59 protein-coding genes (2 of these 59 only partly in view) are annotated in these 55960 nt (G+C 71.5%); 35 read left to right on the top strand and 24 right to left on the bottom strand.

Translation table 11 applies throughout. The features are described from left to right. The 4 genes from O3438_RS14335 to O3438_RS14320 all read right to left on the bottom strand — a co-directional run. On the bottom strand, positions 1-339 hold the 5' portion of the coding sequence (locus tag O3438_RS14335; protein ID WP_269680449.1) for a lytic polysaccharide monooxygenase auxiliary activity family 9 protein. 762 nt of this gene lie to the left of the window's left edge; only the first 339 of its 1101 coding nucleotides appear in the window; its start codon is at positions 337-339; its stop codon lies beyond the left edge, outside the window. A gap of 118 nt (positions 340-457) precedes the next feature. Then, positions 458-937 (bottom strand): GNAT family N-acetyltransferase, encoded by a 480-nt coding sequence (locus O3438_RS14330; RefSeq protein WP_269680448.1) that lies wholly within the window; start codon positions 935-937, stop codon positions 458-460. A gap of 19 nt (positions 938-956) precedes the next feature. Beyond that, entirely contained in the window at positions 957-1898 is a 942-nt protein-coding gene (locus O3438_RS14325) for a DMT family transporter (protein ID WP_269680447.1), read from the bottom strand. Between the two features lie 196 nt (positions 1899-2094). Next, positions 2095-2355, bottom strand: a complete 261-nt coding sequence (locus O3438_RS14320; protein WP_088990838.1) for a Prokaryotic metallothionein — start codon at positions 2353-2355, stop codon at positions 2095-2097. 154 nt (positions 2356-2509) lie between these two features. On the opposite strand from O3438_RS14320, the gene O3438_RS14315 reads away from it, so the two are divergent. The 3 genes from O3438_RS14315 to O3438_RS14305 all read left to right on the top strand — a co-directional run bounded on the left by O3438_RS14315 (position 2510) and on the right by O3438_RS14305 (position 4290). Beyond that, on the top strand, positions 2510-2785 hold the full coding sequence (locus O3438_RS14315) for an isoamylase early set domain-containing protein (protein ID WP_269680446.1): 276 nt from the start codon (positions 2510-2512) through the stop codon (positions 2783-2785). 108 nt (positions 2786-2893) lie between these two features. Continuing rightward, a complete protein-coding gene (locus O3438_RS14310) occupies positions 2894-3634 on the top strand; it encodes a lytic polysaccharide monooxygenase (protein WP_269680445.1) in 741 nt (246 codons plus the stop codon). Positions 3635-3696: 62 nt separating this feature from the next. Next, positions 3697-4290: a DUF305 domain-containing protein gene (locus O3438_RS14305; protein ID WP_269680444.1), complete on the top strand. Its 594-nt coding sequence runs from the start codon at positions 3697-3699 to the stop codon at positions 4288-4290. 34 nt (positions 4291-4324) lie between these two features. On the opposite strand, the gene msrB is transcribed toward O3438_RS14305, so the two are convergent. After that, positions 4325-4729, bottom strand: coding sequence for a peptide-methionine (R)-S-oxide reductase MsrB (gene msrB, locus O3438_RS14300; protein ID WP_145784865.1), 405 nt, complete (start codon positions 4727-4729; stop codon positions 4325-4327). Between the two features lie 47 nt (positions 4730-4776). On the opposite strand from msrB, the gene ligD reads away from it, so the two are divergent. Further along, on the top strand, positions 4777-5808 hold the full coding sequence (gene ligD, locus O3438_RS14295; protein ID WP_269680443.1) for a non-homologous end-joining DNA ligase: 1032 nt from the start codon (positions 4777-4779) through the stop codon (positions 5806-5808). A 117-nt stretch (positions 5809-5925) separates the two neighbouring features. Here ligD and O3438_RS14290 read toward each other — a convergent pair whose 3' ends face one another. After that, positions 5926-6222 carry a hypothetical protein gene (locus O3438_RS14290; RefSeq protein WP_269680442.1) on the bottom strand — a complete coding sequence of 99 codons (297 nt, stop codon included), beginning with the start codon at positions 6220-6222 and terminating at the stop codon, positions 5926-5928. Positions 6223-6310: 88 nt separating this feature from the next. Between O3438_RS14290 and O3438_RS14285 the strand changes: the two genes are divergently transcribed. The 4 genes from O3438_RS14285 to O3438_RS14270 all read left to right on the top strand — a co-directional run bounded on the left by O3438_RS14285 (position 6311) and on the right by O3438_RS14270 (position 9716). Further along, complete coding sequence (locus O3438_RS14285) at positions 6311-6499, top strand: hypothetical protein (RefSeq protein ID WP_269680441.1); 189 nt, start codon at positions 6311-6313, stop codon at positions 6497-6499. Between the two features lie 286 nt (positions 6500-6785). Beyond that, positions 6786-8036, top strand: coding sequence for an HNH endonuclease signature motif containing protein (locus O3438_RS14280; protein ID WP_269680440.1), 1251 nt, complete (start codon positions 6786-6788; stop codon positions 8034-8036). Positions 8037-8043: 7 nt separating this feature from the next. Continuing rightward, complete coding sequence (locus O3438_RS14275) at positions 8044-8280, top strand: hypothetical protein (protein WP_269680439.1); 237 nt, start codon at positions 8044-8046, stop codon at positions 8278-8280. 104 nt (positions 8281-8384) lie between these two features. Beyond that, the gene (locus O3438_RS14270; protein ID WP_269680438.1) at positions 8385-9716 is read left to right on the top strand and encodes a hypothetical protein; all 1332 of its coding nucleotides are present in this window, start codon (positions 8385-8387) and stop codon (positions 9714-9716) included. A 36-nt stretch (positions 9717-9752) separates the two neighbouring features. Here the strand turns inward: O3438_RS14270 and O3438_RS14265 are convergent, their stop codons facing one another. Next, positions 9753-10307, bottom strand: a complete 555-nt coding sequence (locus O3438_RS14265; RefSeq protein WP_269680437.1) for a hypothetical protein — start codon at positions 10305-10307, stop codon at positions 9753-9755. A gap of 89 nt (positions 10308-10396) precedes the next feature. Between O3438_RS14265 and O3438_RS14260 the strand changes: the two genes are divergently transcribed. The 9 genes from O3438_RS14260 (at position 10397) to O3438_RS14220 (ending at position 20282) form a co-directional block, all read left to right on the top strand. Then, the gene (locus O3438_RS14260; RefSeq protein ID WP_269680436.1) at positions 10397-11026 is read left to right on the top strand and encodes a hypothetical protein; all 630 of its coding nucleotides are present in this window, start codon (positions 10397-10399) and stop codon (positions 11024-11026) included. Then, positions 11023-11667, top strand: coding sequence for a YdeI/OmpD-associated family protein (locus O3438_RS14255; RefSeq protein WP_269680435.1), 645 nt, complete (start codon positions 11023-11025; stop codon positions 11665-11667). The genes O3438_RS14260 and O3438_RS14255 overlap by 4 nt, the downstream gene beginning before the upstream one ends. Positions 11668-11743: 76 nt before the next feature. After that, positions 11744-12178, top strand: a complete 435-nt coding sequence (locus O3438_RS14250) for a DUF2975 domain-containing protein (protein WP_269680434.1) — start codon at positions 11744-11746, stop codon at positions 12176-12178. After that, a complete protein-coding gene (locus O3438_RS14245) occupies positions 12178-12393 on the top strand; it encodes a helix-turn-helix domain-containing protein (RefSeq protein WP_030488645.1) in 216 nt (71 codons plus the stop codon). Before O3438_RS14250 ends, O3438_RS14245 begins: the two co-directional genes overlap by 1 nt. After that, positions 12390-12554 (top strand): hypothetical protein, encoded by a 165-nt coding sequence (locus tag O3438_RS14240; protein ID WP_269680433.1) that lies wholly within the window; start codon positions 12390-12392, stop codon positions 12552-12554. The genes O3438_RS14245 and O3438_RS14240 overlap by 4 nt, the downstream gene beginning before the upstream one ends. A gap of 106 nt (positions 12555-12660) precedes the next feature. Continuing rightward, the gene (locus O3438_RS14235; RefSeq protein ID WP_269680432.1) at positions 12661-15843 is read left to right on the top strand and encodes an ABC transporter permease; all 3183 of its coding nucleotides are present in this window, start codon (positions 12661-12663) and stop codon (positions 15841-15843) included. Then, a complete protein-coding gene (locus O3438_RS14230; RefSeq protein WP_269680431.1) occupies positions 15840-18548 on the top strand; it encodes an ABC transporter permease in 2709 nt (902 codons plus the stop codon). Before O3438_RS14235 ends, O3438_RS14230 begins: the two co-directional genes overlap by 4 nt. Before the next feature lies 1 nt (position 18549). Beyond that, a complete protein-coding gene (locus O3438_RS14225) occupies positions 18550-19545 on the top strand; it encodes an ABC transporter ATP-binding protein (RefSeq protein WP_269680430.1) in 996 nt (331 codons plus the stop codon). A gap of 17 nt (positions 19546-19562) precedes the next feature. Next, a complete protein-coding gene (locus O3438_RS14220; protein ID WP_269683644.1) occupies positions 19563-20282 on the top strand; it encodes an ABC transporter ATP-binding protein in 720 nt (239 codons plus the stop codon). 343 nt (positions 20283-20625) lie between these two features. Here the strand turns inward: O3438_RS14220 and O3438_RS14215 are convergent, their stop codons facing one another. From O3438_RS14215 to O3438_RS14200, 4 genes are all read right to left on the bottom strand, one after another. Then, positions 20626-21108, bottom strand: coding sequence for a hypothetical protein (locus O3438_RS14215; protein ID WP_269680429.1), 483 nt, complete (start codon positions 21106-21108; stop codon positions 20626-20628). A gap of 63 nt (positions 21109-21171) precedes the next feature. Further along, positions 21172-21624, bottom strand: a complete 453-nt coding sequence (locus tag O3438_RS14210; RefSeq protein ID WP_269680428.1) for a GNAT family N-acetyltransferase — start codon at positions 21622-21624, stop codon at positions 21172-21174. A 22-nt stretch (positions 21625-21646) separates the two neighbouring features. Next, positions 21647-23218, bottom strand: a complete 1572-nt coding sequence (locus O3438_RS14205) for an alpha/beta hydrolase (protein ID WP_269680427.1) — start codon at positions 23216-23218, stop codon at positions 21647-21649. Positions 23219-23276: 58 nt separating this feature from the next. After that, positions 23277-24392 (bottom strand): ATP-dependent DNA ligase, encoded by a 1116-nt coding sequence (locus O3438_RS14200; protein ID WP_269680426.1) that lies wholly within the window; start codon positions 24390-24392, stop codon positions 23277-23279. 136 nt (positions 24393-24528) lie between these two features. On the opposite strand from O3438_RS14200, the gene O3438_RS14195 reads away from it, so the two are divergent. From O3438_RS14195 to O3438_RS14185, 3 genes are all read left to right on the top strand, one after another. Continuing rightward, a complete protein-coding gene (locus O3438_RS14195; RefSeq protein WP_099851492.1) occupies positions 24529-24741 on the top strand; it encodes a hypothetical protein in 213 nt (70 codons plus the stop codon). Positions 24742-24870: 129 nt separating this feature from the next. Continuing rightward, a complete protein-coding gene (locus tag O3438_RS14190) occupies positions 24871-25293 on the top strand; it encodes an SRPBCC family protein (protein ID WP_269680425.1) in 423 nt (140 codons plus the stop codon). Positions 25294-25376: 83 nt separating this feature from the next. Further along, a complete protein-coding gene (locus tag O3438_RS14185) occupies positions 25377-25880 on the top strand; it encodes a DUF1990 family protein (protein ID WP_269680424.1) in 504 nt (167 codons plus the stop codon). A 30-nt stretch (positions 25881-25910) separates the two neighbouring features. Here O3438_RS14185 and O3438_RS14180 read toward each other — a convergent pair whose 3' ends face one another. The 9 genes from O3438_RS14180 to O3438_RS14140 form a co-directional block, all read right to left on the bottom strand. Continuing rightward, on the bottom strand, positions 25911-26831 hold the full coding sequence (locus tag O3438_RS14180) for a DNA-3-methyladenine glycosylase family protein (RefSeq protein WP_269680423.1): 921 nt from the start codon (positions 26829-26831) through the stop codon (positions 25911-25913). A gap of 126 nt (positions 26832-26957) precedes the next feature. Next, a complete protein-coding gene (locus tag O3438_RS14175; RefSeq protein ID WP_269680422.1) occupies positions 26958-27605 on the bottom strand; it encodes a hypothetical protein in 648 nt (215 codons plus the stop codon). 203 nt (positions 27606-27808) lie between these two features. Next, positions 27809-28591 (bottom strand): anti-sigma factor family protein, encoded by a 783-nt coding sequence (locus O3438_RS14170; protein ID WP_269680421.1) that lies wholly within the window; start codon positions 28589-28591, stop codon positions 27809-27811. Then, positions 28588-29280, bottom strand: a complete 693-nt coding sequence (locus tag O3438_RS14165; protein WP_269680420.1) for a sigma-70 family RNA polymerase sigma factor — start codon at positions 29278-29280, stop codon at positions 28588-28590. The genes O3438_RS14170 and O3438_RS14165 overlap by 4 nt, the downstream gene beginning before the upstream one ends. Before the next feature lie 136 nt (positions 29281-29416). Next, entirely contained in the window at positions 29417-30274 is an 858-nt protein-coding gene (locus O3438_RS14160; RefSeq protein ID WP_269680419.1) for a spermidine synthase, read from the bottom strand. A 16-nt stretch (positions 30275-30290) separates the two neighbouring features. Next, positions 30291-31259: a hypothetical protein gene (locus O3438_RS14155; RefSeq protein ID WP_269680418.1), complete on the bottom strand. Its 969-nt coding sequence runs from the start codon at positions 31257-31259 to the stop codon at positions 30291-30293. A 55-nt stretch (positions 31260-31314) separates the two neighbouring features. After that, complete coding sequence (locus tag O3438_RS14150) at positions 31315-33789, bottom strand: AAA family ATPase (RefSeq protein WP_269680417.1); 2475 nt, start codon at positions 33787-33789, stop codon at positions 31315-31317. After that, complete coding sequence (locus O3438_RS14145; RefSeq protein ID WP_269680416.1) at positions 33789-34937, bottom strand: exonuclease SbcCD subunit D; 1149 nt, start codon at positions 34935-34937, stop codon at positions 33789-33791. The genes O3438_RS14150 and O3438_RS14145 overlap by 1 nt, the downstream gene beginning before the upstream one ends. A gap of 18 nt (positions 34938-34955) precedes the next feature. Continuing rightward, positions 34956-36710 (bottom strand): ATP-binding protein, encoded by a 1755-nt coding sequence (locus O3438_RS14140; protein WP_269680415.1) that lies wholly within the window; start codon positions 36708-36710, stop codon positions 34956-34958. Between the two features lie 466 nt (positions 36711-37176). Here O3438_RS14140 and O3438_RS14135 point away from each other — a divergent pair, with 466 nt between their 5' ends. The 6 genes from O3438_RS14135 (at position 37177) to O3438_RS14110 (ending at position 41133) form a co-directional block, all read left to right on the top strand. Then, a complete protein-coding gene (locus tag O3438_RS14135) occupies positions 37177-37881 on the top strand; it encodes a hypothetical protein (protein WP_269680414.1) in 705 nt (234 codons plus the stop codon). 3 nt (positions 37882-37884) lie between these two features. Further along, a complete protein-coding gene (locus O3438_RS14130; protein ID WP_269680413.1) occupies positions 37885-38370 on the top strand; it encodes a hypothetical protein in 486 nt (161 codons plus the stop codon). Between the two features lie 30 nt (positions 38371-38400). Then, entirely contained in the window at positions 38401-38952 is a 552-nt protein-coding gene (locus O3438_RS14125) for a hypothetical protein (RefSeq protein WP_269680412.1), read from the top strand. A gap of 249 nt (positions 38953-39201) precedes the next feature. Then, positions 39202-39750 carry a hypothetical protein gene (locus O3438_RS14120; protein ID WP_269680411.1) on the top strand — a complete coding sequence of 183 codons (549 nt, stop codon included), beginning with the start codon at positions 39202-39204 and terminating at the stop codon, positions 39748-39750. A gap of 125 nt (positions 39751-39875) precedes the next feature. Beyond that, positions 39876-40394 carry a SigE family RNA polymerase sigma factor gene (locus tag O3438_RS14115; RefSeq protein WP_269680410.1) on the top strand — a complete coding sequence of 173 codons (519 nt, stop codon included), beginning with the start codon at positions 39876-39878 and terminating at the stop codon, positions 40392-40394. Beyond that, the gene (locus O3438_RS14110; RefSeq protein WP_269680409.1) at positions 40387-41133 is read left to right on the top strand and encodes a hypothetical protein; all 747 of its coding nucleotides are present in this window, start codon (positions 40387-40389) and stop codon (positions 41131-41133) included. Before O3438_RS14115 ends, O3438_RS14110 begins: the two co-directional genes overlap by 8 nt. A 112-nt stretch (positions 41134-41245) precedes the next feature. Here O3438_RS14110 and O3438_RS14105 read toward each other — a convergent pair whose 3' ends face one another. Next, positions 41246-41992, bottom strand: coding sequence for a pyrimidine reductase family protein (locus O3438_RS14105; RefSeq protein ID WP_269680408.1), 747 nt, complete (start codon positions 41990-41992; stop codon positions 41246-41248). 150 nt (positions 41993-42142) lie between these two features. Here O3438_RS14105 and O3438_RS14100 point away from each other — a divergent pair, with 150 nt between their 5' ends. The 6 genes from O3438_RS14100 (at position 42143) to O3438_RS14075 (ending at position 48804) form a co-directional block, all read left to right on the top strand. Continuing rightward, complete coding sequence (locus tag O3438_RS14100) at positions 42143-42706, top strand: plasmid pRiA4b ORF-3 family protein (protein ID WP_269680407.1); 564 nt, start codon at positions 42143-42145, stop codon at positions 42704-42706. A gap of 329 nt (positions 42707-43035) precedes the next feature. Beyond that, positions 43036-44322, top strand: coding sequence for an ABC transporter substrate-binding protein (locus O3438_RS14095; protein ID WP_269680406.1), 1287 nt, complete (start codon positions 43036-43038; stop codon positions 44320-44322). A 109-nt stretch (positions 44323-44431) separates the two neighbouring features. Next, positions 44432-45403, top strand: coding sequence for a carbohydrate ABC transporter permease (locus O3438_RS14090; RefSeq protein ID WP_269680405.1), 972 nt, complete (start codon positions 44432-44434; stop codon positions 45401-45403). Between the two features lie 10 nt (positions 45404-45413). Next, positions 45414-46256 carry a carbohydrate ABC transporter permease gene (locus tag O3438_RS14085; protein ID WP_269680404.1) on the top strand — a complete coding sequence of 281 codons (843 nt, stop codon included), beginning with the start codon at positions 45414-45416 and terminating at the stop codon, positions 46254-46256. Continuing rightward, positions 46253-47674, top strand: coding sequence for a GH1 family beta-glucosidase (locus O3438_RS14080; RefSeq protein ID WP_269680403.1), 1422 nt, complete (start codon positions 46253-46255; stop codon positions 47672-47674). The genes O3438_RS14085 and O3438_RS14080 overlap by 4 nt, the downstream gene beginning before the upstream one ends. Before the next feature lie 83 nt (positions 47675-47757). Then, positions 47758-48804, top strand: a complete 1047-nt coding sequence (locus O3438_RS14075; protein WP_269680402.1) for a LacI family DNA-binding transcriptional regulator — start codon at positions 47758-47760, stop codon at positions 48802-48804. Between the two features lie 34 nt (positions 48805-48838). Here the strand turns inward: O3438_RS14075 and O3438_RS14070 are convergent, their stop codons facing one another. Both O3438_RS14070 and O3438_RS14065 read right to left on the bottom strand, forming a co-directional pair. Continuing rightward, a complete protein-coding gene (locus O3438_RS14070) occupies positions 48839-50050 on the bottom strand; it encodes an acyl-CoA dehydrogenase family protein (RefSeq protein WP_269680401.1) in 1212 nt (403 codons plus the stop codon). After that, positions 50050-51129 carry a phosphotransferase family protein gene (locus tag O3438_RS14065; RefSeq protein ID WP_269680400.1) on the bottom strand — a complete coding sequence of 360 codons (1080 nt, stop codon included), beginning with the start codon at positions 51127-51129 and terminating at the stop codon, positions 50050-50052. The genes O3438_RS14070 and O3438_RS14065 overlap by 1 nt, the downstream gene beginning before the upstream one ends. Before the next feature lie 201 nt (positions 51130-51330). On the opposite strand from O3438_RS14065, the gene O3438_RS14060 reads away from it, so the two are divergent. The 3 genes from O3438_RS14060 to O3438_RS14050 all read left to right on the top strand — a co-directional run bounded on the left by O3438_RS14060 (position 51331) and on the right by O3438_RS14050 (position 55069). Beyond that, positions 51331-53052, top strand: coding sequence for an alpha-keto acid decarboxylase family protein (locus tag O3438_RS14060; RefSeq protein ID WP_269680399.1), 1722 nt, complete (start codon positions 51331-51333; stop codon positions 53050-53052). A 161-nt stretch (positions 53053-53213) separates the two neighbouring features. Next, the gene (locus tag O3438_RS14055) at positions 53214-53915 is read left to right on the top strand and encodes an amino acid-binding protein (RefSeq protein ID WP_088990802.1); all 702 of its coding nucleotides are present in this window, start codon (positions 53214-53216) and stop codon (positions 53913-53915) included. An 89-nt stretch (positions 53916-54004) separates the two neighbouring features. Further along, the gene (locus O3438_RS14050; protein ID WP_269680398.1) at positions 54005-55069 is read left to right on the top strand and encodes a GNAT family N-acetyltransferase; all 1065 of its coding nucleotides are present in this window, start codon (positions 54005-54007) and stop codon (positions 55067-55069) included. 23 nt (positions 55070-55092) lie between these two features. Here O3438_RS14050 and O3438_RS14045 read toward each other — a convergent pair whose 3' ends face one another. Continuing rightward, positions 55093-55960 carry the 3' portion of an aldehyde dehydrogenase family protein gene (locus tag O3438_RS14045; protein WP_269680397.1) on the bottom strand. Its footprint extends 698 nt past the window's final position, so the window shows 868 of its 1566 coding nt (coding positions 699-1566); its start codon lies beyond the right edge, outside the window; it ends in the stop codon at positions 55093-55095.

Genomic DNA, 55960 nt, shown 5'->3' with positions numbered 1-55960 from the left:
GGTGCGGCCGCCGCTGCACAGCTGACCGTCGGGGACGGCGGCCTGGTGGTTGCCGCCCACGCCCTCCCGGAACAGGCCGTTCCAGTTCCACATGGCGGCCGGGTCGGCCTGCCAGGCCTGCCAGCACATCGGGTCCTCGGTGGCCATCCGAGGGTTCTGGAAGTCGCCACCCCAGCGCTGCCAGCAGCTGTAGTTGCGCGAGGCCGGGTCGACGACCGAGCCGTGCGCGGAGGCGGGCTGAGCCACGATCGTGGTCAGCGCTGTGGTCAACAGGAGCACGGCGGCCGTCACGACGGCGAACAACAAGAACGCGCGCCGTGATCGGATGAAAGTGGACATGGAGCCCCCGGGGGGATGAGGTCGGACGACGACACCCGGACCGACGGGAGTTGCCCACTCCCGCGCCTACTCGCTGGCTCCTGCGATGGCTCTACCCGGCACCATGCCAGCTCGATCGTCAGGCGTCAATGGTCGACGTCGTCGGCGCGGGCCGCGCGGCACGCCGCATCGGCGTGTGCGGGATGCCGTCCTCGACGTACTCCGGGCCGCTGACCGTGAAGCCGTGCCGGCCGTAGAACCCGACCAGGTGCGACTGGGCTTCCAGCACGCTGGGCCGGTCGCCCACCGCCTCCAGGGCCGCGGTCATCAGCCGGCCGGCGTGCCCGCCGCCGCGCGCCTCCGGTGCCACCACCACCCGACCGATCCGGGCGGTGCCGTCCGGGTCGGCCAGGATCCGCAGGTACGCCAGAGGCGCGCCGCCGTCGGTCAGCCAGAGATGCCGCGTGCCCGGCTCGACGTCGCGACCGTCGAGTTCCGGGTACGGGCAGTTCTGCTCCACCACGAACACGTCGATGCGCAGCTTGAGCAGGTCGTGGAAGGTGCGGGTGTCCAGGTCGGCGAAGGCGGCCGTCCGGATGTCGGTGGTCTGCGAGGGCACCCGACGATCCTAGGCCGCCTCACGCGGTGCTCGTCCGAGGTGCCAGGTAGGTGGCGGCCACGGCGCTGAGCAGCAGGGCGCCGCCGACGACCACCGGCAGCGGCAGCGGCTCGTGCAGCAGTGTCACCGCCAGCACCGCGGCGGTGAGCGGTTCGAGCAGGGTCAGGACAGCGGCCACGCTTCCCGCTGTGGTGCGCAGCCCGGCGTAGAACAACGCGTACGCCACCGCTGTGGTGATCACGCCGAGGTGCAGCAGCAGCGCCACGGTGTCGGGGCGTACCGGCACGCCGATTCCGGACACCAGGGCGAACGGTGCCAGGGTGAGCGCGCCGACCACCGTGGAGATGGTGGTCAGCGTCATCGGCGTGGTGTGCTGCGACGCGTGCCGGCTGATCAGTGTGGTCACCGCGTACCCGAGGCCGGATCCCGCCGCCGCGAGCAGGCCGAGCAGCGGTGCGGGTGCCGCCGCGCCGGGGTCCGCCGTGGCGGTGGTGATCAGGACGAGACCGGTGACGGCCGCGACCAGCGTGCCGAGTCGCACCGGGCCGGGGATCTGGCGGGCGCGTGCCGACTCCCAGGCGGCGGCGAGCACCGGGGCCACGCCCAGGCTGACGACGGTGGCCACGCTGACGCCGGCCCACGCCACGGCGGCGAAGTAGAGCGCCTGGTACAGGCCGAGGCCGACGCCGGTGAGCAGCAGCGGTACGGGTGCCGCGCGCAGGGCGGCCAGGACCGTGCGGAGTCGACCGGCGGTGCACGCCAGGAGGACGAGCGCGGCGATGGCGAGGCGGTGGAAGCCGATGCTCACCGGGCTGAGTCCGGTGCTGTCGCGCAGGAGTTGCACCGCCACACCGGTGGTGCCCCACAGCATGCCGGTGACGGTGATCTGGATCAGGCCGGTGCGGGCCTGGTGGACGACCGGCGCCGGGGCGGCCGGGCGCGTGGTTCGGGAAAGGGACACGAGGGCGCTCCGAGGGTGAGCCGTTGACGGGGACGACGTCGACGGAGCGCGTACGGCGGGACGGCCGACGGGGTCAGTCACCCGGTCGGCGAGAGCGCGGCGCTCCGTTCAGGAGCGCGGCGGGGGGAGGACGCCGAGCAGTGGCCGCATGGCGACGACCGTACCGCAGGAGGGCGGGCGGTACGGGTTGGCGCGGTCAGGCCGGGCGTGCCCCGACGGCGTCGCGGATCTCGGCGCCGACCTCGCCCTCGACGGCGCGGGCGCAGTGGCCGCAGCAGAAGAAGCGGCCGTTGACCTCGACGCCGTGCCCGACGATCTTGATCTGGCAGTGCTCGCAGATCGGTGCCATCCGGTGGATCGCGCATTCGAACGAGTCGAAGGTGTGTACGTCGCCGCTCACGGTGCGCACCTCGAACGCCATCCAGTAGTCGTTGCCGCAGACCTCGCAGGTTGCCACGAGAAACCCCCATATCAGGACATGTGTCTACAGGTTGCTCTTCCTCCGGTGCGTCGGGTGGCGGATTGTCGATGTTCGGGCCGGTGGGCGGCGTGTCGGCCTCGGCGTGTTGTCCGTTATGCCGGGTGAACCGCCGCGACCCCCGGAGGATCACGTGATCAAGCGCAACAAACTCTTCGGCAACCAGACCCGGGTGACCTTCTGTCTGCCCCGGGACGCCCCGCCCGGGCCGGTGAGCGTCGTCGGTTGCTTCAACGGCTGGGAGCCCGGCCGGCACGAGCTGGTGGCCCGCCGCGACGGCACCCGGACGGTGACCGTGAAGTTGCCGCCGGGCGAGTACCGGTTCCGCTATCTCGCCACCGGTGGCGTCTGGCTGGACGACGAGACGGCCGACCAGGTCGACGATCGGGGCAGCCTGCTCCGCCTCTGACGACGAAAACTGCCACCATCGATGTATTTATTGATGGGAGTCTTTACTGTTAACAATGTTTAAATTACCTTGAGGGCACCCACCGGACCCCGGAGAAGGAGCTGCCCCATGCGTCGAAGAATCACCGTCCCGCTGGTGGCGGCAGGTGCCGTCGCCGCCACCCTCACCGTCGCAGCCCCCGCGCAGGCCCACGGCTACGTCTCCGCCCCACCGAGCCGGCAGGCGCTCTGCGCGCAGGGCCGGGTCCCCGACTGCGGGCAGATCAAGTACGAGCCGCAGAGCGTCGAAGGCCCCAAGGGCCTGCGCAGCTGCAACGCCGGAATCTCCGGCTTCGCCGTCCTCAACGACGACAGTCGGGGCTGGCCGGCCACCTCGGTCGGCAGCTCGCTGACCTTCACCTGGGTGAACACCGCCCGGCACGCCACCGCCAACTGGGAGTACTGGATCGGCAACACCCGCGTCGGCGTGGTGAACGGCAACGGCCAGCAGCCCGGTGCCACCGTCTCGCACACCGTCAACCTCGGTGGCTTCACCGGTCGGCAGAAGATCCTCGCGGTGTGGAACATCTCCGACACGGCGAACGCCTTCTACTCCTGCATCGACGTGCAGATCGGCGGCGGAGGCTCGAACCCGACCCCCACACCGACCCCGACGGCCACCCCACGACCCACCCCGACCCCCACGCCGACGACTCCGCCCGCGCAGGGCGGCACCTGGGCGAGCGGCCGGGCGTACCAGGTCGGCGACCAGGTCACCTACGGCGGAGCCACCTACCGCTGCCGGCAGGCGCACACCGCCATTCCCGGCTGGGAGCCGCCGAACGTACCGGCGCTCTGGCAACAGGTCTGACAGTGCGGGTGCGGCCCCTCGGGTCGCACCCGTCGCCGCCCCCGCGTGAACGGAGCACCGGCATGCCCCGTACCCCTCTGGTGTCGGTGCTCGCGGCCCTGCTGCTCACCAGCGCCTGCGCCGGGTCACCCGACCCGGGCGGGCCGCAACCGGCCCCCGCGCCCCCGGCCGGTTCCACGGTCGCCGGTTCGGCCGCCGTGGGTTCGGCCTCCGTTGGTGAGATGAGCGGCATCGACCTGGTGTTTCTCAGCACCATGGTCGGGCACAGCGAACGCACACTGCAGATCGTGCGGTCGTCCCGGGACCGGGTGCGCGACGACGCGCTGCGCACCCTGGCCGCCGCCATCGAGGCCACCGAGACCGACGAGCTGGTCGCCATGCGGGGCTGGCTGCCCACCACCGGGCCCGGCGCCAGCGCCGCCGCGCACCATCACGAGGGGCACGGCGACGACGCGGCGCTCGACCGGCTGCGGAACGCGCCCGCCCCGGACGTCGACCGGGTGCTGCGCGAGGTGCTCGCCGACCACCAGCGGTCGGCCGCCGACCTGGCCCGGGCCCAGGTCGGCGTCGGCCGCAACGAGCGGGTCCGCGACCTGGCCCGGCGGATCGAGCAGTCCCGGACCGCCGAGGTCGACCTACTCGGGGGTACGCCCTGAGTGGCTCTCCGGCTCCGTGGTGCTCGCTCCTCGCTCAGCGGGGTTCGAGGCGGACCGAGATGGAGTTGACGCAGTGCCGGGTGTCCTTCGGGGTGAAGCCCTCACCGTGGAAGACGTGCCCGAGGTGACTGTCGCAGCGGGCGCAGCGGATCTCCGTACGCGCCATGCCGAGGCTGCGGTCCTCGATCTCCTTGACCCGGCCCGGGATGGCGTCGTCGAAGCTCGGCCACCCGCAGTGCGAGTCGAACTTGGTGTCGCTGGAGAACAGCTCCAGACCGCAGGCGCGACAGTGGTAGACCCCCTGGGTCTTCGTGTCCACGTACTCGCCGACCCAGGGCCGTTCGGTGCCGTGCTCCCGCAGGACGTGGAACTCCTCGGGGGTCAGTCGGACCCGCCACTCGTCCTCGGTGCGGGGCAGCTCGTTGTCGTCAAGACTCACCCCCCAACGGTACGTCGAACGTCGGGGGCGTGGCATATGGTCGCGAGATGGCGGGCACCAAGGCGGCGGTCACCGAGGTCGAGGTGGCCGGGCACAGCGTACGGCTGAGCAGTCCGGACCGGGTGATCTTCCCCGAGCGGGGGTTCACCAAGGCGGACGTCTTCCACTACTACCTCGCGGTCGGCGACGGCATCATGCGCGCCCTGCGGGACCGGCCCACCACGCTGCAACGCTTCCCCGAGGGCATCGGGGGTGAGGCGTTCTTCCAGAAGCGGGTGCCCACCCGGGGGGTGCCACCCTGGGTCACCACCGCCGAGATCACCTTCCCGAGCGGCCGGAACGCGGCCGAGCTGTGCCCGGCCGACCTGGCGCACGTGGCCTGGGCGGCCCAGATGGGCACCATCGTCTTCCACCCCTGGCCGGTGCGCGCCACCGACGCCGACCGGCCCGACGAGCTGCGCATCGACCTCGACCCGCAGCCCGGCACCGACTTCGCCGACGCGGCGCGGGCCGCCGGTGAGCTCCGGGCGCTCCTCGACGAGCTGGGCGTCACCGGTTGGCCGAAGACCTCCGGCGGTCGGGGGGTGCACGTCTACCTGCGCATCCAACCCCGCTGGACGTTCACCGAGGTGCGTCGGGCCACCATCGCGCTCGCCCGGGAGGTGGAACGCCGCCACCCCGACCTGGTCACCACCGCCTGGTGGAAGGAGGAGCGCGGCCGCCGGGTCTTCGTCGACTTCAACCAGATGGCGCGAGACCGCACGATCGCCTGCGCGTACTCGCTGCGGGCCAACGCGCGGGCCACCGTCTCCACCCCGGTCACCTGGGACGAACTGCCCACCGTCGACCCGGACGACTTCGACCTGCGCAGCGTCCCGGCCCGGCTCGCCGAGCGCGGCGACCCGCACGCCAGCATCGACGACGCCCCGTGGGACATCACCCCGCTGCTCGAATGGGCCGAATGCGACGCCGCCGCCGGCCAGGGCGACCTGCCGTACCCGCCGGACCACCCGAAGATGCCCGGCGAACCCAAGCGCGTGCAGCCCAGTCGCGCCAAGCGCACCCCCGACGGTCCCTGACCTTCTGCGTTCACGGCACGGCTTAGCCGTCCAGCGGTCACGGGCACGGCTGGGCCGTCCCGGCGGTCACGGGCGCGGCTGGGCCGTCCACGCGTTCAAGGCTGGGCCGCTGCGCGGTCATGGGCGCGGCTGGGCCGTCCACGCCAGGAACCTGTCGAACAGTTCCCGTGGGTCGGGCGCGGGCTGGGGGTTGAGCGTGAGCAGGTCGGCCGTCGCGTCGAACAGCTGGTTGGCCATGTAGATCGACAGCGCCACCCGGTCGGTCCCGTACTCCACCCGCAGCAACATCCGCGCGCAGGCACACGGCCAGGTCGCGGCGCACACGCGGCACAGCCATGACGGCCGACGCGGCAGGTGCTGATGCACGGGGTGGAGGCCGTGCAGAGGCTGCTGGTCGGGCTTCGGTGCGGTCATGCACCAATCGTGCCGCCGTCTATTGCCCGTGTCAACAGACTGCGTAGTTGTCGCTAACTGTCGACGTCGCCGCTGTCATGGTCAATGTGTGGACCTCGTCGGCGTGTCGGAGATTCGGGAGATGCTGGGCAACGTGTCCCGGCAGCGTGCGTCCGTGATCGCCAATCAACGGAACTTCCCCGAGCCGGTTGCCGTGCTGGCCATGGGAAAGGTCTGGCGAAGGTCGGACGTGGCGGCCTGGATTCGAGAGCATCGGCCGGAGCTGGCGGGGGGCTGACGACGTCTTTCAGGGGTCGCTCGCCCTGCTGCGGCGGTGCTGGCTGATCACTCGTTAGGCGACGCGTGCACAGCTCGCCCGCCGGCCCTGCTCTGCTGCCTCGACCCCGATGCCACGCCCAAGATTCGGGCAACTTCGCCGATGTTGCTGCCTCCGACGCCTGGGAGGCAGCAACATCGCTGATGTTGTGCAGATCTTGGCGGTGGTTGCTTTCGGTGGGGTGGTCGCTTCGGTACCCGCTTTCGCGCGGCCAATTTCTGTCGTACACCTGTTCTAAGATTTGCCTGTGATCGATGAGTTGGCGCGGGCGGACAGTGCGGTGGCGAGCTGCGCCGACGCTGCTGCCTGGGCACTCTCCGAGCGTGAGCTGATCGCGGCGCTCGACGCCACTCATCGCTTGCAGCAGCGCCTGGCGGCGGTGCAGTTGGCGGTGGTCCGGGAGCTGGACGGTCGGGGCACCGCGATCGCGCAGGGCGCGTCCTCGACAACGGTGTGGTTGCGCGATCGTCTGCGCCTCGACGTCTCGGCCGCGCGTCGGCTCGTCGGGCTCGCGGCCTCGGTCGACGTCGCCCCACCTGGGGTGCTGGAGGCGTTGGCGGGCGGGATGGTCACTGCGGAGCAGGCGCGGGTCATCGCCGACGCGGCAGCCACGGTGACGGCGTCGGCGGGTGCCGAGGTGGCCGACAAGGCGGTTGGAGTCCTGGTCGAGTGGGCCGGGCAGTTCGACCCCACCCTGCTGCGCAAACTCGGCACCCGGATCCTCGACCACGTCGCCCCCGACCTCGCCGACGCCGCCGCAGCCGCAGCACTGGCCGCCGAGGACGCTCGCGCCACCCGCGACCGGCACCTCACCCTGTCCGCGCAGACCGACGGGCGGCTGCGACTCACCGGAATCCTCGACGCCGAGGCCGCCGGCATGCTGCGCGCCGCCATCGACCCGCTCAGCGCACCCGCCTGCCCGGACGACACCCGCTGCGCCGGGCAACGTCGCCACGACGCCCTCGCCGACGTCTGCCGACTCGCCCTGCGCACCGGTGACCTGCCCGACAGCGGCGGCGACCCGGCCCAGATCGTCGTCACCACCGGCTACGACACCCTGACCCGGCACCTCGGCGCCGGCGCCCTCGACATCGGCCTGCAGCTCACCCCCGACACGGTGCGGAGGCTGGCCTGCGACGCGGCGATCCTGCCCGCCGTCCTCGGCGGCGCGGGCCAGGTCCTCGACGTCGGTCGACAACGCCGCCTCGTCACCGGTGCGTTGCGTCGGGCGCTGGTGCTACGCGACGGCGGATGCGCCTTCCCCGGCTGCGACCGACCACCCCGCTGGTGCAACGCCCACCACATCCACCACTGGGCCGACGGCGGCCCCACCAACCTCACCAACGCCGTCCTGCTCTGCGGCCACCACCACCGACACATCCACCACAGTGAGTGGACGGTGCGGCTTGGCGACGACGGCAATCCGGAGTTCGTGCCACCGGCCTGGCTCGACCCCGACCAGGTCCCCCGCCGCAACCACTACCACCGGCGAACATAGCCAGCCCATGACGGTTGCTCGGTACGGGCTGGCTACCACCAACGTCCTGGCCGTGGCTTTCGTGTGCGCCTCGGTGTCCCGCCACTCGGAGGCCACCAGCGACCAGACCTCGACGTCGGATCGCGCGCTGCTGTGTCGCGCGCTGCTGTGTCGCGCGCTGCTGTGTCGCGCGCTGCTGTGTCGCGCGCTGCTGTGTCGCGCGCTGCCGAGCCGCGCGCCGCAGGGCTGGAAGGCCCGCCCGTGAGACGCCGCCGCGGTGGATGCCGAGTCGTCGCGCCACCGCCGCGAAGCGCTGGTCGGCCGGACCGTCGGGGTGCGCTGGTCGGCCGGACCGTCGGGGTGCGCTGGTTGGCCGGGAGCCGTATCGATGTGGCGCTCGTGGTGATCGACGTTGTTGACTTCCTCGATACCCTGCGGGGGTCGGTCGGGGAGAGGTCGCTGATGCTCAAGGACGTCACGTCGGTACGTGTGGTTGCCTACTTCCCGTGTCAGCTGTCCACTGAGACCGGATCCGACCGTGACGTGCCGGCGGGGTGGAACGTCACCGACGGCCTCGACGACCTCGCGTTGCAGCCCTACGGTCAACGACTCCTCGACGAGCTGCTCGGCAGCATGCCACGGCCGACCATGGAGATCAGCGGTGGCCAGGAGATCCTGCGGGTCGCCGAGCAGGAGATCGAGGCATCTCTGCTGCCCACGACTGCCTCTGGTGCGTGGCAGGTGCTCTCTGTGCGGGTGAGCCTCTGGAACGTCGACTGCGGTCTCCTGTGCGTCACGTACCAGCTGCCAGACGGCATCGTCAGTGGCGACGGGGACGTGGTCGACGAGGTCGCCCCTCCGGTGCAGCGGATGGTGCCCGCTGTGACCCGGCTCCTGCGAGCCATCCTGCCGGCGCCGGCCGGTGCGGACGAGGTGTTCGTGCTCTGGGCCAACACCACCTTCGCCGTGCGGGTGGACCCGGACTGCGATCCGGCGCGGCGGCGCGCCATCGCCGAGGAGTTCACCCCGGACGGTGTGGACTGCACGCCCGACGGAGCCCGGGATGGCGTGCTGCGGGTCGGCTCGCACACCACCGCCGTGGTCAACGACTTCGGGTCGCGCCGGGCCCTGCTGTTGGCGCGGTTGACCGGGGTGCACCACGTCTGCTGGGCTGCGGCTCTGCGCTACGACGCGGTGCTCTCGGCCGAGCTGTCCCAGATCGACCCGGGGCGCGCGGACCTGTCGATGAGTGCTCTCGAAGACCAGGCCAAGCGCATCCTGCGCGGCTACCACCGCATCCGCCTGTTCCGGCTCGGCTATTCGTCGGTGGAGGCGCACCTCGACGCGGCCGGCGGCACCGTCTGGAACGCGCTGGAGCAGCAGTGGAAGTTCCGGCTCGTCCTCACCACGTTGGACGAGCGGCTCGACTTCGTGCGAACGCTGCACCAGCAACTGGTCGGTCGGCTCCAGGACCGTCGTTCCCGCCTGCTCAACGAACTGGTGCTGGGTTTCACCTTCCTCAACATCTTCGCCATCGTGCTCGCCGCACTGACGTTCGTGGCGCTACCGAGCCTCGACGTGGGGCTCCTGGCCTCGGTGATCGGGCTGGTGATGCTGCTGGTCAACCTGAGCGCGTACCTCGCCTTCCGGCGGCAGATCAACGACCCGGGTCGGACCCCGAGGGCGTCGGCCCGCCCGTGACCGGCCGCCGCCACGAACAGGGTGCCGTACGCCGGGTCACCGCGTCATCAGGCGGTAGACGATCGCCCCCGAGAAGAGCGCGAACAGTGCGGGCGCCACCCACCAGTCGGGGAAACGGCTGCGCGAGCGGGGCGGGCCGTCGGCGGTCTGCCGCTCGTCGGCGATCGCGTCGAGGCGGTCGACCAGGTGCTGGCCTCTCGATCCTCCGGTGCCCAGCAGCGAGTCGGACAGACCCCACACCCGGACGCGTTCACCGGAGGCCACTGTGATGCGGACCGAGAGCAGATCGCGGTCGATCGACGCCACGTCGCGGTAGGCGATGCGCTCGACGCTCAGCGGGTTGAGCACCTCGAAGTGGTCGCGCCGGGCCGTCAGCCGCACGCGGAAGCCCATCCGGAAACAGAGCCAGCCCAGGATCGCGAAGAAAGCCGCCGCTCCGACGTCGAACGGCAACCCGGCCAGGCTCGGGCCGGACATCTCCCTTGGCAGGGCCACCACCAGGAACAGCAGGAGCAGCCGTCCGATCCAACGATCGGTGCTGTCGGAGAAGACCAGGTCCCTGCATTTGCGCCCGATCGGGTCGACGGTCACGCGCAACCTCCTCCCGTCGCCGTGGTGGCCGGCCTGGATGCGCCCTTCGGGCCCGCCAATGTGGATCATCCCGTACTACTGTCTGCCGCATGGCCTTGCGACCGGACGAGTTCTACGACCACGCGCTCGCTGCTGCCGACGGCGAGCGGCGGCTTCCGTTGGCGCGCATGACGGGTTGGGACATCAGCCCGTTCGAGGCGGACGGGCTTCGGGTGTCGCCGATGCGGCCGCCGGTGCTGCCGGAACCGGCCCGGCACGGCGAAGACCCGTCGGACTGCGATGCCTGCCGCAACCGGAACGAGGGGATCTGGTTCAACGAGCGCTGGCGACTGATCCGGATCAAGGGCGTCGGCGTCCCGCTCGTGCTCATGCTGATGCCGCTCGAGCACCACGACATGGAGGATCTGCCCGACGAACTGGCGGCCGAGCTGGGGTTGTTGAGCACCCGCATTGCTCGCCACGTGCAGGCGCTGCCGCACATCTCGCGGGCCCACGTCTACCGCTTCGGTGACGGCGGCGCGCACCTGCACATCTGGTTCTTCGCCCGGCCGCAGGGGCAGGCCCAGTTGTTCGGGTCGTGGCTGGTCGCCTGGGACGACCTGCTGCCGGAGTACCCGTCGGACGTGGCCGACGCCGACGCCGCCGCCGTGGCGGACGCGCTGCTCGCGTCGCACGGTGGGCACCGGTTGTCGGACCCGGGGGCTAGCCTGCCGGCATGACGAGCGCCGAGCTGGCTGAGTTGGTCGTCGCGGACGCCGACGCGTTGCGCACCTGGTTGTCGGCCAACCACACCTCGTCGCCCGGGGTCTGGTTGGCCCTGACCAGGAAGGGCGGCACGGTCACGTCGCTGACCTGGCAGCAGGCGGTCGACGAGGGCCTGTGCTTCGGCTGGATCGATGGCCAGGCCCGCAGACGGGACGAGGGGTCCTCCTGGATCCGGTTCACCCCGCGCCGGCCGCGCAGCTCCTGGTCACAACGCAACGTGGCGAACGTGGCCCGGTTGGAGGAGCAGGGGCGGATGACACCGGCGGGGCGTGCCGCCGTGGAGGCGGCGAAGGCGGACGGTCGGTGGGCGGCGGCCTACGCCCCGCCGTCGGAGGCGGAGGTGCCGGCCGACCTCCTCGCCGCCATCGCCGCCGAGCCCGCCGCGCAGGCGATGCTCGACGTGCTCACCAAGGCCAACCGGTTCGCCCTCATCCACCGCCTCAACGCGGTGAAGCGGGTGGAGACCCGCGAGCGAAAAATCGTGGAGTTCGTGGCCATGCTGGCCCGGCACGAGACGTTCTACCCGCAGAAGGCGAGACCGTCGCCGGCGGATGACGTGGTCCCGTCAAAGGACATCGGCGAGCGAACCGATTGACTTTCGATAGGTAACGAGCGAAACTCGATGCATGGTTACAGAGCATCGAGCGGTAGCCGCTCTCAGAGTCTTTCTCGTGGTGCTGTTCGGGGTCCTGGTCGTGTTCCAGACCCTCTCGCTGCCCGGTCAGTTCGCGTACATGGCCGAACAGTCGCCGGAGGACGCGCACCTACGCTGGCCGGCGACCGCCGTGACGGTGTTCTGGGTGCTGTGCGTCCAGGTGGTCATCGTCGCGACCTGGCAGTTGCTCAGCCTGGTCAAGAACGACCGCATCTTCACCGAGGCGTCGCTGAAGTGGGTGGACGCCATCGTCTGGGCCATCGCCGCGGCCTGGGTGGTGCTCGTGGCGGTCTTCCTCTGGGTCGGCTTCAACGCGGACGACCCGGGAGTGCCCCTCCTGCTGTTCCTCCTGACGGTGGGCGTCACCGTGCTGGGGCTCCTCATGGTGGTGATGCGTGCGCTGCTGCGGCAGGCCACCACGCTGCGGACCGACATGGAAGCGGTGATCTGATGCCCATCGTCGTCCGCATCGACGTCGAGTTGGCCAAGCGCAAGATGAGCGTCGGAGAGTTCGCCGAGCGCGTCGGGCTCACGCCGGCCAACGTGGCGGTGCTCAAGAACGGCCGCGCCAAAGCGGTCCGCTTCAGCACCCTGGAGGCGATGTGTCGGGTGCTCGAATGCCAGCCCGGAGACCTGCTCGAATGGGTGGAGGAGGAGACCCCATGAGGTACGCCCTGACCGCCGTCGCGCTCCTCGGGGTGGCACTCGGCATCGCCGGCGTCGTACTCGGAGGGGCCGACGACTCCCCGGGCCTGCAGCTCATCGGCGTCGTGCTGGTGATCGGCTCGGTGGTGTTCGGCATCCGCACCGTTCGAAGCGGCAGGTAGCCGCCCGACCCTCCCGTAATAACGATCAAGTAACGGGCGCGAACCTTTCCCGGTAGGTGACCTGTCTTGATGGTCGTCGGCCCGCCAGGGCCAGGGGAGGCGTCGGATGAAGCTGGTGTGGAGGCGGGCCCGCGAGGCGCGAGGGCTGCTGGTTGCCGCGGTGATCGCCGCCCTCGTCGCCGTCGCGTTGGTCACCGGGCTGTCTGACTACAACCGGCGGGCGGTGGACGCCGGGCAGCGGGCCCTCGTCGCCGCCTCGCCGGCCGAGGAGCGCGGGCTCCTGGTCAGTGGGTCCGGTGGACGTGACGCGGCGGAGTTCGCCAACCGGGACAGGGCGGTCCGGGCGGAGTTCGCCGACGGGCTCGCCGGTGCGCCGGTCACCGTCGCCGCCGGCAGGTACGGCACCGGCCGGGAGCTGACCGGAGACCTCGGGCAGGTTCCCCGCCCGGACGACGAGCCGGTCTTCGCGAACCTGGCCACGCTCGAGGACCTCGCCGGCCACGCGGAGTTGACCGCCGGAGCCTGGCCCCGCCCCGGCGCGAACCCCGTCGAGGTGAGCCTGCCGGAGCGGGTCGCCGGCACTCTCGGCCTCACCGTCGGCGAACGCATCCCGGTGCGCGACCGGGCCACCGAACGACGCGGTGAACTGGTGCTCGCCGGCACCTGGCGGCCCCGCGACCCGACCGAGACGTACTGGCTGCTGGCCCCCGGAGTCGGAGCGGGCAGCGCCGGTTCCGGCACCTCGTACGGGCCGTTCACGCTCGACCCGGCTGACTTCGTCACCACGTTCCCGGGCTCGGTGTCGGCGTCCTGGCTGGCCCAACCGGACCTCGGCGCCGTCGACACCGCCGACCTCCCCGCCGTGCGGAACGCCCTCACCGAGGCGACCACCGCGGTGCCCGAGGCAGCTCAGCTCGGCAGCTCCGGGCAGGTGGCGACGAAGATGGAGACGCTGCTGGACCGGATCGGCCGCGCCGACCTGGTGGGTCGTTCCTCGCTGGCCACCCCGTTGCTGCTGATCCTGGTGCTCGGTGGGTACGCGCTGGTGCTGGTCGCAGCCCTCCTGCACGAGGACCGCCGCCCGCAGACCGCGCTGCTGCGTGCCCGCGGCGCCGCCCGCCGGCAGTTGGCCGGCCTGGCCGCCCGGGAGGCGACCCTGGTGGTCGCCCCGGCCGCCGTCCTCGGTCCGCTGATCGCCGGTGAGGCGCTGCGGTACATCCGACCCGGCGGGTCGGCGTCCCTCTACACCGCCGGCGGTAACACCACACTCCTCTGGGCGGCAGCGGCGGCCACCGCGGCCGGCTGCCTGGTCGCCATGGTCCTCCCGACGCTGCGCGGCGCCGGCACGTACGTGGCCGACATGGCTTCCCGGTCCCGGCCGAACCGGTCGGCGAGCGTCCAACGCGCCAGCGTCGACCTGGTGCTCGTGGCGCTCGCCGTCCTCGCCTGGGTGCAGCTCCGCCGGTACGCCTCGCCGCTGGCCGGATCGGGCGGCCAGCTCGGGCTGGACCCGCTGCTGGTCGCCGCCCCGACGCTCGGCGTACTGGCCGGTGCCGTGCTGGCGCTGCGGGTGCTCCCGCCGCTCACCCGGTTCGCGGAGCGCTTCGTCGACCGACGTCCCTGGACGGCCACCATGTTCGGCATGTGGCAGGCCGGTCGGCGTCCGCACGCCGGCCCGGTCCTGCTGCTCGCCCTCGCCGTCGGCGGCAGCACCCTGGCCTGGTCACTGATCAGCACGGGCGAGCGGTCCCAGGTCGAGCAGGCCGGATACACGGTCGGCGCCGACGTCCGGATCACCGAACGGGCCGGTGTCGCCCCGCCGAACAGGGCCGCGCAGCTCTCCGCGCTGCCGAGCGTGGACCGGGTGCTGCCGGCCTGGCGGGACGAGGTGCGAGTCGGTCGGCAGAACCTGCCGGCGACAGTGATCGGTGTCGATCCGGCCAACGCGCCCGGGACCGTCCGCCTCGCCGACCGCCTCGCCGACGGGCCGGTCTCGGAGCAGTACCAGCGGATGGTCGGCGCGCGGGCAGCGGCCGGGGGCGTCGAGCTACCCGAAGGCACCCGCACGATCACCGGCACCGTCCGTACGCCGGTGGGCAACGCGTACGAACCGCACCAGATCGCGGTGGCGCTGCTGGTCACCAGCACGGAAGGCCTCGCCTTCCGGCTGCCGGCGGTCGCCGCCCCCAGCGACGGGCGGGCCACCCGCTTCACGGTCCAGCTACCCGACGTCGGGGGAGCACGCCTTCGGGTCGCCGGGTTCGAAGCCGACGGCGGGCGGGTGGCCGGCGACTCGTACGGGTTGCAGCTGAGCGACCTGAAGGTGGTCGACGCGGCGGGTACGGCTCGCCCTGCCGAGCTCACCGGTGAGTGGGCGACGACCTGGGCCCGCGGACCGCGCCTGCCGGTGACGGTGAACGGCAGCGGATTCGTGACCACCCGCCCGGTGGAACGGCAGCCGGAGTGGGGGCGTATGGACCAGGAGTCGACCCGGTTCGTGGTCGTGCCGGCCCCGAAGGCGGCCGTGCCGGTGCTGATGACCCCCCAGGTACGCGAGGCGCTGAGCCTGCGCGTCGGCGACACCGTCGACCTCACGCTCTCCGGAGCGACGGTGCCGGTGCACCTGATCGGTGAGCTGAGCGCCGTGCCGACCACCACCGCGGCCGGCGTGCTGCTGGACCTGCCCGCGGCGGTCGACACGCTGATCCGTACCGACGGGACGGTGCGGCAGGTGCCGGAATGGTGGATCGGAGCCACCGACCCGACGGCCGCCGCCCGGGCGGCCAGCGAACTGCCGGGCATCACGGTGCTCAACCGGGAGGCGGTCATGGAGGCGGCTGCCGACGACCCGTACTGGCAGGGCTCGCGTACCGGAATGCTCGCCGCCGCGCTCGGCGCGGTGCTGCTCGCCCTCGTCGGCCTGATGGTGGACGTGTGGGCCACCGCCCGTCGGCGGCTCGGCGAGTTCGCGGTGCTGCACACCCTCGGCGCGACGCCCCGGCTGATGGCCCGGGCGCTGCTGGCCGAACAGACCTTCCTCGCCGGAATCGGCGTGGGAGTCGGGTTGCTCCTCGGTGCCGCGGTCGGCGCGACCATGGCCCCACTGGTCATCCTCACCCCGGCCGCCGGCCGACCGATTCCCCCGGCGACGTTCGTGTTGCCCTGGGTTCCGATCGGTCTGACGGCGGTCGGTCTGCTGCTGGCGGCGCTCGCCTTCAGCGCGTTCATCGCCACCGGCATCCGTCAGCGGGTGGCGGCGGTGCAGCTGCGAATCGGGGGAGAACGATGAGCGTCGGCGCGGCCGTCCGGCGGGTCCGGACGTACGGCGGGCAGTTCCTGCTCCTGGCGGTGCTGACCCTGGTGGTCACGCTGCTGATCAGCGGGGTGCCCCGACTGGTCAACCGGCTTGCCGAACAGGGGCTGCGGGCGCAGCTGGTCAGCGAACCGGCTGCCCGCCGGGACCTGTCGTACAGCACGGGGGTGGTCGACGCTCCCCCCACGGCGACGGTCATGGGCAAGGCCCGGGAACGGTTCGACGCCCTGGCCGCGACGATGCCGTCGCAGGTGCGTTCGGCGGTGTCCGAGCGGTGGTACAGCGCGGACATCACGCCGGCCCGGGTGGTCGGACCGGACCTCAAGGCCCGCAACCTGCTGGTCGACCTGGGCCTCCGGACCCTGCCCGACATCCAGAACGCCAGCACACTCGTCGACGGGGCGTGGCCCAGCGAGACGTACGTGCCGGACCGGCCGATCGAGGTGGCGCTCGACGTCGACGTGGCACGCAAGCTCAACCTGCGGTCCGGCAGCCAACTGAGCATCGGCAACACCGACGACAAGGGCCGACTCCTCAACGGCGTCCCGCTGGTGGTGTCCGGGCTGTTCCGCCCGGTCGATCGTGCGAACGGCATCTGGGACGGTCTGCCGCAGCTGCTCCAGATCATCGAACCGGTCGGAGACGGCCAGCCGTTCACCATCGTCGGCGTGGTCGCGCAGTCGACCCTCAACAAGCGCGCCGCCGAGGGCTGGCCGGTCCAGTCGAACTGGCGGTACCGACCGGGTGTCGACCAGATCGACGCACAGAACCTGGACCAGATGATCGACGGTTTGCAGCAGATGCAGCGCGAGAAGCCGGCGGACCTCACGTTGACCCAGGGCATCGACGTTCCGTTGCGCGCGTTCGCCGCCCAGATCGACGCCGCCCGGACCCTGCTCGCGGTGATCGCGGCCGGCGTACTGGCCACCCTGGCGGGACTCATCGTGCTCGCCGCCAGCCTCGCCATCCGCCGGCGCCGCTCCGAGTTCGTGCTGCTGCGTGCCCGCGGTGGCGCGGCCACCGCCGGCGCCCGCCGCAGCCTCGCCGAATCGGTGCTGGTGGTGCCCGTCGCCGCCGCGCTCGGCTGGTGGCTGGGGACCCTGTTCCCCGGTGCCCCGGACCCGACCGCGCCGTACATCGTCGGGGCGACAGTGCTCCTCACGCTCGCACTGCCGCTGGCGACGTTGGCCGTACCGGCCGGCGGGGCGTCCCGACGGGACCTGGTCCGGGTACGCCCGTCGGCCCGTCGGCTCACCGTCGAGGTTTCCCTGCTGCTGCTCGCCGGACTCGGCGCGGTGCTGCTGCGCCGGCGTGGCCTCACCCTGGGTGAGGTGGACCCGCTGCTGGTGTCGGTGCCGGTGCTGCTCGCGATCGCCGCCGCGGTGCTCGCGCTGCGGGCGTACCCCTGGCCGTTGTTGCTGGTCAGCCGGCTTGCCGCACGGACCAGGGGCAGCGTCGCCTTCCTCGGCACGGCGCGGGCCGGTCGCGCGGCGGTCGCCGCTCCGCTGGTCGTCGTGGTGCTGGCGATCGGCACGGCCGCGTTCTGCGCGGTCGTCGCCGCCGGAGTCGACGCGAGCCGGGACCGGGCCGCCGAGCGGATCGTGCCGGCCGACGCGGTGATCCGCGGCGAGCGCTTCGCCCCGGACACGATCGACGAGCTGGGTCGCCTGCCCGGGGTGCGGGCCGTCACCCGGGTCGTCTACCAGGAGGACGAGCGGCTGGCGTCCGACGAGGTCGGCACCGACGCGCGGCTCGCCCAGACGGACGTGCTGCTGGTCGACGGGTCGGGACTGGACACTGTGGCCCGCGAATCCCAGGTGGACCTGCCGGTGCCGGACGCGGTACGCACCGCCCGACCCGGCCCGGGGCCGGTGCCCGCGATCGTCTCACCGGCGGTCGCCGCCGACCTGGCCAAGGCCGGGCTGGGCGATTCCGCCTTCATCTCGGTGCAGGGGCAACGGTACGAGTTCCGGGTGGCCGGCACCGAGGACGATTTTCCGCTGGTGTCGGAGAACGCCGATCGTTTCGTGATCCTGCCCTGGCAGGCACTTCCGGAGCGGACCACCACACCCGCGCCGTCCAGCCTGCTGATCGCCGGCGACTCGCTCGACGCGGAGGCGCTGCGCCGGGCCGGCGACCAGGGACAGGAGCGCTATCAGCGCAACGGTGCCTTCAGCGGTCGGGACCGGCTGATCGGGGTCACCGTGAACACCCGGGCGGACGTCCGCCAGGATCTCGGTGACGGCGGGGCGAACGGCGTGCTGGCATTCGGTTTCGTGGCCGGTGCCGTCGGCGGCAGTGTGCTCGGGCTGCTCGCCATCGCGTTCACGGTGCTCGCCGGAGCGCGCGCCCGGGGCCAGGTGCTGTCCCGGCTGCGGACCCTCGGCCTGTCCCGCCGACAGTGGCGTGGGCTGCTGTTGGTCGAGTTGACCCCGCTGGTCGCGGTGTCGGTGCTGACCGGTGCGCTGGTCGGCGCGGTGCTGCCCCTGTTGCTCAACCCGGTGCTCGGCCTGTCCGCGTTCACCAGTGGTGTGCCGGTTCAGGTGGCCTTCGAGCCCAGCCTGGTCGCCGCGGTGCTCGCGCTCGGGGCGGTCGCCCTCGGCTTCGCGGTCGCCGTCGAGGCCTTGAACAACCGCCGGTTGCGCCTCGGAGAGGTGCTTCGGCTCGGAGAGGAGAGCTGAGATGACCGCTACCGCCCAGACTCCACTGGTGCCGGACCTGGCCGCCCTGCAACAGCGGGCAGCGCAACGCGCCGCCGAGCGGGCCGGTGGGCAGGACCGACTGCGTGGCCACATCGTCTGTGACGGCCTGGTGCGCATCTTCAAGACCGAGGGGGTGGAGGTGGTCGCCCTACAGGGGCTCGACCTGGTCATCGACCGGGGTGAGCTGGTGGCGATCGTCGGCGCTTCCGGCTCGGGCAAGTCGACCCTGCTGAACATCCTCTCCGGTCTGGACACACCGACCGCCGGCATCGCCCGGGTGGCCGACTACGACCTGCTCTCGCTGTCCGCCAAGCGGCGGCTGAGCTACCGGCGGGAGCTGGTTGGGTTCGTCTGGCAGCAGACCGGTCGCAACCTGTTGCCGTACCTCAACGCACGGGAAAATGTCGAGCTGCCGATGGAGTTGGCCGGCAAGCTGGGCCGGAAAGCGCGCCGGCAGCGGGCTACCGAACTGCTCGACATGGTCGGCGTGGGCTACTGCGCCGACCGGCGGCCGGGGCAGCTCAGCGGCGGCGAACAGCAGCGGGTCGCGGTGGCGGTGGCAGTGGCCAACGACCCGGAGGTGCTCTTCGCCGACGAGCCGACCGGCGAGTTGGACGAGGCGACCGGCGCGGACGTCTTCGGGGCGCTGCGCACCATCAACGCCGAGCTGGGCGTGACCATCGTGGTCGTCACCCACGACCACGCCGTGGCCACGCAGGTCCGCCGGACCGTCGCGATCCGCGACGGCCGGACCGCCTCCGAGGTACGCCGGACCGCCCGGATCGGCGCGGACGGCAACACGGAGCTGGTCAGCGAGGAGTACGCGGTGCTGGACCGCAACGGCCGGATGCAGCTACCGGCCGCGTTCGTCGACGCGCTCTCGCTGAAGGAACGGGTTCGGCTCGACCTGGAGCCGGACCATGTGCAGGTACGGCCCGGTGACCGGGCTTCGGAGGAGCGGGGGGCACGGGCATGAGCGGTCGGGACCTGGTGATGACCGGCGCGGGCGGTCTCGGTGGTGTGCCCTCGGAGCACCCCGGCGAGGTGGTCCGGGTCAGTGGGGTGAGCCGGACCTTCGGCCGGGGCGAACGCGCCGTGCACGCGGTGCGGTACGTCTCGTTCACGGCCAACCGCGGCGAGCTGGTCGCCGTCCGAGGCCGGTCCGGCGCCGGCAAGACCACCCTGCTGAACATGGTCGGCGGACTGGACCGGCCGGACAGTGGTCAGGTGGTGGTGGCCGGGCACGACGTCACAGCGGCCGGTGAGGCGGAGCTGCTGCGTCTGCGCCGAGGCACCGTCGGGTTCGTCTTCCAGACCTTCGGGCTGGTGCCGATCCTCTCCGCCGCCGAGAACGTGGGCGTGCCGCTGCGACTCGCGCAGGTGCCGGCCGCCGAGCGGGAGGAGCGCGTCGCGGTGCTGCTGGAGCTGGTCGGTCTGGGCGGACACGCGGCGCAACGCCCGTACGAACTGTCCGGCGGGCAGCAGCAGCGGGTCGCGGTGGCCCGCGCGTTGGCCAACGAACCGGACCTGCTCATCGCCGACGAGCCTACCGGTCAGCTCGACTCGGAGACCGGCCGGTCCATCATGGACCTGCTGCGCGCGGTGGTACACGCCCGGGGCATGACGGCGCTGGTCGCCACGCACGACCCGGCCCTGATCGACCTCGCCGACCGGGTGCTCGTCCTGCGCGACGGTCGTTTGGTCGACGGCTGACCGTTGCGCCCTCAGTCCGCCGTCGCTCCCGGGCCGTGGGCCGTCGGCTGCGGGCTTGGTCAGGGGCGGTGGTAGGGGTGTTCGCTTCCTGTAGAGCTGCCCCAGATATGGACCGCTCGGTGGGCGGGTGGCGATCGCCGGTGGGCGCTGTCGTAGGCGCGATTCGTTGCCCCACATCCGGGGCAGCTCTACAGGTACTAGAGGTGCGAGGCCGGTAGTCGAGGTGCGACAGTGTGGCGCGCCGTGCGTGTGGCGTTTCGACGGTCGTTGCGATCACGGATGGCCGTCAGCTCGGGCCAGCGGGTCTACTGCTGGGTGAGCGGTTGATATCTGGTTGTGCGGGTTAATGGTCGGGTTCGGAGGCGGTGCTCAGCTCCTTGTCGTCGGGGAGGGTGCCGGCGAGCGGAATCAGCAGACAGCCCAGCAGAGCCAGCAGGGTGCCGATGCCCGGCCCGGTGCCGAGGAGTTCGTCCTCGACGTAGGGGTCGTTGGCCTCGAAATACCAGAACACCCCCGTAAGGCTGCCGCAGGCGAGCACGTTGGAGACGAGCATGCCCAGGCTGGCCTGCCGCCACACCCAGCGGGTCGGACTGGCGTTGGCCAGCGACAGCACCGCGAAAACGGTGGCGATCACCGCGAACGGCAGCGCCCAGCCGATCACCTCGGTGCCCGGGGTGACATCGGTCCGTCCCGGGTAGACGCTGCGCCAGGCGGGCAACCAGAACGCGACGACGACCAGCAGGACGCCGACCGCCAGGAGCGCTGAGCCAGTCAGTCGCCATGGCGGGCGCGACGGTGCGGCGCCAGGCATCGTCGGCCTGCTCATGGCAACGAACGTAACCCGGTCGGGGCGACGCCGCTGCCCCCGCCGGGCGGGCGTGACGGCGGGTCAGAGCGCCAGCTTCATGCCCTCGTGACTGGCCACGAAGCCCAGGCCCAGGTAGAAGCGGTGCGCGTCCGCGCGGGTCTTGTCGGTGGTGAGCTGCACCAGGGCGCAGCCGCGCTGGCGGGCCTGGTCGATCGCCCAGGTCATCAGGTCCCGGCCCAGCCCCTGGCCGCGACGGTCGGAGCGGATCCGGACCGACTCGATCAGCGACCGCTCGCTGCCGTGCCTCCCGAGGCCGGGGATGTAGGTGATCTGCAGGCAGCCGACCAGTTCACCGTTCTGCTCGGCCACGACGAGGTGGTTGCGCGGGTCCGCGCTGATCTCCGCGAACGCCTTCTCGTAGGCCTCGTCGACAGTGGTGAAATCGCGGGCCTTACCCAGCACGTCGTCGGCGAGCAGGGCGATGACGGCGGGCAGGTCCGCCCGGACCGCCTCCCGGAAGATCATCTCGGTCATGCTGGTGAGCTTGGCATACCGGTCACTTCGCCGGGCAACGCAGTCCCTCCCGGGGGACGGTCAGGTCGAGCAGGTACGCGTCGACGGCGTTGGTGATGCAGGACGTCTGCGGGTAGGCGGTGTGCCCCTCGCCCTCCCAGGTGAGCACCCGGCCGACGCCCAGCATCGAGGCCAGACGCGGGGTCTGCTCGTACGGCGTCGCCGGGTCGCCGGTGGTGCCGACCACCACGATCGGGGGTGCCCCGTTCGCCTTGCCGGTCGGGTACGGGTCACGCCCGCCCGGCCACTCGACGCAGCTCAGCATGCCCACCGCCAGAGCCGGCCCGAACAGCGGATATTTGCCACGCCAATCCGACTGCAACTGTCGGATCTGCTCCCGGCTCGGCTTCTCCGTCTCGTCCGCGCAGTTGATGGCGAGGTTGGCGTCGAACAGGTTCGAGTAGTGGCCGTCGTCCTCCCGGCCGGCGTACGAGTCGGCGAGCCGGAACACGTCCTTCGGGTCGCCCTCGCCCAGCCGGTCGATCGCCTGGGCCAGCTCCTGCCAGCCGGACTCGGTGTAGAGCGAGGAGATGACCGCGTAGAACACCCAACCGGCGGTGGCCTCCCGGCCGTCGCTCCCGCGTACCGGAGAGACCTTGGCCTTGTCGATGGCCGAGGTCACCGCGGCCCGCGCGTCCGGCGCGACTGGGCAGCGGCCGGCGTTCGCCGCGCACCAGCGGCTGAAGTTGGTGAAGGCCCGTTCGAAGCCGCGGGCCTGGCTCTCCGAGCCCTCCACCAGCCGCTGCTGCGGGTCGACCGCGCCGTCGAGCACCAGCGCCCGGACCCGCTGCGGATAGAGCTGGGCGTACGTGGCGCCGAGCAGGGTGCCGTACGAGTAGCCGAGGTAGGTGAGCTTGCCGTCGCCCACCGCGGCACGCACCGCGTCCATGTCGCGGGCGGCCTGCTCGGTGCCGTACAGCGGCAACTGGTCGCCGTACCGGTCGCCGCAGCCGCGCCCGATCCGCTGACTCAGACCGACGAAGTCGTCGAACGCCGCCTGGCTGGACGGGTCAGGGTCGAAGCCGAAGCTGGCGTCCAGGTCGGCGTCGGAGATGCACTTCACCGGGCTGGACCGGGAGACCCCGCGCGGGTCGAAGCCGACGATGTCGAAGCGGTCGGTGATCGAGGTGGGCAGCCCGCCGAACTGGGTGCCGAAGGACAGGTACACGGCGGTGTCGACGCCGGACCCGCCCGGGCCGCCCGGGTTGACCACCAACGAGCCGACCCGGTCACGCTGCTTGGTGGACCGGGCGCGCAGCAGGGCGATCTCGAACGTCTGCCCGGCACCCGGGCCGGCCGTCGCCCCGGCGCCGGTGCCCCAGTCGCGCGGCACCGCGATCCGGGCGCACTCGTAGCGCATGTCCGGAGCACCACGCCCGACCAGTTCGTCGGGCACCTCCGGGCAGGGCCGCCAGGTGGGTGCGCTGCCCGTCGGCGCGGCTTCGCCCTGCACCTCGGTGCGCGGCGCGAACGCCGGCAGAGTGCAACCGGCGGTGAGGAGCGCGGCGACGACGAAGGCGGCAAGGGTGCGCCGGGCCCGGCGACGAGACGCCATCCGAGAACGGTCGGCGGTGCGGGTCACGTGATCCTCCGAGATCGGGTCGACGGCCAGGCTACGCCGAGCCGGTGGCGGCCCGGTCCACGGTGGCCGTCGGATCGCCGCGCAGCACCTGGTCCACATCGAAGCGGATCGGGCGGTCGAGCTGGTCGTAGCGGCAGGATCGGGGATCGCGGTCCGGGCGCCAGCGGACGAACTGGGCGGTGTGCCGGAACCGCTCGCCCTCCATCGCGTCGTAGCCCACCTCGACCACCAGCTCCGGGCGCACCGGCTCCCACTCCAGGTTCTTCGTGCCGGTCCACCGGCTCACGCCACCCGGGATGCGTTGGCCGCGTTCGTGATCGCCGTGCACCCACGGGTGCTCGCCGCCGACGTCCCGGTAGGGCGCCAACTCGTCGAGCAACTCGGCCCGCCGGGCCATGCTGAACGACGCGCTGACCCCCACGTGGTGCAGGACCCCGGAGTCGTCGTAGAGGCCGAGCAGCAGCGAGCCCACCACCGGGCCGGACTTGTGCCAGCGGAAACCGGCCACCACGGCGTCGGCGGTGCGGGCGTGCTTGACCTTGAACATGAGCCGTTTGCCCGGCTCGTACGGCAGGTCGGCCGGCTTGACGATCAACCCGTCCAGCCCGGCACCCTCGAAGACGTCGAACCACCGCTGGGCAGTGTCCGGATCGGTGGTGACCTGGGTGACGTGCACCGGTGGCCGCACCCCGGCCAGCGCCTCGACCAGCCGCTCCCGGCGGCGCGGGTAGGGCTGGTCGAGCAGTGCCTCGTCACCGATCGCCAACAGGTCGAACGCCACGAAGTCGGCCGGAGTGGTCTCGGCCAGCATCGCGACCCGGGACGCGGCCGGGTGCACGCGCTGGGCCAGCAGCTCGAAATCCAGCCGGGGCTGACCGCTCGGCCCGTCGCGCCGGATCACGATCAGCTCACCGTCGACAGCGCACCGCTCGGGCAACTGCCGGCGGGCCTGCTCGACCACCTCGGGGAAGTAGCGGGTCATCGACTTGCCGCCCCGGCTGGACAGCTCGACCTCGTCGCCGTCGCGGAACACGATGCACCGGAAACCGTCCCACTTGGGCTCGTAGGTCACCCCGGGCGTGGTGGGCAGCTTGGGAACGCTCTTGGCCAGCATCGGCTCGACCGGAGGGTTGATCGGCAGGTCCACGGCGACCAGTCAATCAGACGGTACCGACAGCCGTGAGGCAGATCACCGTGGGTCGCGGGGTGGCGTGTCCGCCGCTGCGCCTCCTCGTCCTCAGCGACCGAATCGAATAACCGCAGGTCAGAGCTACTTTCGCGAGGTGTCCGAGTGGGTGTGTGACTGCTGCGGGCGGTGGCGGGTGAGCGTCGAGCTGATCCGGGGCCGCTACCGCTACCGGCTGACCCGCCGTTACCCGGAGCGGTTCGGCGGCGGACGCAACGTGCTCGGCGAGGTCGGTTCGGTGCCGGAGCTGGAGGAGTTGCTGCGTCGGCGTACCCCGTTGAGCCTGGCCGACCTGCGCGAAGCCGCCTGATCCCACCCGCCGGCGCTCCGACGGCCCGGCGGATGACCGACCACCCGGCGGATTCCGGCGTCACGATCCACCCGGCAACCTCGTCTGCATGCGGGGCGGGCCGGACGGTGCCGCCGGGGAGGGGACGCGATGCGGTTCGAGGCCGATACCGAGATCGACGCCGACGTCGAACAGGTCTGGGCGGTGCTCGTCGACGTGCCACGCTGGCCGGAGTGGACGGCCTCGGTGTCCCGCGCCGAGCGTGGCGAGCCGGGACCGCTCGCCGTCGGCGCGACAGCACGACTGACGCAGCCGAAGCTGCGGCCGGCGGTGTGGCGGGTCACCGAGCTGACCGAGCGGCAGGGGTTCGTCTGGGTCTCCGACACGGCGGGCGTGCGGACCACGGCGGAGCACCGGCTGGTGCCGCTGCCCGACGGGCGCACCCGCGTCGAACTCGCCTTCCACCAGTCCGGGGCGCTGGCCGGCCTGATCGGCCGGCTGTACGGCGGGATGCTCCGCCGCTACGTGCGGATGGAGGCCGACGGTCTCAGGCGTCGGAGCGAGCAGGGCTGACCGCCGCCGCCCCCGGCGCCGACCGGTGGCCCGGCCACGCCGACCGTACGCTGGCGGTGTCCGGTCGAGGTCGAGGGGGAGTGGTGGCCGAGCTGACGTACCCGCAGGTGGGAGCGACCCGGCACGGGCCACTGCCCGGCGGCTACCACCACCTGCGCTTCCGGTGCCCGTTGCCGGCCGGCTGCTTCGAGGCCGCGGCGGACGCGGTGCTGAGCTGGCGGCTGCACCGCGCCGCCGGCGTCCGGATGCGTACCGACGCCCCGCGAGCCACCGAGGGAGTGCTGGTGACCGCCGGTCTGGGCGTCGGCCCGGCCCGCCTCTGGGGGCCGTGTCGGGTGGTCTGGAGCGAGGACTCGGCCACGCTCGCCGGCTTCGGCTACGGCACGCTGCCCGGCCACCCGGAGCGGGGCGAGGAGGCGTTCGTGGTCGGCAGCGAGGACGACGGCACGGTCTGGTTCGAGGTACGCGCGTTCAGCGTGCCGGACCGGTGGTTCACCCGTGCCGGGGGTCCGGCGGTCCGGTTCGTGCAGCGCACGTACGCGTGGTGGCTCGGCCGCACCCTGCGCCGCATCTGCTCGGGCCGCTGACGCACCGCCTCGGGCCGCCCGCTGTCCGCCTCAGTAGCGGGCGAACGAGCGGATCGGCGCGCGGGGGCCGTACTTCGGGGCCTGGATGCCGGCGGCCTCCAGCAGCAGACACACCCGACCCCGGTGGCCCCGGAACGGCTCCAGCAGGGCCACCATCCGGGCGTCGTCGCCCCTCGGTTCGCCGGCGAGCGCCCAGGCGACAGTGTTCGGGATGTGGAAGTCGCCGACGCTCACCGCGTCCGGATCCCCGTACGCGATCCGGACGACCTCGGCGGCCGTCCACGGCCCGATGCCCGGGATGGCGGTCAGCCGACGGGTGGCGTCGGCGGAGTCGGCGCTGCGTTCCAACCGGTCGGCGAGCGCTGCGGCGCGCCGCAGCGTGTCCGCCCGGCGTTGCTCGACCCCGAAGGGGTGGAACACCCAGTACGGGGTGGCGGCCACCGCGGCGGCCTCGGGTGGCAGGAGCAGCGGCTGCAACGGGCCCGGTGCCGGTTCCCGGAAGTGCCGCACTGTCGCCGAATACGCCCGGTACGCCTCCTTGCCGGTGACCTTCTGCTCGAAGATCGCGCGCAGCAGCCGGGGGAAGACCTGCCCGGTCGTCGGCATCCGTAGCCCCCGGTGCTCGCGGGCCAGCCGGGCGACCAGGGGATGTGCCGCGGCCAGGTCGGCGAAGCCGGTCAGGTCGTCGCGAAGCCCGGCGATCGCGTCGGCGCGGTCCAGGACGTGCTCGGCGCCCGGCCCGTAGGCCTCCGCGAGCAGCTCGCCGCCGGCCGACCGTAGGGCGAGGGTCGCCGGGCCGTCGGGGGTGCGGGTGGCCCACCAGAAGGTGCCGGCGGCGACCCGGGCGCACGGGTCGTACGGGCTGAACGTGAGCGCACGGACCGAGGCTGCCAGCCGGTATCCGACCGGGGGGCGAAACACCCTGGTCGCGGCGGGTTCGGTAGCGGTCACCCGCCCACTCTGCCACGTGCCGGACGGGACGTCGGCACCACCGGTATGCCGACGTCCCGCGTACGACCGGTGGCCGGCCGCGCCCTCCCCGGCGACGACCGACCACCGTGACTCGTGGTGTGGGTTCTAGTACGAGTAGCCCGAACCCCCGGCGTCGTTCGCGCCGCTGTCCGACGGCGGGGCGACCGGCTTCGGGGTGGAGGTGGGCAGGCAGCTCAGGTTCTTCTTGCCGTCCGGCTGGACCACGAACCAGGTGCCACCGACGGCCTGGCCCTTCCACTGGCCGGGCTTCTTGTCGCCGATGTAGCGGTACACGGGCCAGCCGCCGATGGTCAGCTGCCGGGTGCCGTCCTGGCGGGTCACGCTGCTGACCTTGTCGTCGGAGACGCCGGTCAGCTGCGGGTTGCCGTCGGTCAGCGCCGGGGGCCACACCTCGGCGCACTTGTCGACGCAGTTCGACGACGGCGGGTCGGCGGTGTCCTTGTCGAAGCGGTAGAGGATCCACCCGTCCTCGTCGGTGACCACCTTGCCCATCCGGGCGACGCTCTTGCCGGTCAACTTCTCGGTCAGTTCGACGTTCGCGGGCGGCGCGTCGGCGGCCGGCGCCTCCACGGACGCCGAGGCCTCCGGTACGACCGACGCGGTGGGCTCGGCCGCGGCGACGGCGACCGGCTCGACCGCGCTCGAGTTCGCGGGGTCGTAACCTGCGGGAGCGCAGGCCGTAAGTGCGACCATCGCGCTCGCGACGATGACGGACCGCTTCATCTGTGCCACGTGCCCTCCTCATTCTTGGCAGTTCACCCATAGGTACGGGATCTGGGCTGTCAAGGTTGAAGAAGTAACAGTGGTCAATTTCACGTTCTTTGATTGAACCGAATCGAAGAGATATCCGTACGCCCCTGCACGCAGGCCGTGCCACAACGACAGATCGGCACCGGTCATTGTGGTAATGACCGGTGCCGATACTGTACGCGAGACTACATGGGCACGGTGACCAGCGGACTCGCCACACCGTTGGCGTCGACCGACTGCACCTGGAGCTGCTTGATGTCAGCCACCACGGCAGACGTCGAGGCGCTCAACTCAAGACCCTGCGGGCGCGCATTGGTGCCGTAGCCACCCTCCGGAACCGACCAGGTCGAAATCACCTCGGGGTCGGCGTTCTTGCGCACCACCACCAGCCGGCAGACACGCGGGCCGGGCAACTTCCGCAGGCTGAAATTGATCCGGGTGCCGTAGTCCCGCTTCACCAGGAACACGGTCGTCTGGACACCAGTCGTCGGGTCGGTCGCGTCGACCTGGTCACCCTCCTCCTCGGTGCCACCCACGCCCGGGCCACTCGGCGGAGCCGTCGGCCCACCCGTCTGCGGGTCGCTCGGCGCACTCGGCGTCGAATCGGCGAGCACCCCCGGCGCCGGGTCGTTGCCCGTCACGCTGACGAACCCGTACCCGGTCAGACCGCCGAAGACCACCACCGCGGCGGCGGTCGCCAACATCTGACGGAACCGGGTACGCCGACGGTCGGCCCGGACCGCGCCCAACGTCCGGTTCAACAGCGCCGGGTCGGTGGCGGTCTGCTCCATCGCCATCATCGTCTCGCCGTCGATGTCGGAGAGCAGCCCCACCACCGGAACCATCGTCTCCAACTCCGCCGCGCACGCCCAGCAGGTAGCGAGATGCTCCTCGAACCGCTCGGTATCCTGCTCGTCGAGCACACCGAGCGCGTACGCCGCGACGTCCATGTGGTCCGGCCGGCTCATTCTGTCACCCCCCGCTCCTGCAGAGCCGTACGCAGCGCGCGCAGCGCGTAGTAGACCCTCGACTTGGCCGTGCCGAGCGGCAGCCCCAACTCCTCGGCGGCCTCCGGCACCGTCCGCCCCCGGAAGTACGTCGAGATCAGGATCTCCCGGTGCGACTGACTGAGCGTACGCAGGGCGTCCGCCACCGTCATCGTTCGTAGCACCCGGTCGGTGCTGTCCGCCTCGGCGAACGCGGTGAGGTCCCGGTCGTACGTCTCCGGCGGCCGGGCCTCCTGGCTGCGGTGCTCGTCGATGGCGATCCGTCGGGCCACCGTGACGAGCCACGGTCGCAACGAGCCCTGCCCCTGGGTGCCCAGGCGGTGCGCGTTACGCCAGGCCCGCAGCAGCGTCTCCTGGACGATGTCCTCCGCGCGCTGCCGGTCCCCCCCGGTGAGACGCATGACGAACATCAGTAGTGGACCAGCGTGCTCCGCGTAGAGCAGCTTGATCAGTTGGTCGGAATGGCTGGCCTCGGTTGTCGTCGCCTGATGGCGTCCGGGCGCCGGTCGCGGCGTCACCGGACCATTCTGGCGAGACGTCGCGCGCGCGTCGACCCCCCGGGCAGACGAGGTCGGCCGCGACGAGGACCGCGCCGACAACCAGTCAGCGCTTACCGCGTCGCCATGCCAGCCGGCCGCCACCGCATGCATGCAGACCTCCGGGGGTTTCCGTCACCAACGTCGGCCCACGAGGCGGGCCGCCCGGTGGTACGCACCGCCGCCCCGAACGGATCAACGAACCGCGGAAAAAATTCTGCGGCGCTGTCGGAGCGCACAGTCAGCGCGGTCAGCGGCGTACCGAGAACAGCCCCGGCGGCGGTGGATCGGAACCTGTCGCGTCGGCGTCCCGGACGACCTGAGCGCCGCCGGCGAAGCGGTCCAACTCGTCGCCGGCCACCACCCGACCCGGGAACCAGTCCCCGGCAGCGCGCCGGGTCAGCTCCGGCACCGGCGGTGTGGTCCGCCCGGCGACCAGCACCAGGTTGCCGTACCGACGGCCCCGCAGCACCGCCGCGTCCCCCACCAGACAGGCCTGCGGCAGCACCGAACGGACCGTGGCGACCTGCCCGCGCGCGTGCCGCAGCGGAGGGCCGTCGGCCAGATTCGCCAGATACCAACCCGCGGGGCGGAGCACCCGGGCCACCTCCGCCGCGTACTCCACCGACGTGAGGTGAGCCGGGATACGCGCACCGGCGAACACGTCGGCGACCACCACGTCGAAGCTGGCGTCCCGGGTGGAGGCCAACACGGCCCGGGCGTCCTGCACCCGGACCCGCAGCCGTCCGTCGGACGGCCACGGCAACGCCCGACGCACCAACTCCACCAGCGCACCGTCCACCTCGGACACCCGCTGGGTCGACCCCGGCCGGGTGGCGGACACGTACCGGGGCAGGGTCAGGGCCCCGCCACCCAGGTGCAGCACCCGCAACGGCTCACCGGCCGGCGCGATCAGATCCACCGCGGCGGCGAGCCGCCGGACGTACTCGAACTCCAGATGGGTGGGATCGGTCAGGTCCACATGCGACTGCGGTGCGCCGTCCAGCAACAGCGTCCACGAACCCGCCCGGTCCGGGTCCGGAACGAGTTCCGCCTGCCCGGTGTCGACCTGCTCGACCACGCGGTCAGCGGCCCGTTTACGTCCCATCGCGACAGGTGCCCGTTTAGCGTGCCGCGCGGGCCGCGGCGGTCAACGCGCGGTGCAGCAGCCGGGAGTCGCCGAGCAGGGCACGCAACCGCCGTTCCAGACCGGCGATCGGGATCAGGTTCTGCGGAGCCCGCGGGTCCTTGTACGGCGTGGAGGCGAAACGCGGCAGGGTGACCAGCGACAGGTCGGCCAGCTCGATCGCCGCCTCGACGGGCAGGTCGGCCGAACACTCCACCCGCACGATGCCCGCCCACGGCGCGCCGATCGCCACCGGCAGCCGCAAATACCACGACCAGCCACCCCAGGCGGTGCCGAGCCGGAACACCGGCGAGCGCTCACCCGACGCCAGCCCGACCACCACCGCCGTCAGTCGGGCATCCAGATATTGGCTGTGCTGGGTCTTGATGTAGCCCAACGTGCGCGGCAACTGCCGACGACTGCGCAGCGGCCCGTCCACCACCAGCAGGTCACCGTCGACCCGGGCGGCGTCGGACACCGCCACCTCCAACGCCGTCAACGGACCCTGCACCGCCGCCGGCAACTTGCCCAGCTCACCGGTGCCACCCACCCGGTGCACCGGATAGCGGATCGCACCCGCCACCACGTCCTGCGCCGACGGGCTCGCGGTGAACAGACCCCGACCGACCCGGGTACCGGCCAACTGCGCCGCCCCCCGGCCCAGGTCGCACCGCACCACCCCGGCCGCGTACGAGGCGGCCAGCCCGGGGAACGACCCGCCGTCCTCCTCCGCCGTCCAGATGCTCGCGTCGATCCGGCGAACCCCGTCGACCAGCAACACCACGTCGGGCGCGCGGACCCCCTGGCGGACCCCGATCGCCCGCCAGTCCACCGCGGGCAGCTCCGCGTCCGCGTCGACCTGCGCGCTGCTCGGCGCGGCAGGACCGGCGGCGGACGCCTCGAACGACGCCCCGTACGCCGGATCCCACGAGTCGACGAAGAACGCGGCGTCGTTCCGCACGTTCACCGGACTTGTCTTTCGTTCGCGACTGCGCGGCTCCGCTGCGCTGCACTCCTCGCGCTCACCGGCCCGTCCGCTCTATGCGCGACGAACGCGCATCCTTACGCACCTCGAAGCGGACCGGGATCCGCTCGGCCAGCGCCGGCACGTGGGTGACCACACCGACCATCCGGTCGCCCCGCGCGGCCAGGTTCTCCAGGGTGGCGGCCACCGTGTCCAGGGTGGCCGCGTCGAGCGTGCCGAAGCCCTCGTCCAGGACGATCGACTCCAGACTCGCCGCCGTCGTCGACATCCCGGCGAGCTGCTCGGAGAGCGCCAACGCCAACGCCAACGACGCCTGGAACGTCTCACCGCCGGACAGGGTGCGGACGCCCCGCCGCAACCCCGCGTCGTGGTGGTCGACCACGAGGAACTCGCCCTTGTCGTGCACCAGCTCGTACTGGCCGGACGACAGCTCCCGCAGGATCCCCGACGCCCCGTCGACGAGCAGGTCCAACGCCTCCGCCAGCAACCAGCGCTCGAAGTTGTTGGCCCGCAGGTGCCCGGCCAGCGCACGGGCCACCTGCGCCTCGCGCTCGTGCACGGACCGCTGCTCGCGCAGCGCCCCGGCCTGCTCCCGCCGCTCGCGCAGCCGTCGCAGGTCGGCGTCGGCCCGCTCCACAGCGACCGTCGCGGCGTGCACCGGATCGTCACCGACCGGCACGTCGACGGCCGCGAACCGGTCGGCGATGTCGCGCTGCACGGCGCCGGCCACCGCCTCGGCCTCCGTCACCGCCGACGCCCGACCCGCCCGGTCGGCGCGGCGGCGGTCCGCCTCGGTGGTCGCCCATCCCGTCAACGAGGCCCATGCGGCGGCAACGTCCTCCCGATCGGTCGCCGGCGGGCCGAACCGGGCCAACCCGTCGCGGGAGGTGTCGAAGGCCCGCCACGCCGCCCGCAACCGCTCCTCGGCGGTGTCCACCCCCGCCCGCGCCTGGCGCGCGGCCTCACGGCCGGCCCGAACCGCCGTCGCCGCCTCCTCCAACGCTCCCCGCAACCGGGCGTGCTCGGCCAACTCCCGGCGCAACACGGCCGGCTCCGCCGCGCCGTCGAGCTGACCGTCCAGCTCGGCCAACCGAGCGTCCACCTGCTCCTGCCGGGCCCGCGCCTGCACCAGCAGCCGCTCCAGGTCACGCGCTGCCGCGTCGCGCTGCTGCACCGTCGCCTGTGCCGCCTTGGTCGCGGCCCGCGCCGCCTTGCCCGCCGCCGTCGCGGCCGCCACCGCCGAGTCGGCCGGCACGTCCGGCACCCGCGTCACCGGCTGCTCGCAGACCGGGCAGGGCGCGTCGGCGTGCAGGTGCACCCGCAAGCTGACCGCCAGGTCGGTGGCCTTGGCTTCCTCGTGTGCCCGGAACGCCGCCTCCAACTCGGCGTCGGCCCGCTCGGCCGCCACCCGGGCCTCGGCCAGCGCGGCCACCGCCGCAGCGTGCTCGTCGTTCGCCGCGCCCACCGCCGCGCGGACCGTGTCCGCCTCGCCGGACAACCGGTCCCGATCGTCGTACGCCCGCAGGAGCAGCCGCGCCGCGCTCTCGTCGCCGACGCCGGCCAGCTCCCCGCGCAGCTTCTCCTCCCGCTCCTCCGCCAACGACACTGCGGTCGCCGCCGCCTCGGCCTCCGCCCGCGCCGCGGTGACCGCGCGCGCCACCTCGGCCACCCCGCCCGGCGCGCGTACCCCGGTCAGCACCCGCAGCTCGTCGTCGAGGGCGGTCAGCGCCGCCGCCGCCTCCCGCGCCGCGGCCCGAGCGGCCGTCAGCTCCGGCACCGCCGCCGTCACCGCCGCCGCCAGCGCCGCCATCCGCTCGACCCGGGCCTCGACCTCGGCCAGCGCCTCGTCGTCCACACCGGTGAGCCCGGCGAGCACCTGGTCGACCGCGTCGAGTTTGGCGTCCGCCTGCGTGGCCCGCGCCGTCGCCCGCTTCTGCACGTCCTCGTAGACGCCCAGGCCCAGCAGGTTGACCAGGATCTGCTGCCGCGTCGCCGGCTTCGCGTGCAGGAAATCGGCGAACTGCCCCTGCGGCAGCACCACGCAACTGGTGAACTGCTCGTACGGCAGCCCCACCGCGTCCAGCACCGCCTGCTCCATCTCGGCGGGGGTGCCCGCCACCACCTCACCGAGGTCGTCCGGGCTCAGACCGGTGTCCAGTTTGGTGACGTCGAAGCCGGCCGGCATCACCTGCAACCCGGCGTTCGCGGTCTTGACGTTGCCCCGGCCGTCCCGGCGGACCACCCGGGTCGCGACGTAGCGGGCCCCACCGGACTCGAAGACCAACCGGACCCGCGCCTCGGTCGCCGACGGCGCGAGGGCGTTGGCCAACCCCCGTGCGCCACCCCACCGGGGCACCATGCCGTAGAGCGCGAAGCAGATCGCGTCCAGCACCGTGGACTTGCCCGAACCGGTCGGGCCGATCAGGGCGAAGAAGTCGGCGTCCGTGAAGTCGACTGTCGTCTCGTCCCGGAAGACCGTGAAGCCGGCCATGTCCAAGCGCATCGGACGCATCAGTGCTCCACCTCCTCGAAGAGCTCGTCGAAGAGTTCCTGGACGCCCTCGTCGGCGTGACCACGGCTATCCAGATAGTCGGCGAACAACTCCCGGGGCGAACGCCCCGACCGCTGGGCAATGCGGGCGCCGCTGCCCGACGCGGCCAACAACTCCGGGTCGATCCGGATCTCCAGCGCCCGGGGCAGCAACTCCTGCACCTCCTCGCGCAGGCCGGCGCGGGGTTGCTCCCGCACGTACACCCGCAGCCAGGCGTCCGGTGCCTCGATCTCGGCGAGCTGGGCCAGGGTGCCCCGCACCGTCCGCAGCGCACTCGCCGCGGTCACCGGCACCTCCCGCACCCGGGCGGCGGTGCTGGCCGTCACCTCGACGATCGTCACCGACGGGACGTTCTCCTGCTCGCCGAAGTCGACAGCGAGCGGGCTGCCGCTGTAGCGCACCGGGCAGGGGCCGATCACCCGCTGCGCCCGGTGCAGGTGGCCCAACGCCACGTAGTGCGCGGTCGCCGGGAAGACGGTGGCCGGCACGGCGTAGCCCAGCACCGTGTGCGCGTCGCGTTCGCCGCCACCGGTGGACGCGCCCGTCACCGTCAGGTGCGCGGTGACCAGGTGCACCCGGTCCGGTTCGGTGAAACCCTCGGTCAGTCGCCCCAGCACCCGGCCCAGGTGGTCGGCGTACGTCTGGTTGGTCTCCGCAGCGGTCAGCTCGTACATCTCCAGCGCGCGCACCGCGTACCGCTGGGACAGGAACGGCAGCGCGGCCAGCCGCCACCGCTCGCCGCCGGCGGTGGTGCCGTCGATGACGTGCTCGTCCGGGTTTTCCCGCACCCCGCCGCGCAGCGTGATGCCGGCGGCCTCGGCCCACGGGCGCAGCGCGTCCAACGCGGGCCCGTTGTCGTGGTTGCCACCGATCGCCACCACGTCCGCGCCGGTGCGGCGCAGCGCCGTCAACGCCCGCGTGACCAGACGGGTCGCCTCCGAGGTGGGCGCGGCGGTGTCGTAGAGGTCACCGGCGACGATCACCAGATCCGGCTGCTCGGCACGGGCGATGTCGATCACCCCGGCCAGCACGGCCTTGTGCTCCTCGGCCCGGGACTGCCCCTTGAGCACCTTTCCCACGTGCCAGTCGGAGGTGTGCAGGATCTTCATGGGTGTGCCGGCCCTCAGCTAGAACGGGATGTCGTCGTCGGAGCTGCCGCCGCCGGAGCCCACCACGGCGAACGGGTCGGCGGACTGGGTGATCGAGCGCAGCGTCTCCGACGGCGCCCGACCCGCCTCGGAGACCCGGGTGGCCCAGGCCGGGAACGGAAACTCCAGGCAGAGCGGCACCGGGATGTCCGGCTGGTTGACGAACATGGTGCCCGGCTTGGCCAGCAGCGCACGCTGGCGCTGGGCGGGCGGCAGGAAACCGTACTCCGGGCGGGACGCCTCGGCCGGGTCGAGCCGGCCGACCACCCGGATCGCCGAGTTCGTGACGATCCGCCGCTCCACCTCGCTCGCCGTCTGCTGCGCGCCGATCAGGATCACGCCGAGCGAGCGGCCCCGCTCGGCGATGTCGAGCAGCACCTCCTTGATGGGGGAGGAGCCCTCCCGGGGGGCGTACTTGTTGAGCTCGTCCAGGACGACGAAGAGCAGCGGCTTCGCGGTGCCGGCCTTCTCCTTGCGCTCGAACTCGCTCTTCAACGTCACACCGACGACGAACCGCTGCGCCCGGTCCGGAAGGTTGTGCAGGTCGACCACTGTGACCTGCGCGGACTCACTGGTGTTGATCGAGTGCGGGCGGCGGGTCGCCAGGTCGCCACGGATCAGCCGGGCGAGGTCCTTCTTGCTGCCGATCAGCCGCCGGGCGAACGCGTTGACGGTGCCCAGGCCGACCGCGCTGCCCGCCCAGTCGGAGCGGGTCTCGTCATCGTTGAGCTGGTCGACGATGTGGTCCACCAGATCGCCGTAGGAGCCCAGTCGGACCCCGTCGATGCTCACCCCGCCGTCGGCCGGCTGGGCGTAACGGGCCAGGTGCGCCGCCACCGAGTGCACCACCATCGTGTACTGCTGACGTTCGTCGTCGGCGTCGGCGAAGACGTACGGCAGCAGACGGTCGGCGCAGAACTCGGCGAGCGTCCAGTAGAAGCTGTCGACCCCGGTGAGCCGGCTGCTCACGTCGGGAGTGCCCGACGAGTCGCCGGGGCGCGGCGGAGCGTACACCCGCACGTCGGGGAACGCTCCGGCGCTCAGCCCCAGCTTGGCGTACGCGGCGCGGGTGGGCTCGTCCAGGCGGGTGTTGGGGTGGTCGAGGAAGAGCAGATCCTCGCCCTTGACGTTGAAGATCAGCGCCTTGGCGTTGACCGCGTCGCCCCCCAGCACCCCGGAGCGGAACACCGAGTAGAGCAGGAAGGTGGCGAAGCTGGTCTTGGTCGCCACACCGGAGATGCCGGAGATGGAGACGTGCGCGCCCCGGCTGCCGTCCAGGAAGTCGGCGTTGAGGTAGACCGGGACGCCGTCGCGGCCCATCCCCATCGGGATGCGCCGCTCCATCCGGTCGAAGTGCAACGCGCGCGCCCGGGCGTCGCCCTCGGCCCGGTGCACCACCATGCCCGGCGTCGGCGGAACGTACAGCTCCGGGTCGACGCGCGTGGTGGTGATCTCGGCCGCCTCCTGCACCTGGGCGGGCAGCGTGCCGTCGGCGATGGCGAAGACATCCGAGTCGAACTGGGCGCCCTCGTGCCGGGCGCGGACCTGGGTGACCACCCCGGCGATGGTGACCGGCTCCCGGTCCGGTAGCTCCCGGCGGGTCACCACCACGTCGTCGAGCTGGAGGTAGCTGCCGGGCGCCACGGCCGTCCAGAACTGCAGCGGGGTCGCGTCGGCGGTGCCCAGCACCCGCCCGACCGCCTCGCCGGGGCTGTCGAGGTCGGCGTCGGTCATCGGGCGACTCGGGTCGCTCGGTCGGGAAGCATGCTGTGCATCCTGCCCGAGGAGTACGACAGGTCGCCACGCGACGCGGCGGACGACACCATGCGCCGTCACACTCATGACGCTGGGTGCTCGATCGGACGCGCGTGGTGGAGGAAGTCGGGTCGGCGAGCCACGCGTGGCGATCAGCGCCCAGACGCCCAGGCAGCACACCGGTTGAGTCGGCGCGTCTTGTCCGCCGGCGTCCTTTGCGAATCCATTGCATTCGTTCGCGTCGTTGCGGATGTCGCCAATTGCGCCGCCCTGCCGAGGTCTCGGCCCGTTTCGGGGCATTCGTATAGGCAAGTGCGACATGGGATTGGGGGCATGGCGAGCCGTCTGTCTCCCGTATTCTCGGGTCGCCGTGATCACAGTGTTTTGGGCTGGGGGTCTTGTCGATCCGGTATTCCGATAACTCGTCCTGGCGAAGGGTGGGCCGATGGCTCCTTCGGTAAAAACGCAGATCGCTGTGGCACCTGATGGTCGGAGAGTCACTGTTTCCTGCCGCGCAGAGCGCCTTCAGGAAGAGTGGTTCTGGCATGCGCGGTTGACAAGTAAGGCCTTTGCGATTTCGGTGGCAGTCGGACGGCCGCAGTACGCGGCTGACAGCGTCGCTGCCGGTGGCTATCAGCTCAGGGAGAGGGTGAGCTACGGGACCCATCCGCTTACGGTTTCCGTCTCTCCCGAGGGCGAGGGTTATCTGGTCACCTGGGAGTCGACTCATCACAGCCTGGTGTTCGGAGGGCCGGGTCAGGCTCCCCGGCTACGGGACATCATCACCCTTCTCGACGAGCTCAGGCCGCAGGACGGCGTCGATGGCCTGCGGCTTCGCCCAGCGCCGGGGAGCGAGACCGTCATGTGGGGTCTTTTCGGCGTTAAGTTCACCGATGCCGGGATGGTTTCCTTCTATCCGCGGCAGGAAGCGACGGGACTGGTGCCGGATCAACCGGGGCTCTCCGTGCCGGCCGGCGACCTCTGGCGTAAAACGATAGGCTCCCCTGACGGCAGTGCCGGTCAGAGCAAGTACATCCTCGCGAACGATAGCTCCGTGGCGGTGCTCGACGACGACTTCGGTCGTGCCGCGACCATCACGCAGGCTGCGCAGGAAGCCCTGCTCTCCTCCCTCTCCGTGAAGTGGTCGTAGGTCGTGACCTCGATCCTGGCGGCGGCTCTCGTGGCCGCGTGGGCGGCGATTGTGGTGCTGTTCCTCGGATACAGCGCCCTGTTGGGGCAAATCAGGGAACTCAAGAGCGGGCAGCCAACCGGCGGCGGCGTCTCGCACCCGGAGCTCGCGGCGCCGTCGGCCGTCGGCCGGACAGTCGCCTTGGTCGTCGCTTCCGGATGCGCAACGTGTGCAGAGGTGTTGCCGGCATGGCTGACGCTGGTGCCCCAGCTCGCCGACGTCGGTCATCGGCCGGTACTGCTGAGCATCGACAACTCCACGGGTTGGGCCGAGCACGGCGCTGAAACCTTCATGCTGGGCTCGGAGTTGTCCGCGCCATTACTGCTGGCGTATCAGCCAGCTCTCCTGCTGTTTGACGAGTCCGGAGCGATTGTGTCTGCCGAACCCGTCGGTTCCGCACTCGGGCTGCAAGAGTATTGCGCACCGCTACTCGGGCTCGTCTCGTCCTGACCGCGGCTGTCCTGAAGAAAGGCTCTCGACATGTCCTCTTTGTTGGACCGGATCCCGACAATCGAATTTCAGGCCGAAGCAGGAGGCGTGGGTTCGGGTGCCACGCCGATGTCCAGTCGCCCACTGGCTACGCCGTCTCAGCCCGTCCCGGCCCGCTCGACGATCGAACGACGCTCTTTTCTTCGCGCGGTGGTGGTCGGGGGAGGTGCGCTGGCCGTGACGATGTTCGGTTGGGTTGGCGAGCGCATCCCCGCCTTCGCAGCGAAAGGTGACCGGGTCACGCTGCATCCGACGCACTGCATGGGCACGAATACCAGTGGCGATGTGCCCTGTTGGGGGCGGCAGTACATTGGTGGGACCTACTGCGGCTCGGACGGCCGGCACCGCACCGACACCGTCAACATGGGCAGCTACGACCGGCTCTACAGTTGGGAGGCCGCCTGCGGCGGCTATGCGGGCTGGTACTGGGTCAACGACCGCGACGTCCAGACTCGCTGTTGGGACGGGCGCTACTACACGATCGTGCACGCGACCGGCCTCAAGAGCGGCCCCTACACCACCTGCTGCAAGAAGACGGTGTAAGCGACGATGACCGCCCCGGTACTCGGTGGACTCGGCAAGTTGGCATCACCATTGCAGATGGCGTACGTCGTCGTGGCAGGAACGATCGCGCTGGCGGTCGCCTCGCTGCTGTCGCCGTTCGCCGTCGGAACTGTCCTGATATCTGCCTGCGCGGTTGGGGTGGCGGCCGGGTACTCGACGTCCGGATCTGTTTGAAGCCACAACTCAGCCGCGTTGCTGACCTCGTCGGTCTGGCGGGGAACGAAGAATGTGAACTACTTCAACCACGGTCTCCTCCTGGGAGGCACCGCGTCCGGCCTGTTGTTGCTGCTGCCAGCCGCGGCTGTGCAGCTGCTTCCGCTGGTCGTCCGGGAGGTCTCCCTGGTGATCGTGGTCGTGCTGGCGGTTCTTTGTGAGGTTCGGATCGTGCCCTTCCGGCTTCCGCAGAATGCTCGCCAGGTGCCGAGCTCGATCATGGTGCGGGCGGACGGCAGCGGGGCCTTGCAGTTCGGCTTCGAGATGGGTACTGGACTCCGTACGTTCGTCCCGACCCAGTTGCCGTACCTGCTGGTCGCTCTGTCCCTCCTGATAGCGCCGTGGTGGGCGGCGCCGATGATGGGTACCTGCTTCGGATTCGGCCGGACCCTCATGGTCCGATCGGCCGTCAGTGCGGGTGATGCCTCGCAGTGGGATGCCCGATTCGCCAGCCATCGCAGGACGATCGTCGCGCTGTGTTGGATCGCTGTCCTGGGGGCTCTGACCGTCATCGTCACCGTGCTCCCCGATTCGACGCTCGTCGCTTCGCTGCCGTTCCGGTAGCCGCCGTCGTGGGCCAGTTGCCGCTCCGAGCAACTGGCCCACGGCCCGCGAGTTCGAGGGCAATCGCTGACCGCCGGGACTCAACTTCCCGGGCGGCGGTCGCGTTACTTAGGTATGGAGCACCCATGAATGACGACTTCGGCACTTTCGTCGCGACGAGCGGCCCTCGACTGCTCCGCTTCGCCGTTCTGATCACCGGGCAGCGGGCCGATGCCGAGGATCTGCTGCAGGAGGTGTTGGAGCAGGCATACCCTCGCTGGCGGGCGGTCCGGCAGCGGCAGCCGGAAGCCTACCTGCGCCGTGCCATGACCAACCGGCTGGCCAGCCGATGGCGCTCACCATGGAACCGACGTCGGGTGGCGCACCTGCCGGATGCGGCGGCGCAGCCGGACGAGATGGCTCGGGTCGATGACCGGGAGGTGCTTCTGGCGGCGATGCGGGAACTTCCGCCGCGGATGCGGGCCGTTGTGGTGTTGCGGTACTGGCTGGGTCTCTCCGAGGCGGAGGTAGCCGCCGAACTGGACTGTTCCACGGGCTCGGTGAAGAGCCAGGCTTCCCGTGGTCTGCACCGCTTGCGAGCTCGGCTGGAAGCTGCCGGTGTCACCCCACTCGACCTCGACCTTGCGGAGGACAACCATGCGTGAACACGAGGTGGCTGACCTGCTCGACCGCGCTGTCGCGTCTGTCGAACTGCCGTCCGGTCTCGCCGGACGGGTCGTTGCCGGAAGCCGGGCGCGTCGACGCCGGCGCCTGCTGGCGGTCGGTGCGGTGGCGGTTATGGCCGCTGCGGGGGCACTGCTGCTTCCGCAGGTGGGCCCGCTCGGCCGCGACGGCGGCAGCGACGTCGGGGGCACCGAGCCCGGCGCGGCTGCCGACGTCCCGACCGGGATCCTCGGTCCCGACGGTCGAGCGGTGACAGAGGCCCAGATTGTCGCCGTCGGTCGGGCCGGGTCGGAGACGCTTGTACTGGTCAACCGGGAGCCACGTGCCGAGGAGCGGTCCGTCGGGGGGAAAGCGGCCGAGGTGTGGGTCGCCCCGGACGGGGGCGGTGCGCGACGGTTGCACGACTACCTCTCGTACGATCTCGCGTGCATCGACGGTGACGCGGTCTGTGCAGCCATCCGGTCCACTGGCAGCGGGCTGGGCGTGGCCGTGGCCCGGCGCTCAGGTGGCCGGCTCTACGTGCTGGTCCAGGCACCGCAGGGGCGTACCGTCGAGGTCGTGGCCGACGGCGTGCCGCACTCGCTCGGCCCGGCGCCGCGCGGCGCGGTGACGGAGGTGGCCGCCATCGAGCCGTACGACGAGGTGCAGGTCTGGGCGAGCACCGCGGACGGCCAGCGCTACCGGATCCCGTGGGCTCCCGGCGCGGTCCTGAACGACTGAGCCCCCGCGCACCGGGACGCCTGCCGCAGCCCTCGCCGACCGGAGCACCGCAGCCTGTGCGGGCACGCTGGGCGGGTGGTGTCGATGTCGTTCGCCCTTCGACGAGCGGGTCCTACCGCCGGGCGTGGCGCAGCATGAGGACGCCGTCGTCGGCGGCGAGCACGTGGCGCAGCGGCAGGTGCCGGGGCGGGGCGGTGTCGCCGGCGGTGATCCGGCCCGGTCCGGGGCCGGCGAGCAGGGGCGAGACGGTCAGGCACAACTCGTCCACCAGGTCGGCGGCGGTGAGCGCGCCGAACAGGTGCGGGCCGCCCTCGCAGAGCAGTTGGGTGAGCCCGCGCCCGTGCAGCGCGGCCAGGCCGGCGGCCAGGTCGACCCGGTCGGTGCCGCAGCGCAGCAGGTCGGCGACGTCGGTGAGGCCGGGCGGCGGGTCGGCGTCGGCGTGGGTGAGGACGATCGGGCGGGTCGGCGCGTCGGCGAAGGCGGCCTGCGCCGGGTCCAGGTCGAGGGAGCCGGAGACGACCACGAGTGTCGGGTACTCCGCCAGCCCGTCAGCCCGACGCCAGGCGCGGCGGGTCTCGTTCAGGCGGACCGCCCGGTACGCCTCGTGGCGAAGCGTGCCGGCGGCCACCACCAGGGCATCGCAGACCATCCGTAGCAGGCCGAACACCCGCTTGTCCGGCTCCCCGGAGAGCCCGGCGGAGTAGCCGTCCACGGTGACCGCGCCGTCCAGGCTGGAGACGAAGTTGACCCGCAGTCGGGGCTGGTCGGAGCGGCCGTAGAGGTCGGTCAACGCGGCATCGTCGAGCGGCTGCGACGACGGCTCGGGCCAGAGCCGTCGGATCGGAATTCCGACGGTCATTCGCCGGCCGGACCAGTGACCGGAGGGGTCGGTTCGGCGGTACGGTGCTGACAGTCGCACCAGTTCCGGCCCGGGCAGTCGTCGTGTCGCCGGGCCCGGCACGCGCGGCAGATCATGCTCGCAGCCTAAGCCGCGGGAGGGCAGGACAGCATGCCGCGTCAGATCTTCCAGCTGAAGATGTCCCTGGCCAGCGTCCGCCCACCGGTGTGGCGGCGGGTCCTGGTGCCGGCCGGTTACACGCTGGACCGGCTGCACCGGGTGGTGCAGCACGCGATGGGGTGGCGGGACTGTCACCTGCACTCGTTCGAGATCGACGCCGTGCAGTACGGCGAGCCCGACCCGGACGGCGAGTTGGGGCTGCACGACGAGTTGGACGCGCGGTTGGACGCGGTGCTCGGCAAGGGCAGCCGGTTCTCCTACACCTACGACTTCGGCGACTGGTGGGAGCACGACCTGGTCGTGGAGGACGCGCTGACCGTCGACCCCGACGAGCGGTACCCGGTCTGTCTGGCCGGGGAGCGGGCCTGCCCGCCGGAGGGCATCGGTGGGCCGCTGGGTTACCGCGCGCTCCTGGTGGCCATGGACGACCAGGCGGCGCCGGCCGATCTCGCCGACCCGCGGCTGGCGTTGCTGCGCGACTGGGCCGGTGCCACCTTCGACCCGTCCCGCTTCGACCCCGACCGGGCGACCACCCTCCTGCGCCGCTTCTGCTGAGCCGACCCCGGGCGCCGCCTGGCGCCGCCTGCCCTGTCGATCAAGGGATTTGCGTCAGCGAGACGGCGATTTCTGACCGAAATCTCTTGATCACCTTGGGTTATGGGGGTGCTCAGAGTGGGTGTGGCCTGGGGCGGAAGGGGTTAGCGGGGCGTGCGGTAACGATCTGGGAACGCTCCCAACGTCCTATTGACACTCCCGTTACCCGACGGCAATCTCATGGGAGCGCTCCCGGAGGTGGCATGGGTCACTCACGCTCCCCGGCCTGGCGCGATGAGCACACCCCCACCACACCCATCAGCCTCACCACCGGAAAGAGGGGTCAGCGAATGAGTGTCACCACGCGGCGTACCCGCCTGGCGGCCGCTGCCCTGGCCGCGATCACCGCAATCGGCGGTCTCGCGGCCTGCGGCAAGGACGACGACAAGCCGGCTGCCGGCGAGAAGCCGACCAAGTTGGTCGTCGACACCTTCAGCGAGTTCGGCTACGACGAGCTCGTCAAGCAGTACGAGAAGGACACCGGCATCAAGGTCGAGCTGCGCAAGACCGCCCAGCTCAGCGAGTACCGGCCGAAGCTGGTCCGCTACCTGGCCACCGGCAAGGGCGCGGCGGACGTCACCGCCCTGGAAGAGGGCATCCTCAACGAGTTCAAGACCAACCCGCGTAACTGGGTTGACCTCAACCCGCTGATCGCCGACCACTCCAAGGAATACCTGCCCTGGAAGTGGGAGCTGGGCAAGTCGCAGGACGGCCGGTTGGTCGGCCTGCCGACCGACGTCGGCAGCCTCGCCGTCTGCTACCGCAAGGACCTGTTCCAGGCGGCCGGCCTGCCCACCGAGCGCGACCAGGTGTCGGCGCTCTGGTCGGACTGGAACGGCTTCCACGAGGCCGGTCGGAAGTACAAGCAGGCCACCGGCAAGGCGTTCGTCGACTCGATCACCGCCGTCTCCAACGGTGTGATGTTCCAGGGCAACGGTGATCTGTTCTACGACAAGGAGAACAACATCATCGCGGACACCAGCCCCGCGGTGAAGAACGCCTGGGACACCGCCACCTCGATGGTGGACATCTCCGCCAAGACGTCCACCTGGTCGCCGGAGTGGTCGGGTGGCTTCAAGCAGGGCACCTTCGCGGTCACCTTCTGCCCGTCCTGGATGCTCGGCATCGTCTCGGACAACTCCGGTCCGGCGAACAAGGGCAAGTGGGACGTCGCGTCCGTGCCGGGTGGCGGCGGCAACTGGGGTGGCTCCTGGCTCGCGGTTCCGGAGCAGAGCAAGTACCCGAAGGAGGCGGCGAAGCTCGCCGAGTACCTCACCAACGCCAAGAGCCAGGTGGAGGCCTTCAAGCTCAAGGGCCCGCTGCCCACCAACCTGGAGGCGCTGAAGAACGAGGCGTTCCTCAGCTACACCAACGAGTACTTCAGCAACGCGCCGACCGGCAAGATCTTCGGCGAGAGCGTCGCCAAGATCCAGCCGACCCACCTGGGTCCGAAGCACCAGGCGGTGAAGGAGAACGCGTTCGAGCCGGCACTGCGGGCGTTCGAGAACGGGCAGGCCGACAAGGCGAAGGCCTGGGAGCAGTTCACGAAGGACGCAAAGACTCAGGGTGCCTTCTGAGTGATTCCCTGCCGGTGGCGTTCGGGGCTTCCCGGACGCCACCGGCCGGTCCCCTCCGCGTAGCGCCCTGCGCGAGGGCCCCCGGGCCTCGCCGGAAAAGGAAATTCGTATGAGCCTGTCGGCCACGACGGCACCGCCGTCGCCAGCAGCACCGCCCCCTCGCGACGTCTCTTCCCGACGTAACCGGGGAAGGTTACTCAACCGTCTCGACGTCAAGTACTCGCCGTACCTCTACATCGCCCCGTTCTTCCTGATCTTCGGCGTGTTCGGGTTGTACCCGATGGTGCGTACCGCCTGGATGTCCCTGCACGACTGGGACATGATCGGCGACCACTCGTTCATCGGCTTCGACAACTACACCCGGCTGGTGTCCGACGAGTACTTCTGGAACGCGCTGGTCAACACGTTCGGCATCTTCGCCCTGTCGACCATTCCGCAGCTGTTGCTCGCCCTCTTCCTGGCGAACCTGCTCAACCGGACCTTCCTGCGTGCCAAGACCTTCTTCCGGATGGCCATCTTCGTGCCGAACGTGGTGTCGGTGGCCGCGGTCGCGATCGTCTTCGGGATGCTGTTCCAGCGGGAGTTCGGCCTCTTCAACTGGCTGCTCAGCCTCGTCGGTGTGGACGCGGTCGACTGGGACTCGCAGCGGTGGAGCTCCTGGTTCGCCATCTCCACGATGGTCAACTGGCGGTGGACCGGGTACAACACCCTGATCCTGCTCGCCGGGATGCAGGCGATCCCGAAGGACCTCTACGAGGCCGCGGAGATCGACGGCGCCAGCCCGTGGCGGCAGTTCTGGCAGATCACCCTGCCGATGCTCAAGCCCACCTTCATCTTCGTGGTCATCCTGTCCACGATCGGCGGCATGCAGCTCTTCACCGAGCCTCTGCTCTTCGGCAACGGCAACATCCTCGGCGGCGACCAGCGGGAGTTCCAGACGCTGGCCATGTACATGTACGAGATGGGCATCGAGAACCTGAACACCGCCGGCTATGGAGCCGCGGTCGCCTGGGCGATCTTCATGATCATCGTTCTGGTTTCGCTGTTCAACTTCCTACTCGTCCGCCGCTCGGCGAAGTGAGGAGCGAGCGATGACTTCGGCATCCCGGCGCCTGTGGCGCACCAGCCCACTGACCTACGTGGCGCTCGTCCTGGCGGCGCTGCTCTCGATCTACCCGTTCTACTACATGATCGTGATCGGCACCCGCAGCCTGGACAACATCAACGACGTGCCGCCACCGGTAACCCCCGGCGGAGCGTTCGGTGACAACTTCCAGCGGGTGCTCGACAACGACGCCGCCAACTTCTTCACCGGCATGATGAACTCGATCATCGTCTCCTCGGTGGTCACCATCTCGGTGGTGCTCACCGGTTCGCTGGCCGGGTTCGCCTTCGCCAAGCTGCGCTTCAAGGGCAGCAACGCCCTCCTGCTGGCGATCATCATCACCATGATGATCCCGACCCAGATGGGGCTCATCCCGCTCTGGGGCATGATGCAGGACCTCGGGTGGTACGACACCCTCTACGCGGTGACCGTGCCGTTCCTGGTCAGCGCCTTCGGCGTGTTCATGATGCGGCAGTACGCCAGCCAGGCGATCTCCGACGAGCTGATCGAGGCCGGTCGTGTCGACGGGGCCAGCACGTTCCGGATCTACTGGAACATCGTGCTGCCCGCGCTGCGCCCCGCCGCCGGCGTCCTCGGTCTGCTGACCTTCATGGAGACCTGGAACTCGTTCCTCTGGCCGTACGCCATCCTCACCCCGGAGAACCCGACCCTGCAGGTCTCGCTCTCCTTCCTCTCGTACGCCTACTACACCGACTACTCCCAGGTGTTCGCCGCCACGGCGATCGGCACCATTCCCCTGGTCATCGTGTTTCTCGTGTTCGGCCGCCAGATCATCGGCGGGATCATGGAAGGTGCCGTCAAGTCGTGAGCAACCCCGCCAGCCCGCCCGCCGTCGACGTCCTCGACGAGCGCACCGGGCTGACCTTCCCACCCGGATTCCTGTGGGGAGCCGCGACCGCGGCATACCAGATCGAGGGGGCGGCGGCCGAGGACGGCCGCACCCCGTCGATCTGGGACACCTTCAGCCACACCGACGGTCGCGTCGTCGCCGGGCACACCGGCGACGTCGCGTGCGACCACTACCACCGGCTCGGCGGCGACGTCGCGCTGATGGCCGAGCTGGGCCTCAAGTCGTATCGTTTCTCGGTTTCCTGGTCCCGGGTGCAGCCCGGCGGCGTCGGCGCGGCCAACCCGCAGGGGTTGGACTTCTACCGGCGCCTCGTCGACGAGTTGCTGGCCAACGGCATCGAGCCGTGGCTGACTCTTTACCACTGGGACCTGCCGCAGCCGCTGGAGGACGCCGGCGGCTGGCCGGCCCGGGACACCGCGGCCCGCTTCGCCGACTACACCACGCTGATGGCCGACGCGCTCGGTGACCGGGTGCGCTACTGGACCACGCTGAACGAGCCGTGGTGCTCGGCGTTCCTCGGCTACGGGTCCGGCGTGCACGCGCCGGGCCGCACCGACGGGGCGGACGCGGTTCGCGCCGGGCACCACCTGATGCTCGGTCACGGCCTGGCCGTGCAGGCGTTGCGGGCGGCCCGGCCGGGCGCCGAGGTGGGCGTGACGGTCAACCTCTACCCGGTCGACCCGGCCACCGACGCCCCCGCCGACGTGGACGCGGCGCGGCGCATCGACGGGTTGGCCAACCGGTTCTTCCTGGACCCGCTGCTGCGCGGGTCGTACCCGGAGGACCTGGTGGCCGACCTCGCCACGGTGACCGACTTCGACCACGTGCGGGACGGCGACCTGGCGACCATCTCCGCGCCGCTGGACCTGGTCGGGGTCAACTACTACAGCCGGCACGTCGTGGCCGCGGCGGTCGAGGGCGACCCGGTCGACCCGTCCCCGTCGTGCTGGCCGGGCAGCGAGGACGTCCGGTTCGTCACCCGGGGCGTCCCGGTCACCGACATGGGCTGGGAGATCGACGCACCGGGCCTGCGCGAGACCCTGAACCGGGTGCACGGCTACACCGACCTGCCGCTGTACGTCACCGAGAACGGCTCCGCGTTCGTCGACTCGGTGGTCGACGGGGAGGTCGACGACGTCGACCGGCTGGCCTACTTCGACGCGCACCTGCGCGCCGCGCACGAAGCGATCGACGACGGGGTGCCCCTGCGGGGATACTTCGCCTGGTCGTTGATGGATAATTTCGAGTGGGCCTGGGGTTACACCAAGCGGTTCGGCATGATCCACGTCGACTACGACAGCCAGGTTCGCATCCCCAAGTCCAGCGCCAAGTGGTACGCCTCGGTGATCCGGCGCAACGGTCTGGCCGCACAATAGGCTCGGGCCAGCCATCAGGACGGGTCCCGGCGTCCACCTCACGCAGGTGGCGCCGGGTCCGCCCGCCGTCGGAGGAGCACACCATGACAACGCAGCGCACCCGGTCGCTCGGGCGCCCGACCCTCGACGCGGTCGCGGCGCGTGCCGGCGTAGGCCGGGGCACGGTCTCCCGCGTCGTCAACGGCTCGCCCCAGGTCAGCCCGGAGGCCCGGGCCGCGGTCCAACAGGCCATCGCCGAGCTGGGGTACGTGCCGAACCGGGCCGCCCGTGCGCTCGTCACCCAACGCACCGACTCTGTCGCGCTGGTGGTGTCCGAGTCCGGCGAGCGGGTCTTCACCGAACCGTTCTTCGCCTCGATCGTGCGGGGGATCAGCTCCGGGCTGCTGGAGACGCCGATGCAGCTCTGGCTGGCCATGGCCCAGTCGCCGGTGGAGCGGGAGCGGGTCGAGCACCACCTGACCAACCAGCACGTCGACGGCGTACTGCTGCTCTCGCTGCACGACTCCGACCCGCTGCCGACGTTGCTGGAGGAGCGTGGCCTGCCCGCCGTGCTCGGTGGTCGGCCGGCCCGGATGTTGCAGCCGGGCGCACAACCGGCGTGGTTCGTCGACGTGGACAACGTTGGCGGGGCCCGGCAGGCGGTCGAGTACCTGACCGGGCTGGGGCGCCGGCGCATCGCCACCATCGCCGGACCGCAGGACATGGGTGCCGGCCTGGCCCGTCTGGCCGGCTACACCGAGGCGGTCAAGGCCACCGGGGTCGGGGTCAACCCGGACCTGATCGCGTACGGGGACTTCAGCGAGGGCAGCGGCACGGCCTGCATGCGCCGGCTGCTGGACGTCTGCCCGGACCTGGACGCGGTCTTCGTCGCGTCCGACCTGATGGCGTTCGGCGCGCTGCGTACCCTGCGCGAGGCCGGCCGGCGCGTGCCCGAGGACGTCGCGGTGATCGGCTTCGACGACGCGACGATCGCCCTCCAGTCGGACCCGCCGCTGACCACTGTCTTCCAGCCGGTGGAGGAGATGGGCCGACAGATGGCGCGTCTGCTGGTCGCCCGGATCCGCGGCGAGGAGCTACCCACCTCGCACATCCTCCTGGACACCCAACTGGTCCACCGAGCCTCCGCCTGACCACCCACCCCGGGCCCGGCCCGGGTGGGGGAGGTCAGGAGGCCCAGCGGCGGAGTTCGCGCTTGGCCAGGGAGCTGCGGTGGACCTCGTCGGGGCCGTCGGCCAGGCGCAGGGTTCGGGTCTGCGCCCAGAGGGCGGCCAGTGGGGTGTCCTGGCTGACGCCGGCGCCACCGTACCCCTGGATGGCTTTGTCGATCACCCACTCCGCCATCGCCGGGGTGCCGATCTTGATGGCCTGGATCTCGGTGTGTGCGCCCTTGTTGCCGACGGTGTCCATCAGCCAGGCCGTCTTGAGCACCAGCAACCGGGCCTGCTCGATGCGCACCCGCGACTCGGCGATCCACTCCCGGACGACGCCCTGCTCGGCCAGTGGTCGGCCGAACGCGACGCGCCCGAGCGCCCGCTTGCAGAGCAGCTCCAAGGCCCGCTCGGCCATTCCGATCAATCGCATGCAGTGGTGGATCCGACCCGGACCGAGTCGGGCCTGGGCGATGGCGAAGCCGGTGCCCTCGGCGCCGATCAGGTTCTCCGCCGGCACCCGGACGTCAACGAAGTCGATCTCGGCGTGCCCACCGTGGGAGCCGTCGGTGTAGCCGAAGACGGTCATGCCACGGCGGACGTGCACGCCGGGGGTGTCCCGGGGGACCAGCACCATGCTCTGCTGGCGGTGCCGGTCGGCGTCGGGATCGGTCTTGCCCATCACGATGAAGACCTCGCAGCGCGGGTCCATCGCGCCGGACGACCACCACTTGCGCCCGTTGATCACGTACTCGTCGCCGTCGCGGGTGATCCGGGTGGCGATGTTGGTGGCGTCGGAGGACGCGACGTCCGGCTCTGTCATGCAGAACGCGGAGCGGATCTCGCCCTCCAGCAGGGGCATGAGCCAACGCTGCCGCTGCGCGTCCGAGCCGAACTCGGCCAGCAGTTCCATGTTGCCGGTGTCCGGCGCCGCGCAGTTGACCGCCTCCGGCGCCAGGTGCGGGCTGCGCCCGGTCAGCTCGGCGAGCGGAGCGTACTGGAGGTTGGTCAGGCCGGCCCCATAGCGCGGGTCGGGTAGGAACAGGTTCCACAGACCGCGCTTGCGGGCCTCCGCCTTCAGCTCCGCCAACACCGGGGTACGCGACCACGGGTCGCCCGCGGCCACCTGCTCGGCGTGCACGGCCTCGGCCGGGTAGACGTGCTCGGTCAGGAACCGGGTCAGCTCGTCGCGCAGCTCTTCGGTCCGGCTGTCGTATGAGAAGTCCATCACCGCTCCCTGGCGGCGGTCAGCCCGTGCGTGACCAGCGGTGCCACCATCTCGCCGATCCGGTCGAAGCCCTCGCCGAGCGTCTGCCCGAGCGTGTGCCGGTAGTGGATGCCCTCGCAGATGACAGCGAGCTTGAAACAGCCCAGCGCCACGTGCCAGTGCAGTGGCCCGACGTCCACGTCGCTGCGCCCGGCGTACCTGTCGATCAGCTCGGCGCCGGTGGGGAAGCCGGCGCGCGGGCCGAGCCCGTCGGCCACCGGGTTGCCCGCCGCGGTGTCGCTGTCGCCCAGCACGTCCCAGTACGTCAACAGGAGCCCGAGGTCGGCGAGCGGGTCGCCGAGGGTCGCCATCTCCCAGTCGAGCACCGCGTGCACGGCCACCGGGTCGGCCGAGGCGAGGAGGTTGTCCAGCCGGTAGTCGCCGTGCACGATCCGGCCGGCGTTCGCGCCCTCCGGGGCGGTCGCGGCGAGCAGGTCACGCAGCTCGTCGATGCCGGGCAACGGGCGGCTACGCGAACGGTCGAGCTGCCCGGCCCAGCGGCGGACCTGCCGGGCCAGGTAGCCCTCCGGGCGGCCGAAGTCGCTCAGCCCGACACGTGACGGTTCGACGCTGTGCAGCGCGGCGAGGGTGTCCATCATCGCCATGGCGAGGGCGCGACGGCGCTCGTCGCCCAGCGGGTCGGTCTGCGCACGGGTGCGGAACACCTCGCCGGGCATCCGCTCCATCAGGTAGAACGGCGCCCCGATCACCTCCGGGTCGGTGCAGAGCAGCAGCGCGCCCGGGACCGGCACCTCGGTGGGGGCCAGCGCCGAGATGACCCGGAACTCGCGGGCCATGTCGTGGGCGGTCGCCAGCACGTGCCCCAGTGGGGGACGGCGCAGCACGACCTCGCGGTCGCCGACGCGCAGCAGGTAGGTGAGGTTGGACTTGCCGCCCGCGATCAGGTGCGCTCGCGGCGGGCCGACGGCCAGCTCGGGGCGGTGCTCCGCGAGGTAGTCGCGGAGGCGGTCCAGGGTCAGCCCGGCGGGGGAGGTGGGAACGGCCTCCGGCCGCGACGCATCGACGGCCGGATCGCTCATCCGACTAGTTGATGGCAGCCCGTTCACGTTGTCAAGGTCAGATTGGTGGGAGGCGTCGGGAGTGCTTCGGCCGTACGGGAGCGGCGCCGCCGCCGGTTCAGCCGGCATCACGGACAATAGCCTTCCTTCCGACAATTGCCCGGATATCGTCTTGAGGACGGATCGCTGGTTCGGTATCCGGAGCGACGGGGGTCAATCGCGGTGAAGGCGAGCAAGGGTACGACAACGGTCGGCGAGCTGTTGCTCAGCCGGCTCTACGACCTCGGAGTGCGCCACGTCTTCGGGTTGCCGGGGGACTACAACATGGACTTCCTCGATCAGATCGAGGCGTTCGACGGGATCGAGTGGGTCGGTAGCTGCAACGAGCTCAACGCCGGCTACAGCGCCGACGGATACGCCCGCCTCGCGGGCGTGGCGGCGATCCTCACCACGTTCGGTCCCGGTGAGCTGTCGGCGGTCAACGCGCTGGCCGGGGCCATGGCGGAGTCGGTACCCATCGTCTCGATCGTCGGCGGTCCGACCGAGGAGATCATGCGGCAGCACACCTCCATGCACCACTCGCTCGCCGACGGCGACTTCGACCACTGGGTACGGGTGGCCCGCGAGGTGACAGTCGCCCAAACCTCGCTGACCGCGCAGAACGCTCTGGCGGAGGTCGACCGGGTGCTCACCGAGTGCTGGTCGCAGCAGCGTCCGGTCTACATCCGGATTCCCGGCGACGTCGCCCACGCCGAGGTCGCCGGCCCGGGGAGACGGTTCACCCGGCCCGAGCCGGTGGTGGCGCCCGGGCAGCTCGACGCCTTCGCCGCAGCCGCCCGGCGCCTGCTCGCCGGTGCCGAGCGGCCGGCCCTGCTGGTGGGGAACCTGCCGATCCGCTTCAACCTCGGCACGGCCGTCACCGCCATGGCCGCCGACCGGAACTGGCCGGTCGCCGCGCAGTCGCTGGGACGGGGACTGCTCGACGAGTCCGACCCCCACTACGTGGGCATCTACAACGGCGGCGACAGTCCCCATGAGGTTGGCGAGGTGGTCGAGGGCGCGGACGCGCTGGTCTGCGTGGGCACCACGTTCTTCGACTGGGACGGCCTGTTCACCGCCGACCTGAAGGTGGACCGGGTGATCAGCCTGCACCGGGACGCCGCCGTCGTCGCCGGCACCCGCTTCGCCCCGGTCGCGTTGCCGGCGGCGCTGAGGTGCCTGCACGAGATCGCCCCGAACCGCACGACGGAATGGTCACGCGCGCCGCTGCTGGCGGGTGACCCGCCCGTACTCGACCCGTCGAACACCGAACCGATCCGGCAGGCACGGCTCTGGCCGGCGATCCAGAGCATGCTGCGCGAGGGAGACATCTTCGTCCCGGAAACCGGCACCCCGTCGTTCGGCGCGGCGACGATGCGGCTGCCCGCCGGGGTCACCGTTGTGGAGCCGCCCATCTGGGGCTCGATCGGCTACGCCACCCCGGCCGCCTTCGGCGCTGCGGTGGCGGCACCGGATCGGCGGACGGTGCTGATCACCGGCGACGGATCACTGCAACTGACCGTGCAGGAGATCAGCCGGATGCTCGCCACGAACCAACGCCCGATCATCGTCGTCGTCAACAACGGCGGCTACACCGTCGAACGGGCAGTCGACGGACGGCACCAGCCGTACAACGACATCGACAACTGGCGGTACACAGAACTCCCCGCAGTCTTCGCCCGGGACAAGACCTTCACCGCCCACGTCGCCCGGACCGAAGGCGAGCTGGCCGCCATCCTGGCCGGCATCGACGGACCGCCGGCCCAGCTGACCCTCATCGAGGTGGAGACCGACCGGCTGGACCTGCCCGCCGGAATGCCCCAGTGGGGTCGGGAGACGTCCGCGGCGGATTACCACGCACAGCTCGCCTCCACACCGGTCCTGCCCCTGGGCGGGCTGCCCTGAGCGTCGGCGTCCGCTTTCTCACCTGCCGAAACCACGCGGTCACCGACCGGTGAATTTCCGCTCGGGACATGCCCCTGCAACAGGGACGAAATGGTCATCCACCAGGCTGGGACCAGCCTGCCGGCCGCGTCTGGGCCGGCCCGCCGAGCGGAGGGACAGACATGTTGCTGCGAGTTCGGGTCACCCTGCCGGACCGTCCGGGCACGCTCGGGCAGGTCGCCCGCACGCTGGGCGTCTCCGGCGCGGACATCGTCCAGGTGGTGGTCCTCGAACGTCTCGGCGGGCGCGCGGTGGACGACTTCACAGTGGTCTGGCCGGGCGCGGCCCGGGTGGAGCGGCTGCTGGCCGGCCTGGCGGCGATTCCGGGGGTGCGGGTGGACGGTGTGTGGCGGGCGATCGGCGCGCCCACCACCACCGGTCAGGACGCGGAGCTGCTGGCCCAGGTCGCGGCCAACCCGGCGGACGGGCTCGCCACCCTCGTCGACGCGGTGCCCGGGCTGCTGGCAGCCGACTGGGCCGTCGCCGCCGTGGTGCCCGTCGACTGGGCCTCGCGGACCGGAGGCGGCGGGGCGACAGTGGGGCACGCGAGCTGGCGTACCCCGGTGCCGTTGCGGTTGCCGGAGGTGACCCCGCTGCGCGGGCGGTCGATGACCACGCCCGACGGCACCCACCACGCGATCGCGCCGTTCGGCCGGGCGGGCCTGGTGCTGGTCGTGGCCCGCGAACGCACCGAGACCCTCTCCGCCGCCGCGTTCCACAGCACCGAGGTCGACCGGCTCACCCAGCTCGTCCGGGCCAGCACGGTGATCCTCGGTGACCGGCTCGACCTGGTCGGCGCGCCCCCGGTGGTCGCCGGCCCCTGAACGGGCCGAGGAGTTCCCGGCTCGACACCGCCGAGCAACCGGGCGGCAACAGGCGGGGGTGAGGCTCTTACCGGGGAAGGGAGCCAACCATGACGTTGTGGCGGATCCGAGCGACAGTGGACGACCGGCCGGGTTACCTGTCGGTGCTCACGGCCAGCCTCGCGCTGCGCGGGGTCAACATCCTCACCGTGCAGGTGCAGCCCACCGAACAGGGCGCGGTGGACGACTTCCTGGTCGACGCGCCGGACGCACTCGACGAGGCCGAGCTGGTCGCCGCCGTCGAGCGGGGCCGGGGCCGGGACTGCTGGGTGGCGCGCAGCGAGGCGCGTGGGCTGGCCGACCAGCCCACCCGGGTCCTCGGGCTGGCCAACCGGCTGGTGCGTGACCCGGACGCGACCGGCGAGGCGCTGCGGGCGCTGCTCGGCGCCGACTCGGTCAGCTGGCGACCGGCGTCGGTCGGCGTCGACCGGGGGGTCGCCGGCGCGAGCATGGCGTTGGCGGACCCGGCGGGCGGCTCGTTCGCGCTGCGCCGGGCCGCGCCCGCGTTCACCCCGGCGGAGTACGCCCGGGCGCAGGCCCTGGTCGAGCTGGCCGCCACGGTGGTCCGTCGGGCCGCCGAGCAGGTCACTCTTGTGCTGCCCGACGGTGCCGAGGTGGCCGTGCGCCCGGCCTGCGCCGACGACCTGCCCGGCGTACGGGAGCTGCACGAGTTGTGTTCACCACGCAGCCGGCACCGGCGATACCTGGGTGGTGCGGCGTTGCCGCGGCCGGATCGGCTGCGTCGGTTGCTGGAGCCGAGTCGAGGGCTGACAGTGGTCGCGGTGGCCACCGGCTCGGACGGTGCGGCCGAGTCGGTGGTCGCCATGGCGAGCCTGCTCGGCGAGGGTGACGAGGCCGAGGCGGCGTTGCTGGTGCGTGACGACTGGCAGCGGCGTGGGCTCGGTACGGCGTTGCTGCGCCGGTTGGTCAAGCACGCCGACGAGGCCGGGTACGCGGCGCTGGTGCTGCACGTCCAGGCCGAGAACACCCCGATGCTGCGTACCCTGCGCCGGTTGGGCCGGCCCGACTCGACCGAGCGCGACGGCCCGTTGCTCACGGTGACCGTGCCGCTCAGCCCGCAGAGGAAGGGCTCCCTGCTGACGCCGAGGGGGTAGCAGGGGCCCTTCCGCGCCTCGCGTCAGGTGGCGGGGTAGCTGCTGTAGTCGGGGAAGTTGCCGTAGAGCCGACCGCTGCCGCCGACGGTGACGGCCTGGACGAGGAGGTCGCCGCCGACGAACGCGCCCTTCCAGGAGGCGCCCCGACCGCCGAACGGTTCGTCCCGGTCACCGCGTGAGCGCGGCTTGTTGATGCCCACCTTGAAGGCCTGCAGGTCCACGGCGAGCTTGCCGGCCTCCTCGGTGTCGTCGCAGGCCAGCGACGCGACCAGCGCGCCGTTGGAGGCGTTCATGGCGGCCAGCAGTTCGTCGGTGGTGTCCACCACGACGATCGTGTCGACCGGCCCGAACGGCTCGGCGTGCATCAACCGGGACCGGCCGGGCGGGGCGAGCAGCACCGACGGTGCCACGTACGCCGAGGTGTCCTGCCCGGGCAGGAACGGTGCGCCGGTGAGCTTGCCCCGGTGCAGGGGCACCGCGCCGCCGCGTACCGCCTCGTCGACCTTGCGGTGCAGCTCGTCGGCCTTGGCCGCGCTGATCAGTGGCCCGAAGTCCAGCTCGGGCAGCGGGTCGCCGGCCGCCCAGTCGTCGCCGACGGCGAGCGGGTGGCCGAATCGGACCGAGCGGACGACCGGCAGGTACATGTCGAGGAACTCGTCGACGAGGTCGCGCTGCACGACGAAGCGGGGGTACGCGGTGCAGCGCTGCTTGCCGTACTCGAAGCCCTTCCTGAGGTGGGCGGCGAGGACGTCCCACTGGGAGAAGTTCCAGATGCCCCAGGCGTTGAGGCCCTCCTGCTCGATGAAGTGCCGCTTGTCGCTGTCGAGCAGCGCGGCGGCGACCTTGCCGCCGTTGGAGCGGCCGCCGACGAAGGCGACGGCACCGATCTCG

Origin of the sequence: Micromonospora sp. WMMC250 (genome assembly GCF_027460215.1) — a bacterium.
In the GTDB taxonomy this organism is placed as follows: domain Bacteria; phylum Actinomycetota; class Actinomycetes; order Mycobacteriales; family Micromonosporaceae; genus Micromonospora; species Micromonospora taraxaci.
Note: the sequence above shows the minus strand (reverse complement) of the source record. Positions and strands in the feature narration are given on the sequence as shown.

Coding starts and splice junctions, on each gene's coding strand:
- O3438_RS14230 (WP_269680431.1), top strand. CDS start 15,840: ATGAGCGTCGGCGCGGCCGTCCGGCGGGTCCGGACGTACGGCGGGCAG.
- O3438_RS14215 (WP_269680429.1), bottom strand. CDS start 21,108: ATGAGCAGGCCGACGATGCCTGGCGCCGCACCGTCGCGCCCGCCATGG.
- O3438_RS14075 (WP_269680402.1), top strand. CDS start 47,758: ATGACAACGCAGCGCACCCGGTCGCTCGGGCGCCCGACCCTCGACGCG.
- O3438_RS14135 (WP_269680414.1), top strand. CDS start 37,177: ATGGCTCCTTCGGTAAAAACGCAGATCGCTGTGGCACCTGATGGTCGG.
- O3438_RS14090 (WP_269680405.1), top strand. CDS start 44,432: ATGAGCCTGTCGGCCACGACGGCACCGCCGTCGCCAGCAGCACCGCCC.
- O3438_RS14290 (WP_269680442.1), bottom strand. CDS start 6,222: ATGACCGCACCGAAGCCCGACCAGCAGCCTCTGCACGGCCTCCACCCC.
- O3438_RS14210 (WP_269680428.1), bottom strand. CDS start 21,624: ATGACCGAGATGATCTTCCGGGAGGCGGTCCGGGCGGACCTGCCCGCC.
- O3438_RS14065 (WP_269680400.1), bottom strand. CDS start 51,129: ATGAGCGATCCGGCCGTCGATGCGTCGCGGCCGGAGGCCGTTCCCACC.
- O3438_RS14050 (WP_269680398.1), top strand. CDS start 54,005: ATGACGTTGTGGCGGATCCGAGCGACAGTGGACGACCGGCCGGGTTAC.
- O3438_RS14310 (WP_269680445.1), top strand. CDS start 2,894: ATGCGTCGAAGAATCACCGTCCCGCTGGTGGCGGCAGGTGCCGTCGCC.
- O3438_RS14220 (WP_269683644.1), top strand. CDS start 19,563: ATGACCGGCGCGGGCGGTCTCGGTGGTGTGCCCTCGGAGCACCCCGGC.
- O3438_RS14305 (WP_269680444.1), top strand. CDS start 3,697: ATGCCCCGTACCCCTCTGGTGTCGGTGCTCGCGGCCCTGCTGCTCACC.
- O3438_RS14255 (WP_269680435.1), top strand. CDS start 11,023: ATGACGAGCGCCGAGCTGGCTGAGTTGGTCGTCGCGGACGCCGACGCG.
- O3438_RS14165 (WP_269680420.1), bottom strand. CDS start 29,280: ATGCATGCGGTGGCGGCCGGCTGGCATGGCGACGCGGTAAGCGCTGAC.
- O3438_RS14260 (WP_269680436.1), top strand. CDS start 10,397: ATGGCCTTGCGACCGGACGAGTTCTACGACCACGCGCTCGCTGCTGCC.
- O3438_RS14055 (WP_088990802.1), top strand. CDS start 53,214: ATGTTGCTGCGAGTTCGGGTCACCCTGCCGGACCGTCCGGGCACGCTC.
- ligD (WP_269680443.1), top strand. CDS start 4,777: ATGGCGGGCACCAAGGCGGCGGTCACCGAGGTCGAGGTGGCCGGGCAC.
- O3438_RS14095 (WP_269680406.1), top strand. CDS start 43,036: ATGAGTGTCACCACGCGGCGTACCCGCCTGGCGGCCGCTGCCCTGGCC.
- O3438_RS14085 (WP_269680404.1), top strand. CDS start 45,414: ATGACTTCGGCATCCCGGCGCCTGTGGCGCACCAGCCCACTGACCTAC.
- O3438_RS14100 (WP_269680407.1), top strand. CDS start 42,143: ATGCCGCGTCAGATCTTCCAGCTGAAGATGTCCCTGGCCAGCGTCCGC.
- O3438_RS14070 (WP_269680401.1), bottom strand. CDS start 50,050: ATGGACTTCTCATACGACAGCCGGACCGAAGAGCTGCGCGACGAGCTG.
- O3438_RS14240 (WP_269680433.1), top strand. CDS start 12,390: ATGAGGTACGCCCTGACCGCCGTCGCGCTCCTCGGGGTGGCACTCGGC.
- O3438_RS14160 (WP_269680419.1), bottom strand. CDS start 30,274: ATGGGACGTAAACGGGCCGCTGACCGCGTGGTCGAGCAGGTCGACACC.
- O3438_RS14105 (WP_269680408.1), bottom strand. CDS start 41,992: ATGACCGTCGGAATTCCGATCCGACGGCTCTGGCCCGAGCCGTCGTCG.
- O3438_RS14235 (WP_269680432.1), top strand. CDS start 12,661: ATGAAGCTGGTGTGGAGGCGGGCCCGCGAGGCGCGAGGGCTGCTGGTT.
- O3438_RS14170 (WP_269680421.1), bottom strand. CDS start 28,591: ATGAGCCGGCCGGACCACATGGACGTCGCGGCGTACGCGCTCGGTGTG.
- O3438_RS14125 (WP_269680412.1), top strand. CDS start 38,401: ATGTCCTCTTTGTTGGACCGGATCCCGACAATCGAATTTCAGGCCGAA.
- O3438_RS14110 (WP_269680409.1), top strand. CDS start 40,387: ATGCGTGAACACGAGGTGGCTGACCTGCTCGACCGCGCTGTCGCGTCT.
- O3438_RS14275 (WP_269680439.1), top strand. CDS start 8,044: ATGACGGTTGCTCGGTACGGGCTGGCTACCACCAACGTCCTGGCCGTG.
- O3438_RS14145 (WP_269680416.1), bottom strand. CDS start 34,937: ATGAAGATCCTGCACACCTCCGACTGGCACGTGGGAAAGGTGCTCAAG.
- O3438_RS14150 (WP_269680417.1), bottom strand. CDS start 33,789: ATGCGTCCGATGCGCTTGGACATGGCCGGCTTCACGGTCTTCCGGGAC.
- O3438_RS14225 (WP_269680430.1), top strand. CDS start 18,550: ATGACCGCTACCGCCCAGACTCCACTGGTGCCGGACCTGGCCGCCCTG.
- O3438_RS14140 (WP_269680415.1), bottom strand. CDS start 36,710: ATGACCGACGCCGACCTCGACAGCCCCGGCGAGGCGGTCGGGCGGGTG.
- O3438_RS14205 (WP_269680427.1), bottom strand. CDS start 23,218: ATGGCGTCTCGTCGCCGGGCCCGGCGCACCCTTGCCGCCTTCGTCGTC.
- O3438_RS14190 (WP_269680425.1), top strand. CDS start 24,871: ATGCGGTTCGAGGCCGATACCGAGATCGACGCCGACGTCGAACAGGTC.
- O3438_RS14115 (WP_269680410.1), top strand. CDS start 39,876: ATGAATGACGACTTCGGCACTTTCGTCGCGACGAGCGGCCCTCGACTG.
- O3438_RS14245 (WP_030488645.1), top strand. CDS start 12,178: ATGCCCATCGTCGTCCGCATCGACGTCGAGTTGGCCAAGCGCAAGATG.